The organism is Dactylosporangium sp. NPDC050588 (genome assembly GCF_040654975.1).
Lineage (GTDB): Bacteria > Actinomycetota > Actinomycetes > Mycobacteriales > Micromonosporaceae > Dactylosporangium > Dactylosporangium maewongense.
Genome location: NZ_JBFAJA010000013.1, coordinates 94994 through 151082, shown reverse-complemented (window position 1 = coordinate 151082; position 56089 = coordinate 94994). Strand labels below are relative to the sequence as shown.

Sequence of the window (56089 nt, the reverse complement as noted above, 5' to 3'; positions counted from 1 at the left end):
GTCCGTGGTCGCCGAGATGTACAGCGTCTGGCCGCGGTGGTTGATCGAGCCCTGGATCGTCCGGTTGGCGTTGTTGACGGTGAGCGAGCCGCTGGCGCTGTCGACGGTGTCGAACAGGATCACCGACTCCGCCGCCGACGGGAACGTGAAGCGCATGACGCCGGCGTGGTCGGTCGGCGCGATCTCCGCGGTGATGCCGTACGTGTCGAGCCGCGTCTTGTAGTAGTGCGCCTTCGCCACCTCGTTGGCGTGGGTGAAGGTCGACTTGCGCGAGTCCGGCGTCGACTTCACCGCGCCGGTCATCGGCATGACCTGCAGCTGCGCGTAGTCACCGATCCACGGGCTCGGCTCGTGGCTGATCGCGAAGCCCTGCACGGTCGTGGCCTTGTACTCGTACAGCCAGCTGTCGTTGTTGCCGTTGGTCACCGGGGTCCAGAAGTTGAAGCCGTTCGGGACCGTCGTGCCGGGGAACGTGTTGCCGCGCGAGTAGCTGAAGCTGGAGTTGGAGCCGCGGCGGGTGTCGACGTAGTCCGACAGCCGGGCCGCGGTGCCACCGTCGGCGCGGATCTGGATGTCGTCGAACCAGCCGCGGAACAACCCCGTGTTGAGCGGCTGGTCGTAGGCGACCATGATCCGGTCGATCGTCTTGCCGGCCCGGACGGCGCCGATGTTGGACGTGACGTAGTTCCAGGTGTCGAAGGACAGCACCGAGCCGTTGCCCTGGAACGTCGGGTGCACCCGCACACCGTGCTGGTCCACCGCGCCGGAGTCGCGCAGGTTGGTGCCGTCGGTGAACATCAGGTCGACCGCGACGTCGAGATGCCCGCCGGACTGGGGGTACACCCAGTAGGACAGCGTGCTGGCCGCGCCGACCGGGATGTCGACGTCGAAGACCCGGTTGTACGAGAAGGACGTCGTCGCGCTCAGGTCGTTGCCGGAGTACAGCAGCGCGGTCGTCCCGGTGTGGGCCGTTCCGGTGCCCGGGATGCTCTCCATGCCGGTCAGCGCGCAGCAGTAGCCGCCGACGCCGTTGCTGTTCTCGACGCTGTTGGTCCAGGTCGGCTGCGGCTCGCCGGCCTCGAAGCTGGTCGACCAGTCGCCGGCGGCGGCGGCCGCGGGCTCGGTGAACACGGTGGCGCTGATCAGGCTCGCGGCGAGGGCGGCCGCCGCGAACCAGGCGCGTCTGCGGGTGGTGCGGGGGCGGGGGAGTGTCATGCGGCAACCTGCCGTTTCGGTGAGGGTTGTCTCGCCGCTTCCGACATCGTTGTCAGCGCGCGTGCCAGCACCAGCCGTCGACGCTGGGGATGGCGTGCGCACGCCTGGCGGGGCGGCGCTTCTCAAGGGGGCGGGACGTTCACTACGGAGATTCGCGCCGATATCGAGTTTTGTCAACTCTTGACAAATCGCGATGGCGGGGGGCGGCGAACCGCCCCCCCCCGCCATATCCACGGTCGTTACTGCTTCAGGAACACCTGCGCGGCGCTGCCGTTGCAGTCCCAGAGCTGGAGCCGGGCCCCGTTGTTGGTGGAGCCGTTCGGGGAGTCCAGGCACCGGCCGGACTGCGGGTTGCGCAGCGAGCCGTTGGTCTGCGGCACCCACTGCTGGGCCCCGCCGCCGTTGCAGTCCCACAGCTGGATCAGGGTGCCGTTGGCGGTGCCGTTACCGGTCGCGTCCATGCACCGGTTGAGCGTGCGCAGCGCGGTGCCGTCCCACGCCCAGTGCTGGTCCACGGCGTAGGGCTGGCAGCCCCACAGCTGCACGGCGGCGCCGTTGCCACCCGTGTCGTCGGCGGCCACGTCGACGCACTGGCCGCCCGTGCCGTTGACGAACGTGGCGCCGGGAGAGCCGCCGCCCATGCGGAACACCTGCGCGCCGCTGCCGTTGCAGTCCCACAGCTGCAGCCGCGCGCCGTTGGCCGTGGAGCCGCTGGGGGAGTCCAGGCACCGGCCGGACTGCGGGTTGCGCAGCGAGCCGTTGGTCTGCGGCACCCACTGCTGGGCCCCGCCGCCGTTGCAGTCCCACAGCTGGATCAGGGTGCCGTTGGCGGTGCCGTTGCCCGTCGCGTCCAGGCAGCGGCCCAGCGTCTGCAGCGCGGTGCCGCTCCAGGACCAGTGCTGGTCGACGGCGCTGAGCTGGCAGTCCCACAGCTGCGCCGCGGAGCCGTTGCCGCCGGTGTCGTCGGCCGCGATGTCGACGCACTTGCCGCCGGGGCCGGTGACCGGCGCCCCGGGCGGCGGGCCGGCGGCGTTGAGCCGCTTCGAGGCCGCGATCATCTGCTGGTTCGCGGCGCGGATGCGGGCGCCGTCGTACTTGAGCACCTGCCGGTCGTAGGTCCAGAAGCCGTTGAACTCGCCCTCGACGTCGAACGGCTGGGTGTAGACCATCCCGGCCAGCCCGCGCGTGTAGACCAGGTTGAGCGCCTGGGCCTGGACGGCGACGTACCGGTCGGTGGCCGACGTCCCGTTCGGGTGCGTCTCGTAGGCGAAGTACCCGCCGTTCGGGCTGTACTCGTGCCCCGGGGAGCGCACGCCGAGGCCGCCGTACTCGCCGAGGACCGCCGTGCGGGTGCTGGTCGGCGTCGGGGAGTTGGGCCCGACGTACCAGTGCCAGTCCTGGATGTCGCCGTTGCCGGGGTCGCCCTTCGAGTTGCAGCAGTTGTAGCCGCTGTGCGCGTTGACGAGCCGGGTCGGGTCCTGGTTCTTGACGTTGTTCACCACGCGGGTCGTGTCGGCGAGGTTCCACTCGCCCCAGCCCTCGTTGAACGGCACGTACACGATCACCGCCGGCGACGACCGGTGCTCGTCGACGATCTGCCCGACCTCGGTCTCCCACTGCGCGTGCTGCGCCGCGGTGCCGGGCGCCTCGCCCATGCTCGGCATGTCCTGCCACACCAGCAGCCCGAGCCGGTCCGCGTGGTAGAACCAGCGCTGCGGCTCCACCTTGATGTGCTTGCGGACCATGTTGAAGCCGAGGTCCTTGATCTTCTGCAGGTCGCCGGCGAGTGCCGCGTCGGTCGGGGCCGTGTAGAGCCCGTCGGGCCAGAAGCCCTGGTCGAGCACGCCGGTCTGGAGCACGAACTGGCCGTTCAGCGTGGGCACGAGCTTGCCGTTGACCACGGCCTTGCCGACCTCACGCATGCCGAAGTAGTGCATGGTCTGGTCCACGGTCGCGCCGGCGCCGTTGCGCAGCGAGATCCGGAGGTTGTACAGGAAGGGGTCGTCCGGCGACCACCGCCGCGCGTTGGGCACCGGGACGGTGAAGTCCGTGAAGCCGCCGGTCGCGGTGCCGACCACGGTCGTGCCGTCCATCGCCTCGGCCAACACCGAGTGCCCGCTGACGTCGCCCCTGGTGAAGACCCGGATCCGCAACGTGTTGTTGGAGATGTTGGGGTACAGGTCGGCGCTGAAGATCGACGCCGTCGGCGTCGGCTCCATCCACACCGTCTGCCAGATGCCCGACGACGGCGTGTACATGATGCCGCCCGGGTTGCGCACCTGCTTGCCGCGGGCGATGTTGAGCCCGGGCGTGTCCGACGGGTCGTAGGCCCGCACGATCAGCTCGTTGGTGCCCCCGTTGAGCTGCGGCGTGATGTCGAACTCGAAGCGGTCGTAGCCGCCGGTGTGCCCGCCGACCTGCACGCCGTTGACCCACACCGTGGCCTGGTAGTCGACCGCGCCGAAGTGCAGCTGGACGCGGCGCCCGGCCCACCCGGCCGGCACCGTGAACGTGCGCCGGTAGAACAGGTACAGCCGGTTGTCGTTCGCGGGCCGCTTGATCCCGGAGAGCGCCGACTCCACGGGGAACGGGACGTTGACCCGCTCCGGCAGCGTCTGGCCGAAGACGGGGTTGTCGTTGGTGGTCGACTGGCGCAGCTGCCACTCACCGTTGAGGTTGAGCCAGTCCGGACGGGTCATCTGCGGCCGCGGGTACTCCGGCAGCGGCTGGCCGGCGAGCGCCTGGCTCGTCCACGGGGTGGTGAGGGGCGACGGCTGGGCCGGCGCGGCCCCCGCGGGCGGCGCGGCGGACACCGCCGTCCCGAGGCCGAGCACCGCGGCGAGGACTGTGGTGAGCAGCCTCCGCCGGTGACGTGATGCGGACATGAGTGTTCTCCTTGGCGGACGGAGTCCGACACCGCTGGCGGCAGGTATCGGTGGATGCTGATTTCGCATGTTAACGATGTCACACAGAAATCAACAGAACCGCTCAGGAAATAGACTCGATCCAACCCTTTGATCGGAGCCCGAACTAAGGGCCCGCGTAGCGTGGCAGGATGGATGACCTCGCGTTCGACGGTGTGCGCCGAGCTCGACCCCGAGGGCATCCCGCGCGTCGTCACCGTCGTGACCCGCGCCGGCGCCTCCGACGACGCCAACGGCTGGCCTTACGAAGGGTCCGGCGTCCACCTGCGGATCAGCCGGATGGGTCCGGTCTTCGCGCTGCACGCCTCCGGCGACGGCGTCACCTGGCAGCTGGCCCGCGTGTTCGCGATGCCTCTCGCGCCCGGTGCGCCGGTCGAGGCCGGGCTGCTGGTGCAGTCGCCCCGCGGGCCCGGCACGACGGCCGACTTCTCCGCCGTCAGGTTCGCCCGGACCCGCCTCGCCGACCTGCGCGACGGGTCCTGACCTCCGCGGGCGGACCCGCCTACTTGACGGTCACGTCCAGCTCGGCCACGTCGGTCGGCTTCCGGGCGTCACCCGCGATGTCGACCACGCGCAGCTTGTACGTGCCGGGCACGTACTTGAACTGGAAGCCGAGGTTGCGGGCGGGCGCTAGGTTCTCCGAGCCGGACGACATCGCCTCGTTCGGCGCGCTCTTCGGGGCGACCTCGGTGCCGTCGGGCAGGCCGAGCCGGAAGTGCTCCGCGCCCACGTACAGGCTGCTCTTGCCGTTGTAGCGGATGTCGAGCTTGCAGGTGAAGACCCGGTTGTCCTTCAGTGCCTGGCCGTTGTAGTCCAGGAAGCCGCCGCGCACGTCGCAGGTGGTGAACGTGACCTGCAGGTCGTGGATCGTGACCGACTTGTTCTGCAGCACGTTGACCGGCTCGTAGGCGACGACCTCGCCGCCGCCGAGCGGGATCTTGGCCTGGGCCTCCTTGCCGTCGCCGATGAGCAGCGTGCCGGTGCCGATGCTGGCCTTCAGCGGGTCGTACACGGCGAAGGACACGTGGAAGTTGCTCTTCTGGCCGCCGGAGACCTGCGACGTCTCCTTGAACCTGCCCGAGTACTCCTGGCCGTCGATCTGGAACGCCATCCGCACGCCGTAGGACTGCACGGTGTCGTCGCCGAGGTTCTCCATCTGGACCTCGGCGACCAGCGGGTCGTCGTCGGCGTCGGCCTCGTAGGTCATCTTGCCGAAGGTGAGCTTGACCTGGCCGTACCAGACGGCCTTGTTGATGTCGACGGTCTGCTGCTTCGCGCCCGGCTTGGCGTCCTTGGTGCTGGCCGGGCCGGCCCCGGTGGCGCCGCCGCCGGTGCCGCGGTTGCCGTTGCCGGTGCTGACGGTGGGGTTGTCGACGGGCTTGTCGTTGCTCACAGCCTGGTACGTGACGACGCCGCCGATGCCGAGCAGCAGCACGAGCGCGACCGCGATGCCGATGACGAGCCCTGGCTTGGCGCCGCTCGCCGGGCGCGGCGGGGGCGGGCCGAAGGGCGGCGCGCCGGGCGGGCCGCCGGGCGTCGCCGGACCGCCACCGTGACCGAACTGGGCGGTCGCCGGCGCCTGGCTGCCGAACGCGGCTCCGGCCATGGCACCACCACCGGGCGCGACGAAGCCCTGCGGGCCGCCGGGCGCGACGAAGCCCTGCTGGCCACCGGGAGGCGCGAAGCCCGGGTGGCCGCCGGGGGCGTTCAGGGGCGGGGCGCTCGCGGGCGGGCCGCTGGACGGCGGGCCGCTCTGCGGGAGGATGTTCGGCGGGGCCGAGACGGGGGCGCCGGACGCCGGCGGGAGGCCACCGATCCAGGTGGGCGGCGACGAGGGCGACGCGGCCGGCGACATCGGGCCCGTCAGGGGCGCGGACACCGGCGCGGCGGGTCCGGAGACGGGCACGGCACCCATCGGCGCACCCATGCCCGGCAGGCGCGGCCCGGTCTGCGGGCCCGAGACGGCCCCCGCGACCGGCCCGGGGCGGCTCGGCATCGCGGCGATCGCGCTGCCCAGGGCCACCACCAGCTCCGGCTGCTCGATGATCGTGGGGGCGACGCCGAGCCGCTGGTGCAGCAGCGTGCTGACCATCGGGATGCGGCTCGACCCGCCGACCAGGAACAGTCCGGCGATCTGGTCGGTGCGCACGCCGGCGCGCTGGAGCGTGTTGGCGGTCAGGTCGACGGTGCGCTGCAGGTAGGGCCGTGACACCTGCTCGAACTCGGCCCGCGTGACGTGCAGGTCGACCTCGAACAGCGGCACGTGCACGCCCGCCGACGAGGTGCGCGACAGCTGCTCCTTGGCGGTGCGCACGTCCTCGCGGAGCAGGAAGCTGCGCCGCCGGGAGATGTCGTCGGTGGGGTCGGTGAGCTGCCGCCACTGCTCGGCGTTGCCCATCGCCAGGCTCTGCCCGACGTCGGCGAGCAGGGCCGCGTCGAGGTCGACGCCGCCGACGTCGGGCAGGCCGTCGCTGGCGAGGACGTCCCAGCCGCCGTCGGGCCGCCGGCGCAGGACGGAGGTGTCGAACGTGCCGCCGCCGAAGTCGTACACCACCAGGACGCCGCCGGGAGCGATCTGCCGCCCCATGACGGTGGTGAAGTAGGCGGCGGCCGCGATCGGCTCGGGCACGAGGATCGGGGCGGGCATGCCGGCGCGCGCGGCGGCGTCGGCCAGGACGGACCGGCGGTGGGTCGCCCAGTTGGCCGGATAGGTGAGCACGGTGCGCACAGGCATGATGCCGAGCACCCGCGACGCCTCGTCGGCGGTGCGCCGCAGGACGGCCGCGAGCAGGTCCGACACCGGATAGTCGCGGGGGCCGAGCAGCACCGTGCCGTCGTCGATGCGGCGCTTCGGGTTGGGCTCGAAGCGGCTCGGGTCCAGGCGGGCGCTGCGCTCGGCGTCCTTGCCGGTGAGCAGGTGCCCGTCGACCTCCGCGAACACCGACGACGGCAGCAGGAAGCTCGCGTCGAAGAGCAGGGGCTGGCTGCGACCGTCGGCAGCGGTCAGCGCCGCAACCGTGTGGGTGGTCCCCAGGTCGACGCCCAACTGCGAGTCGGATTGCCTCGTCACGTCGACACGGTATCTCCTTCCATCAACGCCTGGTCCTGGCGGCTTCCTCCGTCCGGACGAGCGGGGTGTCGACGAGGTGCTCGGCCAGGAACCAGGCCTGCAGCTCGCCGGTGCGGATCACCGCGGAGACCAGCATGTCGTTGGTGCCGTCGTCGCCCATCGCGCCCGTCTTCGCCGCCGCGTCGTGCGCCTCGGTCAGGATCATCTCGTGCGCCTCGAGCAGGCGCGACAGCATCGCCGGCACCTCCTCGGCCCCGTCCGGCGGCCGCGGCACCCGGGTGAGCTCCGCGACGTGCCGCGGGTCGCCGACCGCGATGCCGCCCAGGGTCTGCACCCGCTCGGCGACCGCGTCGACGAGCTCCAGCTGCTCACCGGCGTGCTTGTCGAGCAGCAGGTGCAGCTGGTAGAAGGTCGGGCCGCGCATCAGCCAGTGGTGCTTCTTGTAGAGCGCGAACAGGATCTGGGTGTCGGCGAGGATCTGGTTGAGCCGCTCGCAGGAGTACATCCGGGTCTCCGCAGACAGCGCGACCGGGAACTGCCGTACGGTGCCGAACCGCTGGATCTCGGTGCTCTGCTGGTGCAGCCAGGGCTGGCTGCCTTTCTTCTTCGAAGCTGCCTGCGTGCTGGTTTTCGCCGTGGCTGGCGTGGTGGTTTTCGCTGGTGGCATGGTGGCGCTCTGCCCACCGCCGCCGGGGGCAACCTCACCCGAGGGCGGAACCGGAGGGTGGCCCGGTGCGTCAGAGCCGGTATGACACAGCTGCGCGTGCTCGCCGCCACCCTGGCGCTTCCCCTGTTCATGGCCGTCGGCTGCGGCGCCGAACCGGCCGGTGGCGGCACCTCGGCGGGCTCGTACGGCGCCGACGACCTCGTCCTGCGCGTCGACGTCTCCGGCGGGCTGGTCCCGGTCGCGATGACCGTCACGGAGGTGCCGACGCTGAGCGTGTATGGCGACGGCCGGGTCGTCACCAACGGGCCCGTGATCGAGATCTATCCCGGCCCCGCCCTGCCGAATGTGCAGCTGCAGCGGATCAGCACCGCCGACGTGGCGAAGCTGGTCGACCGGGCGGTCGACGCGGGCGTGGGCAAGCAGGCCGACTTCGGCATGCCCAACGTGGCCGACGCGCCCACCACGCACATCATGGTCCGCACCGCCGCCGGCGAGCAGGTCAGTGACGTCCCGGCGCTCGGCATCGGCGAGGACGAGCTGTCCGGCCCGCAGCGCGCCGCCCGGGACCGGCTCAAGCGCCTCGTGGAGGCGCTCACCGACCTGCCGTCGACGCTGGGCAAGGGCGCGGTGTCGGAGTCGGCGGCGTATCCGGCGGCGGGCGTCGCGGCCGTCGCCGTCCAGTGGACCGAGGCGGGCGGTGACGAGGGCCTGCCGCCGCAGGCGCCGGTGGCGTGGCCGGGTCCGGCGCTGCCCGGCGAGCCGGTCGCGGACCGGCCGGGGGTGCACTGCGTGAGCGCCACCGACGGGCAGGGCGCCCAGATCCTGGCCGCCGCCGGGAAGGCCAACTCCCGGACCCCGTGGTCGTCGGCCGGCTCGAACTGGCAGGTGACGTTCCGCCCGCTGCTGCCGGGCGAGGCCGGCTGCGCCGACCTGACCCACCGCTGAGCCGGGCGCTAGGCCACCCGGGCGCGGACCTGGTCGGCGTCGGGGTGGCCGAGGTCCTCGAGGATGGCGAGGGCGGCGAGCCAGCAGGCGCGGGCCTCCGCGTCGGCGCCCGCCGCCCGGTGCAGGTCGCCCAGGTGGGTCTGGGTCTCCGACTCGCCGTAGCGGTCGCCGATCTCCCGCCACAGCTCCAGGGCCTGCCGGTAGCACTCGACGGCCGGCTCGTGCTCGCCGAGCTGGTGGTGGATGAAGCCGATGCTGTCCCAGCTGTAGGCCTCGCCGGTGCGGTCCCCGATCCGCTGCTGCAGCTCGAGGGCCTGATGGCAGTGGTCGAGGGCCTCCCGGTGCTCGCCTGACGCGGCGTACAACCAGCCGAGGTTCGCCAGCGCCGAGCCCTGCCCCGCCTGGTCGCCGGTGGCGCGCAGGAGGTCGAGGGAGCGCAGCAGGTGCCCGATCGCGTCGCGGGGGCGGGCCTGCCGGTCGGCGATGAAGCCGAGGTTGCCGTGGACGCGGGCCCGGCCGGCGTCGTCGCCGACGTGCCCGTACCGGTCGAGGGCCAGCTCCAGGTGGGTGGTGGCGGCGTCGTAGTCGCCCATCCGGATGCAGGCCCGCCCGAGCTGGTGGGCGCTGACCGCCTCGCCCGCGACGTCGCCGGCCCGCCGCGCGGACGCCAGGGCGACCCGCTGCGCGGCGAGCAGGTCCGGCCAGTGGCCGCGCCGGTCGAGGTGGTCCACGAGCGTCCACGCGAGCCGCCACGCGTGGCCGTCGTGGCCGGTGGCGGCGGCCTCCCGGACGGCGGCGAGGAGTGTGTGATGCTCCACGGCGAACCAGGCGAGCGCCTGCGCCTCCGTGCCGGGCGCGGCGGCGGCGGGCAGGCCCGGCAGCGGCGTGCGGTGCGGGTCGAGCAGCAGCGCCGCGGTGTGCGCGGTGTGCAGGGAGTGCTCCAGGAGCCGCACCGTGGCGGCGTCCCGGTCGGCCGGGTCGTCGAGGGTGCCGGACAGCTCGGCGGCGTACGCGCGGAGGAGGTCGTGCGCGACGAACCGGCCGGGCGCGTGCTCGGTGAGCAGGCTCGCGTGGGTGAGCTCGGCGAGGGCCCGCCACGCGCCGGCCGGCTCCCCGTGGACCTCGCCGAGCAGCGCGGCCGCGGCGTCCCGGCCCACGTCGGGGCCGGGGGCGAGGGAGAGCCGCCGGAAGAGCGTGGCGGCGGGGGCGCTCAGCCGCTGGTACGACCAGTCGAACACCGGCCGCACGCCGGCGTCGTGCAGCACCCGCTCGGTCCGCAGCTCGTGCGCGAGGACGCCGAGCGGCAGGTCCGGGTGCGCGGCGGCGCGGGCGGCCACGATCACCAGCGCGAGAGGCAGCCGGGCGCAGGTGGCGGCGATCGCGTCGACGGCGGCGGACTCGGCCTCGACGCGGGCGGCGCCGATCCGGGTGGCGAACAGCCGCCGGGTCTCCCCGGCGGTGAGCAGGTCGAGGGTGACGGGCACGGCGCTGTCGGTGGCGACCAGCCCGGCGAGCTGGTTGCGGCTGGTGACCAGGGCGAGGCTGCCGGAGCTGCCGGGCAGCAGCGGCCGGACCTGCTCCGCGTGGGCGGCGTTGTCGAGCACGACGAGGACCCGGCGGCCGGTCAGGAGGCTGCGGAAGAGCCCGATCCTCGCGTCCAGCTCCGCCGGGACCTGGTCGGGCGTGACGCCGAGGGCGGTGAGGAACGCCCGGAGCGCCTCGTCCGCGGTCACCTCCGCGCCCGCGCCGAACCCCCGCAGGTTCACGTACAGCTGGCCGTCCGGGAACCGCTCGATGACCCGGTGCGCCCAGTGCACCGCGAGCGCGGTCTTGCCGACCCCCGCGGTGCCGATGACGACGACGGTGCCGCCCTCGGTAGCCCCGTTGACGGCCGCGTCGAGCCGCGCGATCGCCGCGGCCCGCCCGGTGAAGGCGTCCGGCGCGGCCGGCAGCTGGTGCGGCACGGACGGGTCGGCGGCCTGCGCCGCCGGGCCCGGCCCGTCGGTGCGGGCATGCTCTTCGACGCGGTCGCGGGCGTCGGTGCGGGCGTGTTCCTCGACGCGGTCGCGGGCGTCGGCCCGGGCGTGCTCCTCGACGCGGTCACGGGCGTCGGCGAGCGCGCCGAGCTCCTCCGGCGCCACGTCGAGCAGCTGGACGAGCTCGTCGAAGCGGTCCGCCGGTGGGACGATCTTGCCGGTCAGGTAGCCGCCGATGCTGCCGTGGGACCAGCCGGTGCGGCCCGCGAGCTCGCGATAGGTCAGCGGTGGCTCGCCCCGCCGCCGGGCCTGCCGCCGGCGCAGGTGCCGTAAGAGCTCGGCGAGCTCGTCGACGCTCTCGACCCTCGACGCGGTCGCCAGGACCGCCGCGCTGTCGCTGTCCATGATGGAGCGGCAGGATACCAACCCGGCACCAGTCCTCCGGCCGGCGTCGATAGGGTCGCTGCATGCGTGTCGAGGAGCTGCTGGCGTTGGACCGGGCGCACGTCTGGCACCCGTACGGGCCGATGCCCGGGCGGAGCGCCCCGCTCGTCGCGGCCTCGGCGGAGGGGGTGCGGATCCGCCTGGCGGAGCCGTTCGAGGGCCACGACGAGCTGGTCGACGGGATGGCGTCGTGGTGGTCGGCGATCCACGGGTACCGGCACCCGGTCCTCGACGCGGCCGCGCTGGGGCAGCTCGGCCGGATGAGCCACGTGATGTTCGGCGGGTTCACGCACGAGCCGGCGGTCTCGCTCGCGGCGCGCCTCGTCGAGCTGACGCCGGAGCCGCTGCGGCACGTGTTCTTCAGCGACTCGGGGTCGGTGTCGGTCGAGGTCGCGGTGAAGATGTGCCTGCAGTACCAGCGTTCGCTGGGCCGCCCCGCGAAGCGCCGGCTGCTGACCTGGCGCGGCGGGTACCACGGCGACACCTTCCACCCGATGTCGGTCTGCGACCCCGACGGCGGGATGCACAGCCTGTGGACGGGGGTGCTGCCGGCGCAGGTGTTCGCGCCGGAGCCGCCGGCGGCGTTCGACCCGGCCTACGCGGCGGCGCTGACCGCGCTCATCCACGAGCACGCGCACGAGCTCGCGGCGGTGATCGTCGAGCCGGTCGTGCAGGGCGCCGGCGGGATGCGCTTCCACGCGCCGGAGTACCTGCGGGTGCTGCGGGACGCGACCCGCGACGCGGACGTCCTGCTGATCTTCGACGAGATCGCGACCGGGTTCGGCCGCACCGGCGCGCTGTTCGCCGCCGACCACGCCGGGGTCTCGCCCGACGTGATGTGCCTGGGCAAGGCGCTCACCGGTGGGTACCTGTCGCTCGCCGCGACCCTGTGCACCGCCGAGGTCGCCGACGGCATCTCGCAGGGGAGCGTGCCGGTCCTGGCGCACGGCCCCACGTTCATGGCCAACCCGCTGGCCTGCGCGGTCGCCGGGGCGTCGGTGGACCTGCTCCTCGGCGGCGACTGGCAGGGCGACGTGAAGCGGATCGAGACGGTGCTCTCCTCCGGTCTGGAGGAGGCCCGCGAGATGCCGGGTGTCGCCGATGTACGGGTCCTCGGCGGGATCGGTGTCGTCCAGCTCGACCACGAGGTGGACATGGTGGCGGCGACGCGGGCGGCCGCAGCGCACGGGGTGTGGCTGCGGCCGTTCCGCGATCTGATCTACACGATGCCGCCGTACGTGACGACCGCTGCCGATCTGTCGCTCATCGCGGCGGGCGTCGTGGCGGCGGCTGCCGCCGGTTAGCGGCCCTGCAGCGACTTCACGTTGTCGCCGAAGGACCAGCCCTTCGAGCCGTCCCAGTTGATCGACCAGGTCATCAGGCCCTTGAGCTGGGTGTTGTACGCCTGTGACACCAGCGACGGGCTCATGTAGCCGCCACCCGCACCGGTCTGGGCGGGCAGGCCGGGGACCTGCTTGTCGTAGGGCACCCGGATCGTGACGCCCTGGATGGTGAGGCCGCTGTTGAGGCAGTTCGTCTGCACCTGGAAGCCCTGCACGGTGCCGGCCGAGTAGGAGTCACCGGCGCAGCCGTACATGCTGCCGTTGTAGTACTGCATGTTCAGCCACCACAGCCGGCCGTTGTCGACGTACTTCTTGATGATCGGCAGGTACGAGCCCCAGATCGAGCCGTAGGTGACGCTGCCGCCGGTCACGTACGCCGTCTCCGGCGCCATCGTCAGGCCGAAGTTCGACGGCATCTGCGCGAGCACGCCGTCGATGATCCGGATCAGGTTCGCCTGCGACGTCGACAGCGTGTTGATGTTGCCGCTGCCGGTGAGCCCGGTCTCGATGTCGATGTCGATGCCGTCGAAGTTGTAGGTCTTGAGGATCGGCACGATCGTCGCGACGAACCGGTCGGCGACGGCGCTGGAGCTCAGGTCGATGCCGGCCGCCGCACCACCGATCGACATGAGGATCGTCGCGCCGGCGGCCTTCGCCGCGCACATCTCGGCGGGCGTGGACACCTTGACGCCGGCGTCCATGCCGTCCTCCCACAGCACGGTGCCGTCGGACCGGATCACGGGGAATGCGGCGTTGATGACGTTGTACCCGTGCTGCTTGATCCGCGCGTCGGTGATCGGGACCCAGCCCATGCCCGGGTGCACGCCGTTCGAGGCGCCGTCCCAGTTCTCCCAGTAGCCCTGCAGGACCTTCCCGGCGGGCCGCGACTTCACCGCGCAGGTGCTGCCGCCCGGCGACGTCGACGTGGACGGGCTGCTGCTCGGGCTCTTGCTCGCGCTCGGGCTGGTGCTGGGGCTCCGGCTGGCGCTGGGGCTGGTGCTGGGGCTCCTGCTCGCGCTCGGGCTTGTGCTGGGCGTGCCGCCGGTGCACGCGCCGAGGTCCTTCCACAGCGACGGGGTCGACGCCGGGTTCCAGCCCGCACCCACGTACGCGGTGTGCGTGACCAGCGCCTGGTACAGCTTGCCGCCGTAGGTGACCTGCGTGCCGGCCGTGTAGGTGTTGCCCTCCGCCCACGCGGGCGCCGAGCACGCGACGGCGGCGGCGGCGTTGCTGGCGGCCTCCGCCTGGGTGACGGTGGCCATGACCATGCCCGCCACTAGCGTCACCGCCGCGCCGGCAATCAGGGCAAATGTTCGACGTTGCGCTCTCATAGCGAGCCCTCCACATCGATGGGATCGATGGGCAGGGACTGTATCAGTTAAGTTTCTTTCACAAAAGAAGTACCTCTATGTGCGCAGGTCGTAGCGTTGCGCTCTTTAAGGTTCTGTTACGTTACGGGCCGGCTAAGGCGTGTTTGGTAAGCCGGCTCCACGTCGGCGTGGCGGTAGTCGATAGACGGCGAGGTCTCCGGTAAGTGGGTTGGCGACCGAGCAAACCTTCATACCGGAGACCTCGTGGCCGGCGTCGCGGTGGCGAGGCGGCGTGACCTCAGCGACGCGCGGTGGGCGGTTCTGGCCGTGGAGCTGCCTGCGGTGTCGGTGCGTGGGCGGCCGCCGAAGTGGAGCAGACGGCAGTTGATCGACGGGATCCGGTGGCGGATCCGGGTGCCGCGCCTCGGTGGCGGCCGGCCGCGGACTCGCCCGGACCGGGTCTTGGCCGACAAGGCAGACGCCGGGAAGGCGAACCGTGCCTACCTGCGTCGGCGCGGTATCCGGGCGACGATCCCGATCAAGGCCGACCATGCCGCGAACCGGCGCAAGCTCGGGTCGAAGGGCGGTCGCCCACCGGCCTTCGACCCGGAGCTCCACAAGCAGCGTCATGCGGTGGAGTGCGGCATCAACCAGCTGAAACGCAACCGCGGCATGGCCACCCGCTTCGAGAAGTGGGCGGTGCGCTACCAGGCCACCGTCACCATCGCCGCGATCAACGAATGGCTCTGACCCCAGTGACCAAACACGCCTTAGCGGGCGCCGCCGTTGACGTAGAGGGTCTGGCCGGAGACGTAGGAGGCCTCGTCGCTGGCGAGGAACGCGATCACGGCGGCGACCTCCTCCGGCTGGCCGACCCGGCGCAGCGGGGTGCGGGCGGCGACCTCCTTCTGGTGGTCCTCCGGGGTGCTGCCGACGCGGGACGCGGTGGCGGCGGTCATCGGCGTGGCGATGTAGCCGGGCGCGACGGCGTTGACGGTGATGTTGTACGGGCCGAGCTCGATCGCCAGGGTCGCGGTGAGGCCCTGGACGCCGGCCTTGGCCGCGGCGTAGTTGGCCTGGCCGCGGTTGCCGAGCGCGGAGCGGCTGCTGAGGTTGACGATGCGGCCGGAGCGGGCCGGCACCATGTGCCGCTGCGCGGCGTGGCAGCACAGGAACATGCTGGTCAGGTTGGTGGTGAGGACCGCTTCCCACTCCTCGAACGGCATCTTGAAGAGCAGGTTGTCGCGGGTGATGCCGGCGTTGTTGACGAGGATGTCGAGCGAGCCGAGGTCCTCGACGACGCGGTCGAAGGTGCGGTCGACCGCGCCCTGGTCGGTGACGTCGCAGGAGTACGCGGTGCCGACGCCGTCGGGGACGCGGGACGCGTCCAGGTCGAGCAGCGCGACGCGGGCGCCCTGGGCGGCGAGCAGGCGGGCCGTCGCCAGGCCGATGCCCTGCGCGGCCCCGGTCACCAGAGCGACCTTTCCGTTGAATCGCGACATGTCAGTTCTCCACGAGGACGGCGGAACCCTGCCCGACGCCGACGCACATGGTGGCGAGGCCGCGGGTGGCGCCGGTACGGCGCATGCGGTGCAGCAGGGTGGTCAGGATGCGGGCGCCGGAGCAGCCCAGCGGGTGGCCGAGGGCGATCGCGCCGCCGGACGGGTTGACCAGGTCGGGATCGAGCCCCAGCTGGTCGGTGACGGCGAGCGCCTGCGCGGCGAAGGCCTCGTTGAGCTCGGCGGACTGCACGTCGCCGAGCTTCCAGCCGCTGCGGGCGAGAACCCGGGCGGTGGCGGGGACGGGGCCGATGCCCATCACGTCGGGGTGCACGCCGGCGGAGGCGCCGGCGACGTAGCGGCCGAGCGGCTCCAGGCCGAGCTCGCCCAGCGCCTCCTCGCTGACCAGGAGCAGGCCGGCGGCGCCGTCGTTGAGCGGGGAGGAGTTGCCGGCGGTGACCGTGCCGCCCGCCTTGAAGACCGGCTTCAGGTTGCCGAGCTTGGCGAGGCTGGTGTCGGCGCGGATGCCTTCGTCTGAAACGACCCCGTCGACGGGGATGATCTCGTCGGCGAAGTCGCCGGCGTCCCGGGCGAGAGCGGCGAGCTGGTGGCTGCGCAGCGCGAACGCGTCCTGCCGGTCGCGGGACACGTGGTAGCGGGCGGCGACCTCCTCGGCGGTCTCGCCCATGCTCAGGACGCCGTGCAGGTCCTTCATGAGCGGGTTGGTGAGGCGCCACCCGAGGCGGGTGTCGGCGAGGGCTATCGCGTGCGGCAGCGCGTCGTCGGGCCGGGGGAGCACGAACGGCGCCCTGCTCATCGACTCGGACCCGCCGGCGACGACCACGTCGGCCTCCCCGGCGGCGATGGTGCGGGCGGCGACGGTCACCGCCTCCATGCCGGACGCGCACAGCCGGTTGACGGTCGCGCCGGGCACCGACTCGGGCAGCCCGGCGAGCAGCACGGCCATGCGGGCGACGTTGCGGTTGTCCTCGCCGGCCTGGTTGGCGGCGCCCCAGTAGACCTCGTCGACGCGGGCGGGGTCGATGCCCTCGACCAGCGTCCGGATCACGGTGGCGGCGAGGTCGTCGGGGCGGACATGGCTGAGGCCGCCGCGCAGCTTCCCGATGGGGGTCCGCCGCGCGGCGGCGAAGTAGACGGCACGCATGCCCATGAAACTAACACTGTTAGTCTGCGTCAGGTAGGTTCGGCACCCTGTACAGCGCGCCACAGCCAGACCCCTGACGCGCGCCGGGACAGCAGGCCCGTCACCCGGTAGGGGAACGGGGTGACCGACCCGTCCGGGTGGTGCTCGCTGCCGTCGGCCTCGGCGAGGACGAACGCGCCGCTGGGCACCGAGTGCACCGTCGCCGCGGTGGCCTGCCAGCTGTATGACTCCGGCCGGGCGAAGAGCGTCTCGAGGAGCTTCTCGACGGAGATGCGACCGGTCGCGGACTCGCCGGCCTCGCTGCCCACGTACGTGATGTCGTCGTCGGGGACGAAGCACGCCAGTACAGCGGCGACATCCTGCGAGAGGAACGCCATTCCCAGCCGGTCCACCATCTCGATCGGGTCGCTCATGACGGGCTCACCACCAGTTGTCTGGGCGAGCGCATGCCCGGCAGGAAGAGGAACGCGAAGGTGACGATCGCGCCGAGGACGCCCGCGCCCACGAGGGTGTTCTGCACGCCGATCGCCGAGGCCACGGGGGCGGCCATCGCGTAGGACAGCGGCACGAGGGCGATCGAGATGAACCAGTCGACGCTGGACACCCGGCCGAGCAGCTCCTCCGGCACGAGCTTCTGCTTCGCCGTCGCCCAGGCGATCGTGCCGGCCGCTTCCAGGCCGTTGACCAGGGCACACGCGATGGCGAGGTGCCAGGAGGCGGTCGCCATGCCGTAGCCCGCGACGGCGAGGGTGGCGAGCGTCCAGGTGATGTAGATGAAGGGCATGTAGCCGCGCGGTACGCCACGCTGGCCGACGATCAGGGCCGCCGCGATCGCCCCGATGCCGCCGCTGGCGAGCACCAGGCCGAGGTCGCCGGCGGTGCCGTGCAGCTCGTTCTTCACCACGAACGGCAGCAGGACCTCGGTCGGGCCGATGAAGAGCAGGTAGGCGAAGGTCGCGGCGAGGAAGGTGCCCCATAGCCACACGTTGCCGCGGACGTAGTTCATACCCTCCTTGAACTCCTCCCAGACCGAGCCCGCGGCTTCGTCACCCTGTTCGTTGCGCACCGGCCGCATCAGCCACAGGCAGGTCGCGGAGATCGCGAACGTGACCGCGTCCAACGCGAACGCCAACCCGCTACCCCCGATCGCGATCAGGATGCCGCCGATTGAGGGGCCGGCCATCTGCAGCGCCGCCGGCCGGACGAACTGGTCGAGGGCGTTCGCCTGGACCAGGTCGTCCTCCGGCACCAGCTGCGGCACGATCGAGTCGAAGGCCGGGCCGAAGAAGCCCGAGGCGGCCCCGTAGACCGCCACGAGCCCCACGATGTGCCACACCTGGACCACGCCGGTCAGGCTGAGCACCGTCAGGACGGTGAGCACCGCGCCCCGCACCAGGTCGGTGCACAGCATGATCTTCCGCCGGTCGAACCGGTCGCTGATCACCCCGCCGAACAGCAGCGTGGCGACCTGGGGCAGCGAGAGGGCGAACCCGACGACGGACATCGCCGCGGGCGCGCCGGACAGCGCGTACACCTGCCAGGCCAGGGCGACGAGCAGGATGCCGTCGCCGATCAGCGAGGTGCTCATCCCCGTCCACAGCAGGCGGAACTCCCGCTGCCGGAGGGGGACGAGCAGGCCCGGAAGTTGCCGCGGGGCGCGGTGCTTCGCCATCAGGCCGCGTCGCGCAGCTGCTGGCGGTCGGCGAGCTCGGAGAGCACGACGTTGAGCTGGTCCAGCTCCTCGTACGTGTTCGCCGCGGTCACCTGCACGCGGAAGCCGACCTGGTCGCGCGGGACCAGCGGGTAGGCGGCCAGGGTGACGTAGATGCCCCGGTCCCAGAGGAACTGCCCGATCGCCTGGATGTCCTGGCCTTCCGCCAGGGGCAGCTCGATGATGGGCGTGGTGCCGGTGTTCGGCGTGTACAGGCCGAGTGCCCGGACGTGGTCGAGCACGTGCATCGTCTTGCGGTACAGGTCGGCGCGGATCTCGTCGCCGCGCTTGTCGTTGACGTCGAGGCCGGCCATGACGGTGGCGAGCGACGCCGTCGGCGACGGGCCCGAGTACAGGTACGGCGGGGCGGCGACCTTGAGGTGGTTCTTCAGCCACGTCGGCAGCGCCAGGAACGCCATCAGCGACGAGTACGACTTGGAGAAGCCGCCGACCAGCACGATGTTGTCGTAGGTCTCGCCGGCGTACTTGACGATCGCGTTGCCGCGGGAGCCGTAGGGCGAGGTTTCGTCCGGGGTGCGCTCGCCGATGACGCCGAAGCCGTGCGCCTCGTCGACGTAGAGCAGCGCGTCGTTCTCGCGGCAGACCTGCGCGAAGCGGGCCAGGTCGGGGGCGAGGCCGGTCATCGAGTTGACGCCGTCCATCGCGACCAGGCGGGTGACGCCGGCCGGCGCCGCCTTCAGCAGCTCCTCGAGGTGCTCCGGGTCGTTGGCGCGGAAGCGGGTGACGGTCGCGCCGAGGCCCTTGGCGTACATGCAGCCGTCGTAGATCGTCTTGTGCGACTGCGAGTCCAGGAAGATCATGCCCTGGCCGGCGAGGATCGGGATCACCGACATGTGGATGTGGGTGATCGTCGGCAGCAGCAGCGTGTCGGGGGCGCCGAGCAGCTCGGTGAGGCGCTCCTCGATCTCGATGTACGGCTTCGGGTTGCCCAGCAGCCGCGACCAGCTGGGGTGGGTGCCCCAGGTGCGGATGTACGGGTCGACCGCGTCCATGATCTCCGGCTCCAGGTCGAAGCCGAGGTAGTTGCAGGAGGCGAAGTCCGACAGCCAGTGCTGGCCGACCCGGATGCGGCGGCCGTTGATCTCCTCGATCGTGGCGTCGTACATCGGGCTGCTCGTGCGCAGGCGCTCGAGGTCGGCCCACCGCCCGTCACGGCGGATGTAGCTGGCCTTGGTGCTGTGCATCGGGCTGACGGTCATTCGTCCTGCCTTTCGGTTGAAGGGGTGTCGCAATCCATTGCAACGGGCAATTGGTGCGTCATCCGGTCCGGCGCGGTTGCTGTCCGGTTGGGTGACCTGCTGCACTGCGGCGGGGTCGCCGCGCTGGTGAAACGGTGTTTCAGGCCATCGCGGCGAAAGGTGCCGCTTTGGGGATCATGGCGAAGGCGTCCCGCTCGGAGAGCGGCTTCGCGAAGAGGTAGCCCTGGCCGTACGGGCACCCCATGTCGCGCAGGGCGAGCGCCTGCGCGGACTCCTCGACGCCCTCGGCCACGACCGCGAGGTCGAGCGTCTGGGCGAGGGTGACGATGGCGGTGACGACCGCCCGCTGCTGTTTGGACTCCAGCATGTCGTCGATGAACGACTTGTCGATCTTGAGCACGTCGATCGGCATGTGCTGCAGGTACGACAGCGACGAATAGCCGGTGCCGAAGTCGTCGATCGCGAGCCGGACGCCCATCGCCCGCAGCGCGTCGAAGTCGGCCTTGACCTGCTCGTCGTTGCGCAGCAGCAGGCTCTCGGTGATCTCCAGCAGCAGCGTGCCGGGCTCCACGCCCGAGGCCCGCAGCAGCTGCCGGACCTCCTCGACGAAGCCGGGGGTGCGGAACTGCCGGACGGAGACGTTGACGCTGATGTACCGCAATGCGCCCGGCGCCGAGGAGCGCTGCCACCGGCCGACGGTGTTGAGCGCCTGCTGGAGTACCATCCGCCCCATCGGCACGATCAGGCCGCTCTCCTCGGCCACCTCGATGAAGTGGCCGGGCGCGATCATTCCCCTCGTCGGGTGGTTCCACCGGACGAGTGCCTCGAAGCCCAGCGGCGAGCCGGTCTCCAGGTCCACGATCGGCTGGTACTGGAGCACGAACTGCTGCTCCTTGACCGCCTGGTCGAGCGCGGCGCGCAGCTCCAGCCGCTCGAGCACCGCCGTGTGCAGGTCCGACTGGTAGCGCCGCCACTGGCCCTTGCCGGCGCCCTTCGCCACGTACAGGGCGAGGTCGGCCTGGCGCATGAGCTCCTCGGCGGAGCTCGCGTCGACGGTGGTGGACAGCCCGACGCTGGAGATGCCGTTGACGTCCTGGCCGGCGATCTCGAACGGCTCGGCGAGCGCGAGCACGATCCGCTCCGCCGCGAGCTCCAGGTCGGACATCGAGTCGGTCTCGATCAGCGCGGCGAACTCGTCGCCGCCGAGCCGGGCGACCGTGTCGGTGTCGCGCAGCGCCCCGGTGATCCGCTCGCCGACCGCGATCAGCAGCGCGTCGCCGACGGCGTGCCCCAGCGTGTCGTTGACGATCTTGAAGTCGTCCAGGTCGATGAACAGGACGCCGACCAGACTCTCGTCGCGCTTGGACCGGGCCACGGACTGCTCCACCCGGTCCTGGAAGAGCACCCGGTTGGCCAGGCCCGTGAGCGAGTCGTGGAACGCCTGGCGGATCAGCTGCTCCTCCAGCTGCCGGCGCTCGGTCACGTCCCGCACCGTGAGCACCAGGCCGCCGACGGTCTGGTCGTCGCGCAGGTCGCGGCAGTCGACCTCGACCATGAGGCCGGCGCCGTCGACGCGCTCCGCGCGCAGGTCCATCTGGTTGTGCGCGTGCACCCCGCCACGGACCTGGGCGAGCAGCTCGGCGAGGCGGGCCCGCTCGTCGGCGGCGACGAACTCCCACAGCTCGTAGCCGGCGAGCCGCTCGTCGCCGAACACGGTGCCGGCGGAGGGGCTGCAGTACTGGATCAGGTCGTGCTCGTCGACGATGAGGATCACGTCGGACGTGTTGTGGATCAGGGTCCGGAAGTATGCCTCGCTGCTGCGCCGGTTGACCTCGGCGGTCAGCGTCATGCGCTCCAGGGCCATCGCCGCCTGCGAGGCGAGCACCTCGAACACGGTCTGCAGCGACTGCAGCGCCTCCGTCGGCGCGCCCACGTACAGCATGCCTTCGATGCCCATCGGGTGGCGCAGCGCCGAGCTGTAGCCGCGCAGCAGCTCCCGGACGTCCGGGTCCAGGCCCGACACGCGGACCAGCCCCGGCTCGTCGACCCGCTCGGCGCGCACCAGCGCGACCGTGTGGACCACCCCTTCCGGCAGCAGCCGGTCCACGGTGTGCCGCACGGCGGCGAGCGTCTCCGCGGTGTCGGCGGCCGACACCAGCGTGGTCGTCGCCTCGCGGAGCTCCCGCTCGCGGGCCATCGACTGGCGGTGGTTGCCCATGACACCGGCGAGGCGGGTGAGCACCAGCACGAACATGAGGCCGGACATGACGGCGATGACGGCCGCGTCGCGGACCGTGCCGAGGCTCGCCTCGACCAGCAGCACCCCGGGCGCGATCAGCGACGCGGCGCCGAGCAGCGCGATCCGGCGCACGCCGACCTCGCCCGGCCGGGACCGGGCCGGCTCGGTGAGCTCCACCATCGACGGGTGCAGCGCGGCCGCGGCCCATGCCGAGTAGCAGAGCACCCAGCCGAGGTCCGTGGGGCCGCCGACGTGCCAGTCGCCGTTGAGCTGGATCAGGCCGTACACGACGTCGGCGACGAGCAGTCCGGCGGTGCCGGTGCCGAGGATGACGATCGACGGGCTGCGCCGCCCGCCGCCGGTGATCAGGCGGGCGAACACCGCGAGGGTGAGCACGTCGCCGAGGGGATACGCGATGGAGACCAGCTTCTGCACCAGCGTCAGCTCGGTGCTGCGCACGTACGGGTCGATCAGGAAGATCCACGCCAGCAGGGCGATGCCGATGGTGAGCGTGGCGGCGTCGAGCAGGCTGTCGCGGTCGTTGCGGCCGGTCCTGGACCGGATGAAGCCGAGCAGGCCGCCCGCGACGAGGGGGTACATCGCCAGGTACAGCACGTCGTTGACCGAAGGGAACGGGTTGGTCATCCCGAACACGTCGGTGAGCAGGTTGTAGACGAAGTCGCCGGAGCCGAACGTGAAGAGCGCGGCGGCGAGCAGGTACCACGGCCAGCGGCGCCGGGGGCGGTGCACGGCCACGCCGACGACGACGCCGATGGTGCTGGACAGGCCGATCGCGCCCCACCAGAGCATGTGCTGGCCGGGCCACAGGTAGAACGCCACGGTGAGCAGCGCCATCCAGGCCGCGAACCAGGTGCTGAGCGTGCGTGTCAGCAAGTCCGCCTCCATTCCGCTCGCCGTCGTCAGGAAATTCCCCCCGCGATTGACCAGATCGGTCGCGCGGTGAAGGTCTGAACAATTACCGGGGTGCGGGTCGGGTCCTCTGAGTTGCCACCCGGGTCGCCCGAACGCCTGACGTCCGGTGCCCTCCGGCCCGCCCCGCCGCGTGCCGGGGAGGCGCGCCGGTCGTCCGGGCCTGCCGGCCGAGGGCGATCATCTGTGCGTGCCGGGCGCGATCCTGGGCCGCATCGAGCCGGTCAGCACGACCCGGCTGTCCCAGCCGAACGCCACCGGCACGAGCGTGGCGAGCAGCATCGCGCCGACGCAGGCCAGCGTCGCGGCGGCGACGCCCCGCACGGCGATTCTGAGCAGCTCGAACACGACGTCGTGCTCATCGGCCGCCGATCACCGCACTGAACCTGATCGCCGTCTTGAACGACAACCAACGGGGCGCAGTGTCATCGACATGAGCTACCTGTCCAGATTGACGCCGCTGGTCGGCGTGCCCGCCGGCCTCACCGTCGCCGGGGTCTTCGTGTGGCAGGCGTCGTTCGCGGCGTTCTCCGCGACCACGACCGACGGGGTCGACTCGTGGGCCGCCGGCTCCGTGTCGTTCGGCACCAACGCGCCGGCGACGGCGATGTTCACCGCTTCCGGGCTCAAACCCGGCAGCACCGGCACAGCGTGCGTGAAGATCACGTACACCGGCAGCCTCGCCGCCTCGGTGCGCCTCTACCTCAAGAACGCCGACCTCGGCGGCACCGGCCTCGCGAGCTACCTGACCTTCCAGGTCAACGAGGGCACCGGCAGCGGCGCCTCGTGGACCACCGGCCCCACCGGGCAGGGCAACGCGGTCCAGCTCGACGGCACCGCGGACGGCGTCGTGGCCGGCACCGCGCCGGGCGTGCGCACCGACACGGCGGTCAGCTTCTCCGTCTGGGCGAACCGTCCGCCGTCACCCCGAACAGCGCCGTGGTCAGCATCAACGGCACCAACGCCGTCGGCGCGACGCTGGGGGTCAACGCCGCGGGCAGGTGGACGTTCGCGCTGACCCAGACCGACGTCGTCTCGCCCACCGTCGACGCGGCCGCCTCCACCGCCGCGGTGAGCACCGGGACCTGGGTCCATCTGGTCGGTGTCTACGACGGGCAGTCGGCGATGCGGCTGTACGTCGACAACGTCCTCGCCGGCACCGGCACCCACACCGTCCGCTGGAACGCCGCCGGCGCGCTGCAGGCCGGGCGGCTGCGGACCACGGCGGCCGGCTACGGCGGGGCGTTCAGCGGCGCGGTCGACGACGTGCGGCTCTACGCCAGGGCGCTCAACGCCTCCGACGTGGCGAACCTGTTCGCGAACACCGCCGTCGAACCGGGCCCCGGGGTGGTGCCGAACCCGATCACCGCCGGGCTGCCCGGCGCGCTGCAGGGGACTCAGCAGGGGCAGTCGGCGAGCACCGCGACCGGCTACCGCGGCGTCACGAACCTGTCCTCGAACACGACCGTCAGCAACCCGGGCCCGTTCACGGTCGAGGCATGGATCCGCACCTGGACGGGCGGCGCGGTGGTCGGCTTCGGCACCGCCGCGACCGGCTACAGCGGGACCCGGGACCGGCTGCTCTACGTCGACAGCGGCGGCCGGCTGACGTTCGGTGTCTACCCAGGCTCATACGTGACGCTGCGCTCGCCCGCGGGCACGACCTACGCCGACGGCGCCTGGCACCACGTGGTGGCCAGCGTCGGGGCCGCCGGGCTGCGGCTCTACGCCGACGGGAACCTGGTCGCCGCGAACGCCGCGCAGACCGCCGCGGAGAGCTCGACCGGCTACTGGCGGGTCGGCGGGATCAGCCTCGCCGGCTGGCCGAACCGCCCGGCGAACGACTACTTCACCGGGGTCATCGACGAGCCGGCGGTGTTTGCGGCACAACTGAGCGACCAGCAGGTCGCCTGGCACTTTCACGCGAACCACTGAGCACGAGGGTCTTCGCCTCGCGGGTGATCGGGTGGTGGTGCTGCGGCTCGGCGTAGAAGCTGAGCCCGATCACGCTGCCGAGGGTGAGCACGAAGCCGGCCGCCACCAGCCACTCCTTGCCCGGCCACACGCCGTCGCCGAGGAAGAGCAGGCCGACCAGGGCGGCGGGCACCGCGCCGGCAGCGTCCATGGCGGCGACCGCGGCGGTGGTCGAGCCGCGCTGCATCGCCAGGCCGAGCAGCAGCTGGCCGACGAGCGAGTGGGCGATCAGCAGGTAGGACAGCGGGTCGGTGAAGAACTGGCCCAGGTTGTCGGCGGAAGCGAGCGGGCGGGACGCGACGGCCGCGGCCCCGAACGCCACCCCGGACAGCGCGCCGAGCGCCACCGAGCCGGGCGCGCCGTGCAGCCGGCCGGCGAAGAAGCCGATGACCGCGATCACCCCGAGCGCGGCGACGAGCCCGGCCACGCCCGCCGTGCCGAGCTGCCGCGACGGGGCGGGCTTCGCGGCCAGTACCAGGGCGGCGAGACCGAACGCGAGCAGCACCAGCAGGGCGAGCTCGGTCCTGGGTAGTCGCCACTTGAGGATGAGGACGCCGAGCAGCGCGGTCACCCCGAGCCCGGCCGCCATCGCCGACTGCACCAGGAACAGCGGCAGGTCCCGGCGGGCGAAGAACGCGAGCGCGAAACCACCGAACTGGCACGCGACGCCGACGAGGTAGGACTTGTGCCGGCCCAGCCGCAGCAGCAGCATCGGGTGGAACCCGTGATGCAGGTCAGTGCGTGCGGCGGCTACGGATTGCAGCAGGTTGGCCACTCCGTAGGCAGCGATCATCGCGCCGAGGAAGAGCCAACTCCAAGATGCCACCCGGAGAGGATAGACCCGGTTCGGGGGAGTGGCATGCGGACTATTCGGTTTAGCCCGACAAACCAGACAATCTGGGGTTTCCCAAACGGGTGAGAACGTCCTCGTGAAGGTGACCGTTCGTAGCGATCGCGCTCCCGCCGCCCGGGCCCGGCTCGCCCTGCAGGTCGGTGAACGTGCCGCCGGCCTCGGTCACGATCGGCACCAGCGCCGCGAGGTCCCACAGCGACAGCTCCGGCTCGACCATGATGTCCACGGCGCCCTCGGCCAGCAGCATGTAGCCGTAGAAGTCGCCGTACGCCCGCTGGCGCCACGTCCGGCGGGTCAGGTCGAGGATGGCGTTGAGCCGCCCGGCCTCCTCCCAGCCGCCCAGCGACGAGTAGCAGAAGCTCGCGTCGGCGAGCCGGTCGACGCCGCTCACCCGGATCGGCGTCGCCGCGGCCGTGTGGCGTCCGGCATACGCTCCGTGACCGAGCGCGCCCCACCAGCGCCGCCCGAGCGCCGGCGCGGACACCAGCCCGACCACCGGCTGGGCGCCCTCCATCAACGCGATCAGGGTCGCCCAGATCGGTACCCCGCGGACATAGTTCTTCGTGCCGTCGATCGGGTCGATCACCCACTGGCGCGTCCCCGGACCGGCGGCGGCCTCGGTCGCTCCGTACTCCTCGCCGAGGACCCCGTCGCGCGGCCGGGCCCGCTGCAGCGTCGCCCGCAGCGCCTTCTCGACCGCCGTGTCCGCCTCCGTCACGGGCGTCAGATCGGGCTTCGTCGACACGTGCAGATCCTGGGCCCGGAACCGGGGAACGGCGATCGCGTCCGCGGTGTCGGCAAGCAGGTGAGCGAGGGCCAGGTCGTCCGCGTAGCGCGCCATGCGCGGAAACTTAGCCGACGATCGCCACCTTCTGGCAGTACTGTCGCCGTTTGTGACCACCTCGCCGGCCGCTCTGTGCGGCCTCCTTGCCGAAGAGGACCGGCTCCGGGTCTATGCCGCCGTGGTGCTCGGAGCGCCGGGGCTCGCCGCGATCGGGGCGGCGACCGGCCTGCCGGCCCGCGCCGTCGCGGCCGCCGTCGGCCGGCTGCAGCAGGGCGGGCTGCTGACCGGCGGAGACGGTGCCCTGCGCGCCGACGTCGAGGTCTTCAAGGAGTCCGTCCGCGCCCACGCCGCGACCCCGGCCGCGGCGGAGCCCATGGACCCCGACCGCCAGCGCGACCAGATCCTGCGCACGTTCGTCGTCGACGGCCGGCTGACCCAGATGCCCGCCGCCCACGGCAAGCGCCTGGTGGTGCTGGAGCACATCGCGTCGTCGTTCGAGCCGGGCGTGCGCTATCCGGAGCGGGAGGTCAACGCGGTGCTGCGGGCCTGGTTCGACGACCACGCGGCGCTGCGGCGCTATCTCGTCGACAACCAGCTGCTCTCCCGCGCCGACGGCGTCTACTGGCGTACGGGTGGGCCGGTGGCTGTCTAGGCCTCGTAGGCCTCGTCCGTCGGCTCGGTGGGTTCCGCGGTGCCTTCCTTGGATGCGAGGAGGCGGCGGAACGAGGCGAGCCGCCTCGGGTCGGCGCCGCCCTCGGCGACCAGCATGTCCAGGCCGCACTCGCCGCCGGCGCCGGTGTGGTCGCAGTTGGGCGCGCACCGGGTCGACGCCTCGACCAGGTCGGGGAACCCGTGCAGCAGGCTGTCCGCCGACACGTGCGCCAGGCCGAACGACCGTACGCCCGGCGTGTCGATGATCCAGCCGCCGCTCCTCTTGCGTTCCGGCAGGCGCAGCGCTACGGCGCTGGTGGAGGTGTGCCGGCCCTTGCCGACGGCGCTGACCACGCCGACCGCCCGGTCGGTGCCCGGCACGAGCCGGTTGACCAGCGTCGACTTGCCGACGCCCGAGTGGCCGATCATCACCGACACCTTGCCGCTCAGCGCCGCGACGAGGTCGTCGATGGGCTCGCCCGGCCGGCACAGCACATACGGCAGGTCCAGCTCGGAGTAGTAGTCCAGCACCGCCTCCGGGCCCGCCAGGTCACCCTTGGTGAGGCACAGCAGCGGCTCGATCTCGGCGTCGTACGCGGCGACCAGGCACCGGTCGATGAAGCCCGTCCGCGGCGGCGGGTCGTGCAGCGAGTTGACGATCACGAGCTGCTCGGCGTTGGCGACCACGACGCGCTCGAAGCGCCCCTCGGTCGAGCCCTCCTCGTCGTCGGCGGTGCGCATCAGCACCGACCGGCGGTCGTCGATGCGCACGATCCTCGCGAGGGTGTCGGGCCGCCCGGTCACGTCCCCCACGATCTGGACGTTGTCGCCGACGACCACGCCACGGCGGCCCAGCTCGCGGGCGCGCATGGCGGTCACGACCGCGTCGGTCCCGGCGATGTGGCAGGTGTACCGCCCGCGGTCGACCGCCACGACGAAGCCCTCGACCGCGTCGCTGTGCTTCGGCCGGGTGCGCGTGCGGGGTCGCGAGGACCGGCTCGGGCGGACCCGGACGTCATCCTCGTCGTACTCGCGCTTGCGCGTCAGTCTTGTCCTCCAACCGAGCCCGGACCGTGCACCATCGTTGACCATAGCCGGGGGAAGTCCGGCAGTGTCTTCGCGGTGCATGTCACGTCGTCCAGCCGCACCCCGCCGACGGCGAGCCCGACGACGGCGGCGGCCTGCGCGAGGCGGTGGTCGTCCCGCGTGGCGAACGTGCCGCCGCGCAGCGGGCGGGGCCGGATCCGCAGGCCGTCGTGGTCCTGGGCGATGTCCGCGCCGAGCCCCGTCAGGCCCTCGACGAGCGCGGCGAGCCGGTCGGTCTCGTGGGCGCCCAGGTGCGCCAGGCCGTGCAGGTGCGACGGGGAGTCCGCGACGGTGGCGAGCGCGGCGAGCACCGGGGCCAGCTCCGCGACGTCGGCCAGGTCGGCGGTGAGGCCGCGGACCGTGCCGGTGCCGCGCACGACCAGCCCCTGCCGGGTGACCGAGGGTGAGCCGCCCATCTGGCGCAGCAGGTCCAGCAGCCGATGGCCGGCCTGGATGCCGGAGCGCGGCCAGCCGGCGACGGTCACGGTGCCGCCGGTGACCAGCGCCGCGGCGAGGAACGGCGCGGCGCCCAGCAGGTCCGGCTCGATGTCCCAGGCGCGGCCGTTGAGCCGGCCGGGCTCGACCACCCACATGTCCGGCCGGCTGTCGTCGATGCCGGCCCCGGCGGCGCGCAGCATCTGCACCGTCATGCGCAGGTGGGGCGCGCGGGGCAGCGGCGGGCCGGCGTGGCGCACGATGAGACCGCGGTCGAACTCGGGCGCGGCCAGCAGCAGCCCCGACAGCATCTGGCTGGAGGCCGACGCGTCGATCGTCGCCGCGCCGCCGGTGACCCGGCCGATGCCGTGCACCGTCAATGGCAGCCCGGCGCCGTGGTCGACCCGGGCGCCGAGCGTGCGCAGCGCGCCGATCAGTGGCGCGACCGGCCGCGTGCGGCTGCGCTCGTCGCCGTCGAAGGTGACGGCACCGTCGGCGAGCCCGGCGACCGGTGGGAGGAAGCGCAGGACCGTGCCGGCGGTGCCGACGTCGATCCGGGCGGGGCCGCGCAACGGGCGGGGGCGCAGCACCCACAGGTTCTCGTCGGAGGTGGACACGTGGCAGCCCATGGCGCGCAGGCCCGCCGCCATCAGCTCGGTGTCGCGGGCCCGCAGGGGACCACGCAGGGTGGTGGCGCCCAGGGACAGCGCGCCGAGGACCAGCGCCCGGGCCGTCATCGACTTCGAGCCGGGGAGCCGGACCGTGGCGGTGACCGGCGCAGAGGCGGTCGGTGCGATCCACGGCAGGGACACGGGGGCGGTCAGGTGAGGCACGCGTTCAGTGTGCGGCCCGTGCCGCTGGGTAGCGACTGCTGACAATGCCTCATTCGTCACGGGTACCGTATTGGGCATGTGTGGTCGGTATGCGACATCCCGCAGCAACGTTGACCTGAGCGCGCTGTTCGAGGCCACCGACGAGACGGACGGGCTCGAGCCGGACTACAACGTCGCCCCGACGGACCAGGTCCCGGTGGTGCGCATCTCCCAGTCCGCCGACGGCCGCGTCCTGAGCAGCGCCCGCTGGGGTCTGGTGCCCCCGTGGGCCGCCGACCTCAAGGTGGGCGCCCGGATGATCAACGCCCGGTCCGAGACGGTCGCGGAGTCGAAGGCGTTCGCACAGTCGTTCGCGAAGCGGCGCTGCCTCGTGCCCGCCGACGGCTGGTTCGAGTGGAAACGCGGGGACGGCAAGGACAAGCAGGCGTATTTCATGACGCTCGGTGACGACGAGCCGTGCGTGTTCGCCGGCATCTGGACGGTGTGGGGGAAAGGTGACGACCGGGTGCTCACCTGCAGCATCATCACCGCGCCCGCCGTGGACGATCTGGCGCTCATTCACGACCGCATGCCGCTGATCCTGCCGCCGTCGCGGTGGGATGAGTGGCTGGCGGCCCCCGTCGATGAGCGGCTGCTGGCCCCGACGCCGTCCGAGCACGTCGCGCGGCTGGAGCTCCGCCCGGTCGGCGCGCGCGTGGGTGACGTACGTAACGACGGCCGTGATTTGCTCGACCGCGTGCCGGCGCCGGCCCTGCGATCGAGTGACGTCGAGCCGATCGATCTGACCCTCTTTTAGGCTGTACGTCCATTTCCTCCCCGGCAGGTTTTGCCTATCCGCGTGAAAACTCTTGTATTTGCAGGTGTTTGTGCGATAGAACACAGCGCCGGTAGGTCAATGTCGGATGGGGGCATCCCGACGTTTTCCTGCCTTGTGTTCGTTTGACCCACGGGGGAGGTGGGTGTATGACCCGGGCGAGGATGCCACGCCCGCATGAGGTCGCTGCCGCCAAGCGTGATCCGCGTCTGTTGCGCGCGGTGCGCGAGCAACAGGGCGATGATGCCTGGCGGACCCGCGGCGCATGCCAGACAGTTGATCCGGAGACGTTCTTTCCGGCCCCGAGCGAGCCCGCCGACGCTGCCGTCGCGTTGTGCCGCACCTGCGACGTCCAAGGCGCATGCCTGGCCTGGGCGCTGGAGGTCGGCGACTGCCACGGTGTGTGGGGAGCGACCACGCCGCGTGAGCGGCGTGCGATGCTCGTCGCATGGCGCAGCGACGCTCCACAACCCGCGTTGACGGGCCAGTCACAGGCAGCCGAGCACCGGATGGGCCCGATGGCATGCCTGCCGTTGGTGCCGATCCAGCGCGTGGGCCGGACCGCGACCGACCGGCGCGATCCGGTCGGCGCCGCCAGCGGCTGACCGACGGGCCGGCCGGCGCCGCTCCAGGCTCCCCGGTCGGCCCTTCTGCTGGTTCTTCCGCTGCGCCGGCGGGCTCTTCCGGTGCACCGGTTGGTCGGCGGAGCAGGTCGCGGGCCAAGCGGTCGCTCGCCGGGCAGGAGGTCGAGACCCCGCACGGGGTCGCGCGCTTCTCGCTCGACGTCCCGGCGGGGTACACGGGGACACTGCTCGTCCTCGGCCACGGCGCCGGCGGTGACGTCGACGCCGTCGACCTCGTGGCGGTCCGTGCCGCCGTGCTCGGCGCCGGGGCGGCCGTCGCCATGGTGACGCAGCCCTACCGGGTCGCCGGCGCCCGCCGCCCACCCGCACCCGCCAGGCAGCTCGACGCCGCCTGGCTCGCCGTCGTCGCCGAACTGCGCCGCAGGGTGGCGATCGACACCCTCGTCGTCGGCGGCCGGTCCAGCGGCGCCAGGGTCGCCTGCCGCACCGCGGCCGAGGCCGGCGCCGACCGCATCCTGGCGCTCGCCTTCCCGCTGCACCCGCCCGGCAAGCCGGACGTCACCCGCGCGGACGAGCTGCGCACGGGCGTGGCGACCCTCGTGCTCAACGGCGACCGGGACGCCTTCGGCGTGCCTTCGCCGGGCCCGGCGGTCCACGTCGAGGTGCTACCCGGCGAGACCCATGCGCTGTCGAAGGCACCCGACCGGCTCGCCGCCATCGCCGTGGCGTTCGTCACCACCGCCGACCCCGCTCGTTGAACAGCATGTGACCGGTGCAAACCGGACACACTCTCCACACCGCGGACCGATGTCGTTCCGCAAACTCCCAGGCCCTTCCTGTTCCCGGTGGCCGGCCGGTCCCAATCCAAAAGGCCGGCCGCCGGGGCAGGCGGGTAGGAATTGCGGGGGTGGCGCGGTTGTTACACGGAGCGTGCGACGCTGCCGAGGCGTTGCCTGTGGAGGGAAGTCAACTCGTGGCAACACTTGAGCGCGAGGATCAACGCATCCGCGAGCTGCTGTTCAGCCCGTCGTGGCCGGCGGCGACGGACGCGGAGCCCGATCCGTCCTGGCAACCGATCGCCCGTGAGCGGTTGACGGGCGCCACAAAATCAGAAGTCGCTCAGCAACTCGGCGTATCCTCGGCAGGACGGTCGAGGGTTGGAGTCGCACGAGTGGTCAGCAGCGAGAGCGCGGTGCAGCAGCGCATCCGGTTCGAGCACGACGCGTTGCCCTTCATCGATCAGCTGTATGCGGCGGCCCTGCGCATGACGCGCAACCCGGCCGACGCGGAGGACCTCGTCCAGGAGACGTTCCTCAAGGCGTATGCGGCGTTCCACCAGTTCGAGACGGGCACCAACCTCAAGGCCTGGCTCTACCGCATCCTGACCAACACCTACATCAACTCCTACCGTCGCCGTCAGCGCCAGCCCGTCCAGGCGCCCACGGAGGAGATCACCGACTGGCAGCTCGCCGAAGCCGAGTCGCACACGTCCAGCGGCCTGCGCTCCGCCGAGACCGAGGCCCTCGACCGGCTGCCCGACTCCGACGTCAAGGAGGCGCTGCAGTCGCTGCCGGAGGAGTTCCGGCTCGCCGTCTACCTCGCCGACGTCGAGGGCTTCTCCTACAAGGAGATCGCCGACATCATGAACACGCCCATCGGCACTGTGATGTCCCGTCTGCACCGCGGCCGGCGCAACCTCCGCCGCTCGCTCGAGACTTATGCTGCCGACCGGGGCTTCACCCGCACCCCGTCCGCTGAGCCGAGCGAGGTCTAAGTCCGATGAGCTGTGGAGACCCGCACGAGACAGACTGCGGCGCCGTCCTCGCCGAGGTGTATCTCTACCTCGACCTCGAGTGCACCGACGACCGCCGTTCGCTCATCCGCGACCACCTCGACGAGTGCTCGCCCTGCCTGCGCGAGTTCGGCATCGAGCAGGAGGTGAAGGCGCTCGTGGCCCGCTGCTGCGGCTCCGAGCTGGCCCCCGCCGACCTCAAGGACCGCCTCCGCTCCAAGCTTTCCGAACTGGTCGTCAACGCCGAAGCCCGCGAGCTCCGCACCGACTGACCCCGTCCTCCACAACCCCGTGCGGTTCTGGCAGCCCCGGCCCCCGGAACCGCACGGCCCACACCCACGCGCGCCCTCGGTAACCCGCGGGTCAATCGCGGTCGTGGCCCTCGTGATCGATGTCGCGTAATGGCCGTCCGGGCGGCCAGGGTCGTCCTTCGATCATGCTGGCTTGGAGTGCTCGGCCGAGAGTTCGGCATCCGGGTTGGGCTGTCCTGGTTGCTGTTCGCACGCGGGTCCGCTGATCCGTCCGGCCGCAGGTCAGGCCAGCGCGGAGGGCGGCTTCCTTCCGTCCAGCTGGAGGCCGGACGCCAGGTGCCGTGGTCGCGGTGATGTTTCCTGGCCGCCGTCCTCGCATGGTCCAGCGCCGATTCGGTGCTTCCACACCATCGTTGGCATTCACGACCCATCTACATCACACCGACCGCTGGCGTCGCGCTCGCCGTCGTGGTTCACGACCAGTGCTGCCCCACGCTGATCACCGAACTCGCGCGGGCGGGTCTTGGTGGCCCGCCGGGGCGATCGTGGCCGTGGGCGTCGTGATCGATGTCGTGTGGTGGTTGTCCGGGCGGCCAGGGTCGTCCTTCGATCATGGTGGCTGGGTGCTTGGCCGAGGGGTTCGGGCAATTCGGGTCGGCTGTCCTGGTTGCTGTCTGCGGGTGGGACTTGGCATCCGCCGCCGCGGTCTTCTCTGTGGGGCGGTCGGGGTCGTGGTTGGAGTGATCGGAGGCGTGTGGTGGGTGGGGGCCTTGGATCACGGCGGGTGAGGGTGGTTCGTCAGGCCCGGGGGGTCAGCGGAGGCGGAAGACTGGGCCTCGGGGGGTGAAGGGGAGGCGGGTGGTTTCCGGGATGAGGAAGGCGTGCTCGCGGCGTACGCGGACGGGGTCGCAGTAGCCGTCGGTGATGATCAGGATCGGGGCGTCGGTGGGGAAGTCCGGGGCGCGTTCCAGGAGCTTGATGGCGGGCTGCAGGATGGTGCCGCCGCGGCCCTTCACCTTGACCCGGCCGGCGATGTCGGCGACGGGGAGGTAGCCGGCGTCGTACGCGGCCGCGTCGCAGAACACGACGCGGGCGGCCGGCACGTCGCGGGCGGTGGCGTAGGAGGCGATCGCGCCGAGGGCCTTGCCGAGCAGGGTGCGGTCCATCGAGCCGGAGGTGTCGAGCACGACGCCGAACGTGGCGCGGAAGGACTCCTCCTCGGGCCAGAGCCAGCCGGGCCGCGGGATGTGTGGCGTGGAGCTCTGGCGGCGGGAGGCGCGGGCGTAGGAGCGGCGCGGGGCGGGGGAGCGGACGTGCTCGGCGAACCAGCGGGCGAGCTGCGCGTCCCACGGCAGCGGCGGGTGGTCCAGGGCGCGGATCTCCTCGACCAGGCCGGACGGCAGGAAGCCACGGCCGTTGGACTCGTGGAAGGCCAGGCCGGTCGCGAGGGCGCGGCGGTAGTACTCGTCGAGCTCGGTGCCGCGGTGGGTACGGCGGGCGTCGCTGAGGATGTCGCCCATGCCGCGGCCCCGCAGCGTGCCGAGGCGGCGCAGGCGGCGCAGGTCGGTGGCGATGAGGTCGTACACCTCCTCGGCGCCGGCGTCCTTGAAGCGCGGGTCGTACAGGACGCCTTCGGGTAGGTCGCCGACGGCCATCTCGACGAGCCAGCCGTTGATGACGTAGTCGGTGGCGACGTTCCACAGGTACGGGTCGCGGTGCGCGATCCGGTCGCCGTGGCGCAGGGCGGCGTGCAGCATCTCGTGCGCGATGACGAAGCGGCGCTCCTCCGTGGTGAGCGGCGCGAGAGGGTTGACGTAGATCTCGGCGGCGGACGGGTCGACGGCGGCGACGCTGATCGACAGCTCGCGGGCCACGGCGACGTCGCTGACGATGGTGAAGCCCGCGGCCAGGCCGGCCAGCAGCGGATACGACGAAACGAACCAGCGCCGGGCGACCTCCCATGCCTCGTCGGTCTTGCGACCCGCGACCGGCCGCAGTGCCCCGGCCTCGTCGACGGCCTCGGCCGCGGCCTGGCCGAGGCCCAGAGCGAAGCGGTCCGGCCACGAAAGCGTGACAGCCGGAAGAGACGCAGCGGAAGAAGTCGGGAGCGATGCGGGCGGCACGAGGTCGGGGCCGGCGCCGCCCGCGGAACAGCCGGACAGGCCGGAAGGAATGCCGGAGATCCGCCAGCGCTCGGCGAGCTGCTCCTCGAAAGCGGTCGGCAGCGGCGGCAGCAGCACCGGAGGGCGGCCGAGCCGCAGCTCCGCCTGGAACCGGGCCACGACAACGCAGCGCGCGACGGCAAGCTCGGTGTCGGGCGGTGAAGCGGCATCCGCCGGCCCGAGGCAGAGGTGGCCGAAGCCGAGGTGCAGCGCGCAGTGCGCGAACACCCAGACCCACTCGTCGGGCTCCAGCGGCGAGTGCTTGTTGGCGATCACCGTGCCGTCGGCGTGCACCCGGGCGTGGCCGCGGTCGCGGATCAGCTGCGTGTCCTCCGCCCACTGCATCCGCAGCGCCCGCGGGTCGTTGCCGGTCGGGTCGCTGGCGAGGGCGCGGAACATGGGGTTGCCGGACACCGCGGACCAGGCGTGCTGGGCCGCCTCCAGCCGCCGATCGACCTTCCTGGCGCCACGAGCGGCGCCACGAGCGGCGGCACCTTGAGCGGCGGCGGCACCGCCGCGGGCGGCGCTCATGCCCGGGCGGCGACGAGGCGCGGCAGGTCGCGGGTCACCTCGACCAGGAACCACGCCGGCAGCGCGGGCATCCCGGCCTCGTCGGCGGCGATGACGAGCTGCGCGCACTCCAGGGAGATCTCGGCGAGCTCGACCAGCAGACCCTTGGCCCGCACCGAGAAGCGGCGCACGGACGGCGAGGCGTGCTCGCGGCTGGCCGGCAGGTCCTTCACGAGCCGGGCCCGGAAGGCCTCGGCGAAGAAGTACAGCAGGTCGCGGTCGGTCGGGTCGCGGGGCCAGGACGCGTCGCCGCGCACGATGGCGTCCAGGCCGTAGCGGTGGCGGACGGTCTTGACGTACGCGCAGAACGCCGACGCGTGCGAGGGCGTCAGTGTGCCGGCGGTGAGGACCCGGAGAAGGTCCTCGTCGATGTCCTGGCCGAAGGAGAGCAGCGCGTCGGAGAGCATGTGCCAGGAGCGCGGGGTCGAGAACGGCTCCTCGGTCTTCGGCGGCTTGGACCAGAGGTGGTCGGGCCGCTGGGTGAGGTAGTCGGTCACCCACCCGTGCAGGCCGGCGCCGGCCGCCCACAGCAGCCAGTCGTCGGCGCTCGCCCGCAGGTGCACGTGGATGAGCCGGTTGAGCAGAGCGGACGCCATCGGCCGGGCGAGCGCGTTGTCGGAGGCCCGGTTGCCGGCGCCGATCACGATCGATCCGGCGGGCAGCTCGTACGAGCCGATCCGCCGGTCGAGGATGAGAGAGTAGAACGCCTTCTGCACCTCGGGCGAGGCGGAGTTGAGCTCGTCGAGGAAGAGGCAGTAGGGCTCGTCGCGGGCGATCGACTCCGGCGGCGCGAAGCGGCTGCGGCCGTCGCGCAGCTCGGGCACGCCGATGAGGTCCTCGGGCGCCAACTGCGTGCCGATGAGGGTGACGCAGTCCAGCCCGAGGGCCGCCGCGAACTCCTTCACCAGCGAGCTCTTGCCGATGCCGGGCTGACCCCACACGAAGACGGGCCGCACCACCGCGACATGCAGCAGCACGCCGGGCAGTCCCGCCGGGGTCACCGTGATGGTCGATTCCACGGGGCCATGATGCGTTCGCCGTACAGTCGAGCGCGACCGGGTTTCGCGCGGATATGCTGCGGTTCGCAATCCGACGTCAAAGGAGACCGGGATGTCCGACGAGATCCGTGCCGAGATGGTGGCCAACGTCTGGAAGATCACCACTGAGGTCGGTGCCGAGGTCAGCGAGGGCGACACCCTCGTGATCCTGGAATCGATGAAGATGGAGATCCCCGTCGTCGCCGAGTCGGAGGGCACGGTCAGCCAGATCGCCGTCAACGAGGGCGACGTGGTGCAGGAAGGCGATCTCATCGCCGTGATCGGGTGACGCGGCAGCCGCCGCTGGTCCGGCGGGCGGACCCGGAGGACCACGCCGGCGTCGCGCGGCTGACGGTGGCGGCGTATCGCGCCGACGGCCAGCTGGACGACGAGCACGGCTATGCCGACGTGCTGGCCGACGTCACGACCCGGGCGGCGCACTGCGAGATTCTGGTCGCCGCCGATGGTGATGTACTGCTGGGCGCGGTCGCGTTCGTGCTGCCCGGCACCCGGTATGCGGAGCTGTCGCGCCCGGGCGAGGCCGAGTTCAGGATGCTGGCCGTCGATCCGGCGGCGCAGCGGCGGGGGGTGGCGCGGGCGCTGGTCCGCGCCTGCGTCGACCGCGCGACCGTCCTCGGCTGCGGGTCGATGGTGATCTGTACGCGGGACCGCAACAGCGCCGCGCTGGCGCTCTACGACTCCTTCGGCTTCGTCCGCGAGCCGGCGCTGGACTGGACGCCGGTCGAAGGCGTCAACCTGCTCGGCCTGCGCCTGAAGCTGCCGACCACCGCGACCTGACCCCCGCGACCTGAGCCCCACGGCGCGGGCCGGCCGCCGCGCGATCACCGCGACCTGAGCCCCACGGCGCGGGCCGGCCGCCGCGCGATCACCGCGACCTGAGCCCCACGGCGCGGGCCGGCCGCCGCGCGATCACCCGCGGCCTGAGGCCGGCGGCGCGGGCCGGTGGGTGCCGGCCGCCGCGACCCGGCCGTCACTCGCCGGCGTCCGCCAGGCGCATCAGGTCCTCGGCGACCACCAGGGACGCCTCGCGGCGGTCCTGCGGGCTGAGGTCGTCGCGCCCGCGGAGCAGGAAGTGGCCCGCGTGGATGGTGAAGATCGCCATGGCCCGGCGCAGCTGCTGGACCGTGGACTCCTGCGGGTCCATCAGGAAGCCGAAGACGCGCTCCATCTGCTCCTTCATGAGCTTGCCCGCCGGCAGCGTGTTGATGAGCGTCTGGTTGCGCTCGAAGAAGCGGATCACGTGCTCGTGCTTGGCGGTGTCGTGCAGCACGAAGTAGCGCTGGAGGAACTCGATCCGCGTCGCCTCCGTGCGCGGCTGCGCCTCCGCCCACTCCATCAGCGCGTCGACGGCCGCGATGCGGTGCTCGATGAGGCTGTTGACGATGTCGTCCTTGGTCGGGAAGTGGTAGTAGAGCGCGGCCTTGGTGACGCCGAGCTTCTCCGCGATCTCCCGCAGCGAGGTCTTGTCGTAGCCGTCCTCGATGAACATCTCCAGGGCCACCCGCCGGATGTGCGCGCGCACGTCCTCGGTCTCGGCGTCGTCGGTCCGGATCCGGTTCCGCCCCCGCACGACCCGCGCTGCTGCCTGCTGGTTCTGCTCCATCGGGACCATCCTACGTGAACTGACTTGACGAGCGGCTAGTACGAACTTACCGTACGGCTAGTAAGTCAACTAGCCGGCCGACAAGTAAGGTGTGCCACGATGTCTGACAAGCGCCTCAGAGTCGTCCTGCCAGGGCTGCTCATGGCGATGCTCCTGGCGATGCTCGACAACGTGATCGTCGGCACCGCGATGCCCCGCATCGTCGGTGACCTGGGCGGCGTCGACCACCTGTCGTGGGTCGTCACCGCGTATGTCCTCGGCTCGACGGTGTCCACGCCGATCTGGGGCAAGCTCGGCGACCTGTACGGGCGGAAGACGGTCTTCCTGACCTCGATCGTGCTGTTCCTGCTCGGCTCGGTGCTGTGCGGCTTCTCCCAGGACATGCCGCAGCTGATCGGCTTCCGCGCGTTCCAGGGCCTCGGCGCCGGTGGTCTCATGGTCGGCGCGATGGCCGTCCTCGGCGAGCTCGTGTCGCCGCGCGAGCGGGGCAAGTACCAGGGCCAGTTCGCCGCGGTCATGGCGGTCGCGATGGTCGGCGGCCCGCTCGTCGGCGGCTTCATCACCGACCACGCCGACTGGCGCTGGGCGTTCTTCGTCAACCTGCCGCTCGGCGGCGCGGCGCTGGCGCTGCTCGCGCTGAAGCTCGACATGCCGAAGAAGCGCACCGAGCACCGGATCGACTGGCTCGGCGCGGCCCTGCTCTCGGCCGGCGTCACCGCGCTGGTCCTGATCACCACGTGGGGCGGCAACCAGTACGCGTGGGGCTCCGCGCAGATCGCCGGCCTGGCCGCCCTGGCCGTGGTTTCGCTCGCCGCGTTCATGGTCGTCGAGCGGCGTCACCCGGAGCCGATCCTGCCGCTGGCCATCTTCCGCAACCGCAACTTCAGCCTGGTCGCGGGCATCGGCTTCCTGGTCGGGTTCGCCATGTTCGGCGCGATCACGTTCCTGCCGCTGTACCAGCAGATCGTGCAGGGCGCTTCGGCCACCAACTCCGGGCTGCTCCTGCTGCCGATGATGGGCGGTCTGCTGGTGACCTCGCTGGTGGCCGGCCAGATGATCACCAAGACCGGCAAGTACCGGATCTTCCCGGTGATCGGCGGGTTCGTCATGATCGTGGCGATGGTCCTGCTGTCGCGGCTGGACTCGGACACCTCGAAGACCGAGTCGGCGATCTACATGGCCGTCCTCGGCCTGGGCATGGGCTTCCTGATGCAGACCTCGATGCTCATCGCGCAGAACAGCGTGGAGCTCAAGGATCTGGGCGTGGCGAGCAGCACCTCGACGTTCGCCCGCTCGATCGGCGGCGCGTTCGGCGTGGCGGCGTTCGGCGCGATCTTCAACCACCGGCTGCACGACCTGCTCGCGGAGAAGGTCGGCGACCAGGCGGCGGACCAGCTCGCCGGCGGCGGTGGCGGCGGCGCCTCGATCGGCCCGGCGACGCTCGGCCAGCTGCCCGCCGGGGTGCGCACCGCGGTGATCGACGCGATCGCCGGCGCGACGTCCAGCGTGTTCCTCTGGGCGATCGCGGCGACGGTGCTGGTGCCGCTGCTCGCGATCTTCATCCGCGAGGTCGCGCTGCGCGGCGGCCCCGAGGCGCCCGACGAGCAGGCGGAGAGCACGCTGGTTGCGCAGGAGGGCTAGTTTCGCGCACGCTGTGCGCGAAGTTGCGGCGAAAACTGGCGTCTGGTGCGCGAAGCTGCCAAACTTTGAGCAGTAACGCGCATCAGACGCCAGCACATAGAGGAGTAGCCGTGACCGAGCAGCCCGGTGCCGGGATGCAGGCGGACATCGCCGAGCAGCCGGCCGTGTTCGCGAGGCTCGTCGACGAGCAGGCGGGCGCGATCGCCGCCGTCGCCGAGCGGATCGCGCAGTGGCAGCCCCGCAACGTGATCTTCACGGCGCGCGGCACGTCGGACCACGCCGCGCTGTACGCGGCGTACCTCACCGAGATCCGCCTCGGCATCCCCGTCGGCCTGGCCTCGCCGTCGGCGATGACGCTCTACGGCGCCCGCCCCGACCTGCGCGACACGCTCGTCGTCGGCGTCAGCCAGAGCGGCGGCTCGCCCGACCTGCGCGAGGTGCTGCGGGTCGCCGGCGAGCAGGGCGCGCACACCCTCGCCGTCACCAACAACGCCGAGTCGCCCCTGGCCCAGGTCGCCGAGCTGCACGTCGACGTCGTCGCCGGGCACGAGATCGCGGTCGCCGCGACCAAGACCTACACCGCGGAGCTGCTCGCGCTGCTCATGCTGGTGGAGAGCATCAAGGGCGGCGGCACACTGCCCGCCGAGGAGCTCGCCGCGCTGCGCGAGCTGCCCGGCCACGCGGAGCGCGTCCTCGCCGACGACACCGCCGCCGACCTCGCCGCCCGCTACCGGTTCGCGGACCGGATCGTGACCACGGGCCGCGGCTACGCGTACCCGACGGCGCGCGAGACCGCGCTCAAGCTGATGGAGACGTCCTACGTGGCCGGTCTCGCGTTCTCCGGCGCCGACCTGCTGCACGGCCCCCTCGCGATGGCCGACCCCGACGTGCCGGTCCTCGCCGTCGTTGGCGGCGGTCCCGCCGGCGCGTCGATGCGCGACGTCGTCGGCCGGCTCGGCGAGCGCCGCGCCGACGTGGTCGTCTTCGGCCCGTCGAAGGTCGACGGTGCGGCCGGCTGGGTGCCGACCCCCGAGGTCGACGAGCGCTACGCGCCGCTGCTGGACATCCTGCCGCTGCAGCGCCTCGCCCTGTCTCTCGCCCTGCACCGGGGTGAGAACCCCGACGCGCCGCGCGGCCTCAAGAAGGTGACGGCGACGCTGTAACGGCGACATCGACGACGGCGGGGCGGCCTTCGCGCAGCGCCCGCGTCTCGAACGCCACCGGGGGCCGGTCACCGACCAGGATCTGGTAGGTCGGCCGGCTCCCGGACAGGTTCAGCAGCTCGAACGAGAAATTGCAGCGGTACGCCCCGCCCGTCGCCGCCAGTACACCGGCCGCCAACGTCGTCACGGCGACCACCTTGCCGCCCTGATCAGCCACCTTCACCGTCGCCCCGGAGGCGATGTCCGGCATCGGGGCCAGGCACGGGGTGCCCGGGATGCCGGTCGCCGCGCCCGCCACGCTCACGTAGCCGTGCAGCTGGAACCCGTCGGGCTTGCTGGTCTCGTCGGCGCGGCCCACCCACCCGCAGCCGCCGAGGGTGAGCACGAGGACAAGGGCAGGCAACAGGCGACGCACGGGCCCACCATAGTCTGTAACGGTGTCGACCCTGCGTGACCTCGTCGAGGAGCACACCTCCCTCGCGCCCGAGGACATCGAGCACCTGCACCGCCTCGCCGGCGACTGGCAGATCGTGTCCGATCTGTCCTTCGCCGACCTGCTCATGTGGGTGCCGATCGCGGACCGCGGCGAGTTCCTGTGCGTCGCGCAGGTGCGGCCGACGACCGCCCCGACCGCCTATCAGGACGACCAGGTCGGGCGCGTCGCCGGCGGACCCGAGGTGGCGCACCTCGCGATCGTCCGGGCGCAGGGCAGGATCTGGCGGGAGGGGGATCCCGTCTGGTACGGCGACATGCCCGCCCGCCACGAGGCGATCCCGGTCCGCCGCCGGGGCGAGACGCAGGTCATCGCCGTCGTCGGCCGGGACACCAACCTCAGCACCGCCCGGACCCCGGCGCAGCTGGAGCTCAACTACCTGACCACCGCCGACGACCTGGCGCAGATGATCGCCGACGGCACGTTCCCGCCGCCGCGGCACCCGGGCGAGACCACCAGCGCCCCGCGCATCGGCGACGGCCTGGTCCGGCTCGACGCGTCCGGCAAGGTCACCTACGCCAGCCCCAACGCGCAGTCGGCGTACCGGCGGCTCGGGCTCGCCGCGCACCTCGTGGGCGAGAGCCTCGCCGAGATCACCGGCCGGCTCTGCGACGATCCCCTCGAGGGCAAGGACGCCACGGACCGGGTCCACTCGGCGCTGCGCGGCGACGCGCCCGCCCGCAAGGAGCTGGAGGCGCGCGGCGCGACCGTGCTCATGCGGGCGCTGCCGCTGATGCCGGCGGGCGTGCCGATCGGGGCGCTCGTCCTGGTCCGCGACATCACCGAGGTCCGCCGCCGCGACCGGCAGCTCATGACGAAGGACGCGACGATCCGGGAGATCCACCACCGGGTCAAGAACAACCTGCAGACCGTCGCCGCGCTGCTGCGGCTGCAGGCCCGCCGGGTCGGGGTCCCGGCCGCCCGGCACGCGCTGGAGGAGTCGGTGCGGAGGGTCGCCTCCATCGCCCTGGTGCACGAGACCCTCTCGATGTCGGCGTCGGACACCGCGGACGAGGCGGTCGAGTTCGACGGGATCGTGGACCGGGTCGCGGCCGCGGCCGTCGAGGTGGCCGCCGCCGACTTCACCGTGGCGCTGCGCCGGGACGGCGACTTCGGCGTGCTGCCCGCGGAGATCGCCACGCCGCTCGTCATGGTCCTCAACGAACTGCTGCAGAACGCCGTGGAGCACGCGTTCGAGCCGCGTGGTGAGCAGGACCCGGAGGTCGTCGTCTCCGTGCACCGCTTCCGCAAGCAGCTGCACGTCACCGTCGCCGACAACGGCCGCGGCCTGCCCGACGGGTTCGACCTGGACAGCAGCGAGCGGCTCGGGCTGCAGATCGTGCGGACGCTCGCGACGGGGGAGCTGCGCGGCACGATCGAGCTGCGCACCCGGGCCGGCGGCGGCACGGAGGCTGTGATGGTCGTCCCGCTGGCGAAACGCTGAAACCTACCGCACTGTGGGACCGCCGGCCATTGCCGGTCGGCGGCCTGCCCATTCCGGTCTATCTTTCCTATCGGCTGAGTCTTCTTTGGGTTACGTCCTGGTGACGCGGGTTTGAGACAACCCTCACGCCGACGTGGCGTAAGGACCGGTCGACGTGGAAGACTGCACCCTATGCACGCTGCTTCTCTGCGGCTCGTCAGCCGCCGACACGTCGACTACGGTCGCGTGCGCAGCGCCATGTGTCCGGCTTGCTGAACGCCGCCCGTTAATTCTTTCTTCGGGCGCGCGACTCGCGCCGGATTCTTCATGACATCGACGTCATCCATCGCGCATCTTCCGCGATAGGCCGGCGCAGGCTCGCGTGCTCTCAACCCTGAGAGGACGCCGACATGACGGTGAACACCGTCCCGGCAGACAACGCCGCACCCGCTCCCCGTCCTGCCGCCCGCGGCGCTCGGGCCGGAGCCGGTGGGCGCCCTCGCGGCGAGGGGCAGTGGGCGCTCGGCCACCGGGAGCCGCTCAACCCCAACGAGCGCAGCAAGAAGGACGACAACCCGCTCAACGTCCGGGCCCGCATCGAGTCGATCTACGCGCACCGCGGCTTCGACTCGATCGACCCCGCTGACCTGCGCGGACGGTTCCGCTGGTTCGGGCTGTACACGCAGCGCAAGCCCGGCATCGACGGCGGCCGGACCGCGATCCTCGAGCCCGAGGAGCTCGACGACAAGTACTTCATGCTGCGCATCCGCAGCGACGGTGGCCAGCTGAGCCTCGCCCAGCTGCGCACGATCGCGTCGATCGCCACCCGCTTCGCCCGCGACACCGCCGACATCACCGACCGGCAGAACATCCAGCTGCACTGGATCCGCGTCGAGGACGTCCCGCAGATCTGGCGGGAGCTCGAGGCGGTCGGCCTGTCCACGACCGAGGCCTGCGGCGACACCCCGCGGGTCGTGCTCGGCAGCCCGATCGCCGGCGTCGCGGAGAGCGAGGTGCTCGACCCGACCGAGGCGATCAACGAGATCACCGAGAAGTACGTCGGCGACCCGACGCTGTCCAACCTGCCGCGCAAGTTCAAGACCTCGATCTCGTGGCTGCCGGACACCCCGTACGAGGCGAACGACGTCTCCTTCGTCGGCGTGATCCACCCGGAGCACGGCCCCGGCTTCGACCTCTGGGTCGGCGGCGGCCTGTCGACGAACCCGATGCTGGCGGTGCGCCTCGGCGTGTGGGTGCCGCTGCACGAGGTCGTCGACGCGTGGCACGGCGTCATCCAGATCTTCCGCGACTACGGGTACCGCCGCCTGCGCAGCCGCGCCCGGCTGAAGTTCCTGGTCGCCGACTGGGGCGCGGCGAAGTTCCGCGAGGTGCTGGAGACCGAGTACCTCAAGCGCCCGCTGATCGACGGCCCGTCGCCGGAGCTGCCGGAGAAGCCGATCGACCACATCGGCGTGCACAAGCAGTGGGACGGCAAGTACTTCGTCGGCGCCGCGCCCATCGCGGGCCGCAGCTCCGGCGCCCAGCTCGCCAAGGTCGCCGACCTCGCCGAGCGGTTCGGCAGCGACCGGGTGCGGCTCACCCCGTACCAGAAACTCATCGTCCTCGACATCGCCGAGGCCGACACCGAGGCGGTCGTGCTGGGCCTGCGCGAGGCCGGGCTGGAGGCCCGCCCGTCCACCTGGCGGCGCAGCACGATGGCGTGCACCGGCATCGAGTTCTGCAAGCTGGCGATCGTCGAGACGAAGGCCCGCGCCGCCGAGCTGGTGGAGCACCTGGAGGCGAAGGTCGCCGAGCTCGACGCCGACATCTCCATCCACCTCAACGGCTGCCCCAACGCCTGCGCCCGCACGCAGGTGGCCGACATCGGCCTCAAGGGCATGCTCGTGCGCGACGACGCCACCGGCGACATGGTCGAGGGCTTCCAGATCCACCTGGGTGGCGGCCTGGGCATGGCGGCGGGGCAGAACGCCGGCTTCGGGCGCAAGCTCCGCGGCCTGAAGACCACCGCCGCCGACCTGCCCTCGTACGTCGAGCGGGTCGCCAGCCACTACCTCGCCGGTCGCTCGGCTGGTGAGTCGTTCGCCCACTGGGTCATGCGGGCTCCGGAGGAGGAACTCCGATGAGCGAGCGGATGGCTCCCTTGTACTGCCCGTACTGCGGGGACGAGGACCTACGGCCACACGAGGACACGCACGGCGCATGGGAGTGCCGCAGCTGCGCGCGGGTCTTCTCACTGAAATTCCTGGGGCTTGCGGCACGAATGTTGGAGGCGAAGCGATGAGCACAGCCGTTGCACGTACCCGAGAAGAGTCCATCGCCCTGGCCAAGGAGGCGTCGGCCCAGCTGGAGGGCAAGACCGCCGACAAGATCGTGGAGTGGGCCGCCGGCGAGTTCGGCGACCGGTTCTGTGTGACCAGCTCGTTCGCCGACGCCGTGCTCGCCCACGTCGTGTCGAAGGTCGTGCCCGGCGTGCCGGTCATCTTCCTCGACACCGGCCTGCACTTCGCCGAGACGCTCCGCGTGCGCGAGGTCGTCCAGCGGACCCTCCCGGTGACGGTCCGCTCGATCCGTCCGCGGCAGACCGTCGCCGAGCAGGACGCCGAGTTCGGGCCGCGGCTCTACGCCCGCGACCCCGACGAGTGCTGCTTCCTGCGCAAGATCGAGCCGCTGGAGCGGGCCCTCGAGGACTACGACGCGTGGGCCGCCGGCCTGCGCCGCGACGAGTCGCCGAGCCGCGCCAACACGCCGATCGTGAGCTTCGAGCAGGCCCGCGGCAAGTTCAAGGTCTCGCCGCTGGCGCAGTGGACGCAGGCCGACGTCGACGCGTACATCTCCCGCTACAACGTCCCGGTGAACGCCCTCATGCGGCAGGGGTACGCCTCCGTCGGCTGCTGGCCGTGCACCCGGCGGACCCCTCCCGGCGGCGACCCGCGCGGCGGGCGCTGGCCGATGTTCGACAAGACCGAGTGCGGTCTCCACACGGGATGACAGCTGTCTTACTGGTGGCGCACGGGTCCTCCGACCCGCGGGCGGCGGCCTCGACGAGAGCCCTCGCCCGCGCGGTCGCGGCCCAGCGCCCCGGGCTGGACGTTCGGACGTCGTTCCTCGATCACGCGGGGCCCCGACCGGATGCGGTCCTGTTTGACATGCAGCGGCTCGGTCATTCCTCTGCGGTGGTGGTACCGCTGCTGCTGACCTCCGCATTTCATGGCCGGGTGGACCTGCCGGCGGTCATCGACCGGGCTGTCTCGGAGGGCCTCCGGCTCCGGGTGTACGTCACGGACGTGCTCGGGCCGGTCGGCGGGGTCGTGCCGCCGCTCCTCGTCGCGGCGCTGCGCCGGCAGCTCGGTGACCTTGCGGCGGACGGCGTTGTCATGATCGCCGCCGGTACCCGCGACGACCTGGCCAGGCACACCGTCGACCTGGCCGCCGCCGAGCTCGGGCGGACGCTCGGGCTGCCGTGCCGCGCGGCGTTCGCCTCCGGGTCGCCGGTCACCGGCGCGGTCGCGGTGTCGGCGCTGCGGGCCGCCGGCTGTGAGCGGGTGGCGATCTCCTCGTACTTCCTGGCCCCGGGCAGGCTGCACGAGGCCGCCGTCGCCTCCGCCGTGTCCGCGGGCGCCCTCGAACCGGCCGCGCCGCCCCTCGGTCGCGCACTCGACCTGGCCCGCCTGGTGGTTGCCAGGATCGGCCGGGTGTCCCCGAAGACCGTGGATCTCGCCGCCTGAGGGTGGCCTTGGAACCCGGCGGCTACCGTGGACGTATGCAGATGACATGCCCGAAGTGCCGCGGCGAGATGCGGCAGTACGAGCGCAGCGGTGTCACCATCGACCAATGCCTGGAGTGCCGGGGGATCTTCCTCGACCGCGGTGAGCTGGAGAAGATCACCGACGCGGAGAACGCCTGGCGCGGGCGTCAGCAGCAGCCGGGCGCTCCCGGTGTCCCGCCCGGCACCCCCGGATTCCCGCCGCCCGGCTCGCCGCAGGCATATCCGCAGCAGCCCGCCTATGGCCAGCAGCCGTACGGCCAGCCGGTGCACGGCCAGCCTGGATACGGGCAGCCGGCCTATGGTCAGCCCGCATACGGCCAGCCGCACTACCCGCAGCAGCACGGCCACCACGGCCACTATGGTCACTACGGGCATCACAAGAAGCGCAAGAAGCACCACCGCGAGAGCTTCTTCGAGGAGCTGTTCGACTAGCCACACCGGCCGGGTCGCCTGCGGAAACGGCTGATCTCGCGCTTGGTGGCCGAGGGCTACCTTGGGGGTATGCAGATGACATGCCCGAAGTGCCGCGGCACGATGCAGCAGTACGAGCGCAGCGGCGTCACCATCGAACAGTGCCTGGAGTGCCGGGGAACGTTCCTGGACCGCGGCGAGCTGGAGCGGCTGATCAACGTCGAGTCCGCCGCCATGCGCAACCAGGGATACCCGCCCGGCTACCCGCCGCCCGGATACGGCCAGCCGCCCTACGGCGCCCCCGGCTATGGCGGTTACGGGCAGCCCGGCTATCCGCCGCCCGGCTACGGGCAGCCCTACTACGACGGCCCGAACTTCCCGCCGCCCGGCCCCAACGACCCCCATTATCGTGGGTAGGCAGATTGGTCGTGGCCCGCACGTGAAACGCCCCGGCGCATCGGCCGGGGCGTTTTCGTCTTCGCTGCTGCTCGGGTGTTCGATGCGCTTTAGGCTTGGGTGCGCTTCGGTGCCGGGCTGCGTTTCTTATGGTGCTGTTATGGCTCAGGCTATGCGGAGTGAGCGCGGACCCGCAGGCCGCCGCGACGCTTCATCAAACGACGCTCGTCTTCGCTCATTCCGCCCCAGACGCCTGCGTCCTGACCGGAGTCGAGTGCCCACTGCAGGCAGTCGCTGGTCACGGAGCAGCGCTGGCAGACCGCCTTCGCCTGCTCGACCTGCAGCAACGCCGGGCCCGAAGTTCCGATGGGGAAGAACAGCTCCGGGTCCTCGTCGCGGCAGAGGGCATGGTGGCGCCAGTCCGACATGGCGGCAACACTCCTTGTTGTTTTCGCGGATCGTTGTTAGTGATTCCCTATGTGCATCTCGCGTAACGTCTCGGCTAGGCGGAGCCTGAAGATCCGTAACGCGTGTGCGGGCAACGCTCAGTGTTCGTATCGCTTGTGAATGCTTTCACGAACTACCGCGATGTCAAGGGGTCCAAACCAAGAAAATCCAAGTCGGTGAGCAAGCTCACGCACTGTTTGTCCGATTTTATTGCGTTTAGGGACCCTGAATCGCAACAGTCAGTTACCAATGTAGTACGGTTCGGTCAACGATCGGAGGGGTTTCGGAGATGCGGTCGCGGTGTCTCTGTCGCGACTCTCTGCAACTTTCTCCCCCTTCGGTGGACGACCGCCGGGAGTGACTCAACACACTACGCGTAACGCTCCCGGCACGGACGCGAAATCCAGCTTGTCGCACTCTCCGAGGTACTCCCCGTCGACCTGGAAAGCGATCGGTTTGGCGGCGGTGAGCGTGAACCCGGCAAGATCGTGCATCCGCAGCACCTGCTTGCCCTTCAAGTCGGCGCCGCGAACCAGCTGCGCCATCGTCCGGGCCGTGCTCCCGGCCTGCATCTGCAGCAGGCCCAGCACGTCGAGCCCCGTGTCGAACGAGGCACGCGGATTCGGATCCACCGGCCGCTCGCCGATGTATGTCCATGGTGCAGTGTTCTGCACCAACATCCACGTTAGCCCGGACTTGGCGGGTTCGCCCGGGAGCTCGAGCGTGAGCAGCGGCACCCGGCGGTTCGTCGTCACGTATTGCTGCGCGATCGACCGGAAATACAGCCACGGCGTCGACGTCGAACCGCGGTGCCGGGCCTGATCCACGCGCCGTACGACCTCCGCATCAAGGCCCATACCGGCGCAGAACGTGAAATACCGGTCGTCGGCGCGGCCGAGGCCGACGATCCGCTCCCGCCGGTCCCGCAGCGCCTCAAGAATCGCGCCGGTGCCCTCGGCCCAGTCGCTCGGCAGCCCGAGCGCCCGCGCGAACACGTTCGTGGAGCCACCCGGCACGACCGCGAGCGCCGGGCGCTCCTGCGCGCGCCCCGCGGCCGGGCCGGCGTCGAAGGTCATCAAACCGTTGACCGCCTCGTTGACCGTACCGTCGCCGCCGAGCGTCACGACGAGGTCGAAGCGCTCCCGGGCGGCGTCGCGCGCCAGCTCCACGCCGTGGCCTTTGCGCTGCGTGTATGCCACCTCCAGGTCGACCTGGCTGCGCAGCGCACGCACCAGGATGTCCCGTCCGCGCTCGGTGGTGGTCGTCGCGTTCGGGTTGACGACCAGGAGGGCTCGCATGGGCGGCACTGTACCCGCTCTCCCGCGCGCTAAGGTGAGGTGCACGGGACAGGGCCGGCTGAAGGGAATGCCAGGTGAGCGGGGCGTGAGTGGGACGGCGGCGGCGGAGCGTGAGCCGGCGACCCTGCGGTGGGCGGTGCGGCTGCTGTTCGCGGAGGGCGTCGGGCTGGCCCTGCTCACGCTGGTGATCGTCTATCTGGATGTCACCAGCAAGTCGACGTTCCTCGCCACGGCGCTGTCCTTCACCGGCTACCTGGCGCTCATGACCCTGCTGTTCCTGGGGATCGCCGTCGCGCTGCACCGCCGTCAGCGATGGGCCCGCGGCCCGGGGATCGTCACGCAGATGCTGCAGATGCCGATCGGCTGGACGATGCTCACCCACGGCCAGCCCTACATCGGGGCGCCGCTCTTCGCGCTGGGGCTCGCCGGGGCGATCCTGCTGTTCGCCCCGTCGACGCGGATCGCGCTCGGCATCCGCTGAACGTACGACCTGTGGCGTTGCTGGGCCCGCCGACGGCAGGCGTGACTTACGCTCGGTGGTCGTGACGGTCGCACCCGCCTATCAGCTCCTCGCCGACCGGCTCCGCGTGGAGATCATGTCCGGTCAGCTCCTACCCGGTGCCCGGCTGCCGACGGAGCCGCAGCTCTGTGAGCAGTCCGGGCTGAGCCGCTCCACCGTCCGCGAGGCGCTCCGCCTGCTGAGCAGCCAGCACCTGATCGTCACCACCCGCGGTGTCAACGGCGGCAGCTTCGTCGCCGAGCCCGACGCCCGCACGCTCGGCGAGTCCCTCACCGACGGCATCGGGCTGCTGCTGGCCAGCGGCGCCGTCAAGGGCGACGACTTCCTCGAGGTCCGCCGGATGCTCGAGGTCCCCGCCGCCGGCCTCGCCGCCGCCCGCCGCGAGCCGTGCCACCTGCGCGATCTCGAGGCCGCGATGTTCGACCCCGAGACCGCGACCCTCGACGAGCGCATCGCCGCGCACTCGGCGTTTCACCTGGCCGTCGCCGCCGCGTCGGGCAACACGCTGCTCTGCCTGATGGTGCGTCCGCTGTACACCGTGAGCGACCGCAAGGCCGCCGCACACAACGCCCCGTTGCCGATGTGGAGGATCATCGACCGGGATCACCGTGCGCTGCTGGCAGCCATCGGGGACCAGGACATCGAGCTCGCGATGGAGATCGCCCGCGGGCACATCGACCACGTCAGGCCGGCGGAGCTCCCGCCGGAGCACGCCCGCACCCCGGTCCCCGGAGTCGCCGCCCTGAAGGAGCGCCCTCTGTAGGCGCCGGCTCCGGTGGCCCGGTCCTACTTCGGGCGGCGCTCGGTCAGGCGGCCCCTTTCGTCCGTCCTACCTCGGGCGGCGCTCGGTCAGGAGGAGCCTTTCGTCCGTCCTGCTTCGGGCGCTGCCTGGTCAGGCGGCCCCTTTGGTCCGGGCCTACTTCGGGCGGCGCTTGGTCAGGCGGATCCGCGCCTGGAGGCCGTCGACCGATGCCGACACCTCGTCGGCGAGCGCGCTGAGCACCTGCCACGCGAAGGACTCGCCCCCGGGCAGCCGCTCCGTCGGCGACCCGAGCGGCACCGACGTCTCGACCGTCAGCGCGTCCGCGGTGACCGTGAACCGGCAGGCCAGCTCGACCGTGTCGCCGAGCTGCGGCGTCTCGCTCGCCACCGCGAGCAGCATCGCGCACGCCTCGTCGACGGCGATGCGCAGGTCTTCGATCTCGTCGAGCGTGAACTGCAGGCGTGCCGCGAGACCCGCGGTCGCGGTGCGCAGCACCCCCAGGTAGGCGGGCGACGCCGGCACGGCCAGCAGCACGACGTCGTCGGCGTCGGATCCGGACCTCTTCGAAACGACCTGAGTCACGCGATGAACCCCCTTGCCCGCGACTCTACGACGTCGCCGCACGCGCCGTGGCGGCGAGTGCGTCCCCGGTGAGCCGGTAGGGCAGCCAGTCCGACTTGTGCCGCGCGCCGAGCGCGTCGTAGAAGCCGCGGGCCGGGTTCCAGTCGAGCACCGCCCACTCCAGCCGCGGGTAGCCGGACTCCACACAGATCTGCGCCAGCTTCGCCACCAGGGCCTTCCCGGCTCCGGTGCCGCGGGCGGCCGGCCGCACGTACAGATCCTCCAGATAGATGCCGTGCACGCCCTCCCACGTGGAGTACGTCCGGAACCACAGCGCCATCCCCACCGTCTCGCCGCCCGTACAGGCGACGTGGCAGAACACCGCCGGCGCCGGAGCGAAGAGCACCGCCCGCAGCTGCTCCTCCGTCAGATGGCACTCCTCGAGGGCCTTCTCGAACTCCGCGAGCTCATACACCATCCCGACGATCGCCGGCACGTCCTCGTCCGTCGCCGTACGAACTTCCATGCTCATCTATGCACCTCGTCCATGAAAAAGCCCTCCACCCCGCTGTGACGGGGTGGAGGGCACCTCTGGCAGGTCAGGCCTGCTTCGTCTCCCAGAAGATCTTCGCGATCTCGTCGATCTTCGCCAGCAGCTGCTCGGCGACGGCCGGGTCGGCCGAGCCCTTCGCGCCGGACGCGCCCGCGAGCTTCGTCGCCTCGTTGAAGAGGCCGTGCAGCTGCGGGTACTTCTCGAAGTGCGGCGGCTTGAAGTAGTCGGTCCACAGCACCCACAGGTGGTGCTTGACCAGCTCGGAACGCTGCTCCTTGATCACCAGTGCCCGGGTGCGAAACTCGGGGTCACTGTTGGCCTGGTACTTCTCGCTGATTGCTTTGACGGACTCGGCCTCAATACGGGCCTGCGCCGGGTCGTAGACACCACACGGCAGGTCGCAGTGGGCGCTCACCACGGTGCGTGGGGTGAATAGCCGCGACAGTCGCATCGAACCCTCCAGGGTGATTTGCGATGATCCTCAGTTGCTGACCCTACTCCTGTCCAAACTCGGGGATTTCATGCGGCTACCGTGGTTCACGGCACTGGTGCACGGCCCGTCCATGGCACCGACGTTGCGCCATGGTGATCGGATTTTCGTTCGCCGTGTCGGGACAGCGCGGCCCGGCGACGTCGTCGTCGGGTGTTTCCGCAGCCGGCCAGGCCTCTTGGTGGTGAAGCGCGTGGCCCGGGCGGAGGCCGGCGGATGGTGGCTGACCGGCGACAACCCCTTCGGATCCGATGATTCCGAGGTGTACGGGCCGGCCGACGTCATCGGACGTGTGACATTTCGCTGGTGGCCACAACCGGTGCGGCTGCGGCGCGGCGCAGCGTAAGGTGATGCGGATACCGGGTCACCCCCGCTGAATCGCATCATGAGCGCTTTCACCACCCATGCGCTTGGCGGAAACACCAGCATTGTCAGACGTGGCAAAGGAGCCCCCGTGTCTGCACCCGTGACCAATCACGCCCTCGAAGGGCCAGTTTTCGACCTCCATCAGGGCGGCAAGATGTCCGTCCAGTCCAGCGTCCCGCTCGCGACCCGTGAAGATCTCGCCCTGGCGTACACGCCGGGCGTCGCCCAGGTCTGCGAGGCCATCGCCGCCGACGAGGCGCTCGTCCACGAGCTGACCTGGGTCGGCCGGGCCGTCGCCGTGGTCACCGACGGCTCGGCGGTGCTCGGACTGGGCAACATCGGCCCGCGCGCCGCGATGCCGGTCATGGAGGGCAAGGCCGTCCTCTTCAAGCAGTTCGGCGGGGTGGACGCGGTGCCGATCTGCCTGGACACCCAGGACCCCGACGAGATCGTCGCGATCGTCACCGCCCTCGCACCGTCGTTCGGCGGCATCAACCTCGAAGACATCTCCGCGCCGCGGTGCTTCGAGATCGAGCGCCGCCTGGAAGCGACCCTGCCGATCCCCGTCTTCCACGACGACCAGCACGGCACCGCGATCGTCGTGCTCGCCGCGCTGCGCAACGCCGCCCGCGTCCTCGGCCGCGAGCTGCACGACCTGCGCATCGTCGTCAGCGGCGCCGGCGCGGCGGGCGTCGCCGTCACCAAGATGCTCATCAGCGGCGGCGCCGACGCCGGCGAGATCGTCGTGCTCGACTCCCGGGGCTGCCTGCACACCGGCCGCACCGACCTGAACCCGGAGAAGTCAGCGCTCGCAGCCCTTACCAACGCCGGCGGCATCACCGGTGACATCGTCAACGCGCTCCGTGGTGCCGACGTCCTCATCGGCGTCTCCGGCGGCACCATCGGCGAGGCGGCGCTGGCCGGCATGTCACCCGGCGGGGCGATCTTCGCCCTCGCGAACCCGACGCCCGAGGTGCACCCGTCGATCGGCGCGCGTTACGCGTCGGTCGTCGCCACCGGCCGCAGCGACTTCCCCAACCAGATCAACAACGTGCTCGCGTTCCCCGGCATCTTCCGCGGCGCGCTGGAAGCCGGCGCGACCCGGATCACCGACGGCATGAAGGTCGCCGCCGCGTCGGCCATCGCCTCGGTGCTGGCCGCGGACGAGCTCTCGACGGGCACGATCGTGCCCAGCGCCCTGGACCCGCGCGTCGCCCCGGCCGTGGCCGCCGCGGTCGCCGCCGCCGCCCGCGTCGACGGTGTGTTGAGATAACCGTCATGCGTGCAGCTTTCGCGTCCAGTTTCAACGACGCCGACCCCCTCGCCGGTCTCACGGTCGGCGAGGCCCCGGCGCCTGTCCCGGGTGACGGCTGGGCCGTGGTGGACGTGCGCGCCAGCGCGCTCAACCACCACGACCTGTGGTCGCTGCGCGGCGTCGGCCTCCGCCCCGAGCAGCTGCCGATGATCCTCGGCTGCGACGCCGCGGGCATCGGCCCCGACGGTGCCGAGGTCGTCGTGTACCCGGTGGTCTTCACCCCGTCGGGCGAGGTCTCGATCCTCTCGGAGTTCTACCAGGGCACCGTCGCCGAGCAGGTCACCGTTCCCGCGTACAACCTCGTGCCGAAGCCGGCGGAGCTCACCTTCGCGGAGGCGGCCTGCCTGCCCACGGCGTGGCTCACCGCCTACCGGATGCTCACCACCAAGGGCCGCGTGGAGCCGGACCAGGCCGTCCTGGTCCAGGGCGCCGGCGGCGGCGTCGCGACCGCCGCGATCCTGCTGGCCCAGGCCCTGGGCGCCCGCGTCTACGCCACCTCCCGCGACGCCTCGAAACGCGAGCGCGTCGCCGCCCTCGGCGCCACCGCGCTGGACTCCGGCGCCCGCCTCCCCGAACGCGTCGACGTCATCATCGAAACCGTCGGCGAGGCCACCTTCGACCACTCGATGAAGTGCGCCAAACACGGCGCCCGCATCGTCGTCTCCGGCGCCACCAGCGGCCACCTCCCGAAGGTCAACCTCCGCCGCATGTTCGCCCTGCAACTGGAGATCCTGGGCACCAGCATGGGCACTCCAGAAGAGCTGTCCGCCCTGATGACCCTCCTCGCCAACACCGGCGTCCGCCCCGTGATCGACTCGATCATCCCCTTCTCCGAAGCCCGCACCGCCTTCGAAAAACTCCACTCCGGCGACGTCTTCGGCAAGATCGTCCTCGACCACACCACCTGACCCTCCCACCCACGCCGTGGGCGTGCCCGGCCCACCCCAGGCACGCCCACCAGCGCCCGCCCCCAGGACCGACGGCCCTTGTCCCACCCAGCCCACACCAACCTGGCTGGAGCCCGCCCCTGCCCAGCGCCAGACCTGCCCCCGCCAGACCTGCCCCCGCTGGCCTTCGACCCGGTCGGATCTCGCTGGTCCCAGCCCTGGCCGACGTCAGACCTGACCAGCACTGGACTTGACCCCGCTGGCCTTGGACTCGCTGGCCTTGACCATGCCGGATCTCGCGGGGTCTCGGCCCTGGCTGGTCTCGGCCCTGGCTGGTCTCGGCCCTGGCTGGTCTCGGCCCTGGCTGGTGTCAGACCTGACCGGCGCTGGAGTTGACCTCGCTGGCCTTGGACTCGCTGGCCTTGACCGGGCCGGATCTCGCTGGTCTCGGCCCTGGCCGTCAGACCTGACCGGCGCTGGACTTGACCCCGCTGGACTTGGACTCGCTGGCCTTGACCAGGCCGGATCTCGCGGGGTCTCGGCCCTGGCTGGTCTCGGCCCTGGCTGGTCTCGGCCCTGGCTGGTGTCAGACCTGACCGGCGCTGGAGTTGACCTCGCTGGACTTGGACTCGCTGGCCTTGACCGGGCCGGATCTCGCGGGGTCTCGGCCCTGGCCGTCAGACCTGACCGGCGCTGGACTTGACCCCGCTGGGTCTGGCCTCGCTGGCCTTTGACCCGGCAGGATCTCGCTGGTCTCGGCCCTGACTGGTGCCAGACCTGACCCGCGTCAGGCTTAACCCCCGCTGGCTCTGACTTCGGGCTGGACGTGACCCCGTGATCCGCGCTGGACCTGGCCAGCCAGACCTGACCCGCGCTGACCTAGCCGGCGGCGCAAGCGGTGGCGTCGCGGCGATGGGCGTACGGCGGCGGCCCGACTGGCGTCCCCGTGGAACAGGCTGTTGCCGCCGGTGAGTGGTCGTGGGCGGGTCGTCTTGGTGGCGCTCGATTGCGAACTCGAGCCGGAGCAGGTGTGCGGTTGCCCGACTCGGTGCCCGCGGTGGGGCTGCCGGTCGGCGACATGAGGCTGCGACTTGCGAAGCGACGAGTCGGCCGGCGGATCAGCCCCAGGCAGGCCGCACGGCTGTTGTGCGTTGGTGACGGCGGTGCGGGTGGCCGGCCCGGTCGCGGCGATGCGGCCGGACGTGCTGCTGATCGGACGGCCCGCGATGGCGATCGTGGTGCGAACGCTCGGTGGGCTGGAGTGGTTTGCGATCCTGGCCGGGTCGTCGTGCCGGACCGCTGCGGCGGCGCAAGGGCGGCTGACGGTCGGGCGGGCGGGCTGGCTGACGGTGCCGGGCGGATCGTCGGGCCACTGAGCACTGACACCGCCTCGGGCGGTGGCGGCGTCGTTGCCCTGCCGACGGACTGTGGCCGTGGCGGCGTTGCTTCCCTGCGGGTGGATTGCGG

At 71.7% G+C, this 56089-nt stretch carries 52 protein-coding genes and 2 pseudogenes (1 of these 54 only partly in view); 28 read left to right on the top strand and 26 right to left on the bottom strand.

Annotated features, from left to right (window positions below; genetic code table 11):
• On the bottom strand, nt 1–1215 hold the beginning of the coding sequence (locus tag AB0I21_RS11455; RefSeq protein ID WP_360560296.1) for a GH92 family glycosyl hydrolase. The gene continues 2049 nt to the left of window position 1, outside the view; 1215 of the gene's 3264 nt are visible here — the first part of the coding sequence; the start codon lies at nt 1213–1215; its stop codon lies beyond the left edge, outside the window.
• 239 nt (nt 1216–1454) lie between these two features.
• The gene (locus tag AB0I21_RS11450; protein ID WP_360560294.1) at nt 1455–4100 is read right to left on the bottom strand and encodes a ricin-type beta-trefoil lectin domain protein; all 2646 of its coding nucleotides are present in this window, start codon (nt 4098–4100) and stop codon (nt 1455–1457) included.
• Between the two features lie 174 nt (nt 4101–4274).
• On the opposite strand from AB0I21_RS11450, the gene AB0I21_RS11445 reads away from it, so the two are divergent.
• Nucleotides 4275–4622: a DUF1349 domain-containing protein gene (locus tag AB0I21_RS11445; RefSeq protein WP_360560292.1), complete on the top strand. Its 348-nt coding sequence runs from the start codon at nt 4275–4277 to the stop codon at nt 4620–4622.
• Nucleotides 4623–4641: 19 nt separating this feature from the next.
• Here AB0I21_RS11445 and AB0I21_RS11440 read toward each other — a convergent pair whose 3' ends face one another.
• Both AB0I21_RS11440 and AB0I21_RS11435 read right to left on the bottom strand, forming a co-directional pair.
• On the bottom strand, nt 4642–7209 hold the full coding sequence (locus AB0I21_RS11440; protein ID WP_360560290.1) for an Hsp70 family protein: 2568 nt from the start codon (nt 7207–7209) through the stop codon (nt 4642–4644).
• A 22-nt stretch (nt 7210–7231) separates the two neighbouring features.
• A complete protein-coding gene (locus AB0I21_RS11435) occupies nt 7232–7876 on the bottom strand; it encodes a DNA starvation/stationary phase protection protein (RefSeq protein ID WP_360560288.1) in 645 nt (214 codons plus the stop codon).
• An 81-nt stretch (nt 7877–7957) separates the two neighbouring features.
• On the opposite strand from AB0I21_RS11435, the gene AB0I21_RS11430 reads away from it, so the two are divergent.
• Nucleotides 7958–8821 carry a hypothetical protein gene (locus tag AB0I21_RS11430; RefSeq protein WP_360560287.1) on the top strand — a complete coding sequence of 288 codons (864 nt, stop codon included), beginning with the start codon at nt 7958–7960 and terminating at the stop codon, nt 8819–8821.
• Between the two features lie 8 nt (nt 8822–8829).
• Here AB0I21_RS11430 and AB0I21_RS11425 read toward each other — a convergent pair whose 3' ends face one another.
• Nucleotides 8830–11202 (bottom strand): tetratricopeptide repeat protein, encoded by a 2373-nt coding sequence (locus tag AB0I21_RS11425; RefSeq protein ID WP_360560286.1) that lies wholly within the window; start codon nt 11200–11202, stop codon nt 8830–8832.
• Between the two features lie 62 nt (nt 11203–11264).
• On the opposite strand from AB0I21_RS11425, the gene AB0I21_RS11420 reads away from it, so the two are divergent.
• A complete protein-coding gene (locus tag AB0I21_RS11420) occupies nt 11265–12545 on the top strand; it encodes an adenosylmethionine--8-amino-7-oxononanoate transaminase (protein ID WP_360560284.1) in 1281 nt (426 codons plus the stop codon).
• On the opposite strand, the gene AB0I21_RS11415 is transcribed toward AB0I21_RS11420, so the two are convergent.
• The gene (locus AB0I21_RS11415) at nt 12542–13915 is read right to left on the bottom strand and encodes a glycosyl hydrolase family 18 protein (RefSeq protein ID WP_360560283.1); all 1374 of its coding nucleotides are present in this window, start codon (nt 13913–13915) and stop codon (nt 12542–12544) included. The two genes, AB0I21_RS11420 and AB0I21_RS11415, sit on opposite strands and share 4 nt — an antisense overlap.
• A gap of 243 nt (nt 13916–14158) precedes the next feature.
• Between AB0I21_RS11415 and AB0I21_RS11410 the strand changes: the two genes are divergently transcribed.
• Nucleotides 14159–14644, top strand: coding sequence for a transposase (locus tag AB0I21_RS11410; protein WP_360560281.1), 486 nt, complete (start codon nt 14159–14161; stop codon nt 14642–14644).
• A gap of 20 nt (nt 14645–14664) precedes the next feature.
• Here the strand turns inward: AB0I21_RS11410 and fabG are convergent, their stop codons facing one another.
• From fabG to AB0I21_RS11375, 7 genes are all read right to left on the bottom strand, one after another.
• Nucleotides 14665–15396, bottom strand: a complete 732-nt coding sequence (fabG, locus tag AB0I21_RS11405; protein WP_360560279.1) for a 3-oxoacyl-ACP reductase FabG — start codon at nt 15394–15396, stop codon at nt 14665–14667.
• Between the two features lies 1 nt (nt 15397).
• Nucleotides 15398–16558 (bottom strand): thiolase family protein, encoded by a 1161-nt coding sequence (locus AB0I21_RS11400; RefSeq protein WP_360560277.1) that lies wholly within the window; start codon nt 16556–16558, stop codon nt 15398–15400.
• Between the two features lie 29 nt (nt 16559–16587).
• Nucleotides 16588–16971, bottom strand: a complete 384-nt coding sequence (locus AB0I21_RS11395; RefSeq protein WP_360560275.1) for a nuclear transport factor 2 family protein — start codon at nt 16969–16971, stop codon at nt 16588–16590.
• Nucleotides 16968–18230 (bottom strand): MFS transporter, encoded by a 1263-nt coding sequence (locus AB0I21_RS11390; RefSeq protein WP_360560273.1) that lies wholly within the window; start codon nt 18228–18230, stop codon nt 16968–16970. Before AB0I21_RS11390 ends, AB0I21_RS11395 begins: the two co-directional genes overlap by 4 nt.
• Complete coding sequence (locus tag AB0I21_RS11385) at nt 18230–19474, bottom strand: pyridoxal phosphate-dependent aminotransferase family protein (RefSeq protein WP_360560272.1); 1245 nt, start codon at nt 19472–19474, stop codon at nt 18230–18232. Before AB0I21_RS11385 ends, AB0I21_RS11390 begins: the two co-directional genes overlap by 1 nt.
• A gap of 154 nt (nt 19475–19628) precedes the next feature.
• Entirely contained in the window at nt 19629–22622 is a 2994-nt protein-coding gene (locus tag AB0I21_RS11380; RefSeq protein WP_360560270.1) for an EAL domain-containing protein, read from the bottom strand.
• Between the two features lie 216 nt (nt 22623–22838).
• Nucleotides 22839–23006: a hypothetical protein gene (locus AB0I21_RS11375; protein WP_360560268.1), complete on the bottom strand. Its 168-nt coding sequence runs from the start codon at nt 23004–23006 to the stop codon at nt 22839–22841.
• A gap of 85 nt (nt 23007–23091) precedes the next feature.
• Here AB0I21_RS11375 and AB0I21_RS11370 point away from each other — a divergent pair, with 85 nt between their 5' ends.
• Both AB0I21_RS11370 and AB0I21_RS11365 read left to right on the top strand, forming a co-directional pair.
• Nucleotides 23092–23676: a hypothetical protein gene (locus tag AB0I21_RS11370; protein ID WP_360560266.1), complete on the top strand. Its 585-nt coding sequence runs from the start codon at nt 23092–23094 to the stop codon at nt 23674–23676.
• The gene (locus AB0I21_RS11365) at nt 23598–24593 is read left to right on the top strand and encodes a LamG domain-containing protein (RefSeq protein WP_360560264.1); all 996 of its coding nucleotides are present in this window, start codon (nt 23598–23600) and stop codon (nt 24591–24593) included. Before AB0I21_RS11370 ends, AB0I21_RS11365 begins: the two co-directional genes overlap by 79 nt.
• On the opposite strand, the gene AB0I21_RS11360 is transcribed toward AB0I21_RS11365, so the two are convergent.
• Together AB0I21_RS11360 and hisN are read right to left on the bottom strand one after the other, a co-directional pair.
• Nucleotides 24517–25425, bottom strand: coding sequence for a hypothetical protein (locus tag AB0I21_RS11360; protein ID WP_360560314.1), 909 nt, complete (start codon nt 25423–25425; stop codon nt 24517–24519). The genes AB0I21_RS11365 and AB0I21_RS11360 overlap by 77 nt on opposite strands.
• An 82-nt stretch (nt 25426–25507) precedes the next feature.
• The gene (gene hisN / locus AB0I21_RS11355) at nt 25508–26326 is read right to left on the bottom strand and encodes a histidinol-phosphatase (RefSeq protein WP_344503695.1); all 819 of its coding nucleotides are present in this window, start codon (nt 26324–26326) and stop codon (nt 25508–25510) included.
• 52 nt (nt 26327–26378) lie between these two features.
• Here hisN and AB0I21_RS11350 point away from each other — a divergent pair, with 52 nt between their 5' ends.
• Nucleotides 26379–26921, top strand: coding sequence for a DUF2087 domain-containing protein (locus tag AB0I21_RS11350; RefSeq protein WP_344503693.1), 543 nt, complete (start codon nt 26379–26381; stop codon nt 26919–26921).
• Here AB0I21_RS11350 and rsgA read toward each other — a convergent pair.
• Both rsgA and aroA read right to left on the bottom strand, forming a co-directional pair.
• Nucleotides 26918–28012: a ribosome small subunit-dependent GTPase A gene (gene rsgA, locus AB0I21_RS11345; RefSeq protein ID WP_360560262.1), complete on the bottom strand. Its 1095-nt coding sequence runs from the start codon at nt 28010–28012 to the stop codon at nt 26918–26920. The genes AB0I21_RS11350 and rsgA overlap by 4 nt on opposite strands.
• Nucleotides 27964–29274, bottom strand: coding sequence for a 3-phosphoshikimate 1-carboxyvinyltransferase (gene aroA, locus AB0I21_RS11340; RefSeq protein WP_360560260.1), 1311 nt, complete (start codon nt 29272–29274; stop codon nt 27964–27966). The genes rsgA and aroA overlap by 49 nt, the downstream gene beginning before the upstream one ends.
• A 76-nt stretch (nt 29275–29350) precedes the next feature.
• Between aroA and AB0I21_RS11335 the strand changes: the two genes are divergently transcribed.
• From AB0I21_RS11335 to rsrA, 5 genes and pseudogenes are all read left to right on the top strand, one after another.
• Nucleotides 29351–30070 carry an SOS response-associated peptidase gene (locus AB0I21_RS11335; protein ID WP_360560313.1) on the top strand — a complete coding sequence of 240 codons (720 nt, stop codon included), beginning with the start codon at nt 29351–29353 and terminating at the stop codon, nt 30068–30070.
• 167 nt (nt 30071–30237) lie between these two features.
• Nucleotides 30238–30546, top strand: a pseudogene (locus AB0I21_RS11330) (WhiB family transcriptional regulator); the annotation flags it as partial.
• Between the two features lie 281 nt (nt 30547–30827).
• Nucleotides 30828–31430 (top strand): annotated as a pseudogene (locus tag AB0I21_RS11325) (alpha/beta family hydrolase); the annotation flags it as partial.
• A gap of 191 nt (nt 31431–31621) precedes the next feature.
• Nucleotides 31622–32446 (top strand): sigma-70 family RNA polymerase sigma factor, encoded by an 825-nt coding sequence (locus tag AB0I21_RS11320; RefSeq protein WP_360560259.1) that lies wholly within the window; start codon nt 31622–31624, stop codon nt 32444–32446.
• Between the two features lie 5 nt (nt 32447–32451).
• The gene (gene rsrA / locus AB0I21_RS11315) at nt 32452–32736 is read left to right on the top strand and encodes a mycothiol system anti-sigma-R factor (RefSeq protein WP_344503689.1); all 285 of its coding nucleotides are present in this window, start codon (nt 32452–32454) and stop codon (nt 32734–32736) included.
• 791 nt (nt 32737–33527) lie between these two features.
• On the opposite strand, the gene AB0I21_RS11310 is transcribed toward rsrA, so the two are convergent.
• Both AB0I21_RS11310 and AB0I21_RS11305 read right to left on the bottom strand, forming a co-directional pair.
• Nucleotides 33528–35276 carry a hypothetical protein gene (locus AB0I21_RS11310; protein WP_360560311.1) on the bottom strand — a complete coding sequence of 583 codons (1749 nt, stop codon included), beginning with the start codon at nt 35274–35276 and terminating at the stop codon, nt 33528–33530.
• A gap of 128 nt (nt 35277–35404) precedes the next feature.
• Nucleotides 35405–36448, bottom strand: a complete 1044-nt coding sequence (locus AB0I21_RS11305; RefSeq protein ID WP_360560309.1) for a MoxR family ATPase — start codon at nt 36446–36448, stop codon at nt 35405–35407.
• Between the two features lie 109 nt (nt 36449–36557).
• On the opposite strand from AB0I21_RS11305, the gene AB0I21_RS11300 reads away from it, so the two are divergent.
• Nucleotides 36558–36773: a biotin/lipoyl-binding carrier protein gene (locus AB0I21_RS11300; protein WP_344503688.1), complete on the top strand. Its 216-nt coding sequence runs from the start codon at nt 36558–36560 to the stop codon at nt 36771–36773.
• Entirely contained in the window at nt 36770–37282 is a 513-nt protein-coding gene (locus AB0I21_RS11295) for a GNAT family N-acetyltransferase (RefSeq protein WP_360560257.1), read from the top strand. Before AB0I21_RS11300 ends, AB0I21_RS11295 begins: the two co-directional genes overlap by 4 nt.
• A gap of 193 nt (nt 37283–37475) precedes the next feature.
• On the opposite strand, the gene AB0I21_RS11290 is transcribed toward AB0I21_RS11295, so the two are convergent.
• Nucleotides 37476–38108, bottom strand: a complete 633-nt coding sequence (locus AB0I21_RS11290) for a helix-turn-helix domain-containing protein (protein ID WP_360560255.1) — start codon at nt 38106–38108, stop codon at nt 37476–37478.
• Between the two features lie 99 nt (nt 38109–38207).
• Here AB0I21_RS11290 and AB0I21_RS11285 point away from each other — a divergent pair, with 99 nt between their 5' ends.
• Both AB0I21_RS11285 and AB0I21_RS11280 read left to right on the top strand, forming a co-directional pair.
• The gene (locus AB0I21_RS11285; protein ID WP_360560253.1) at nt 38208–39749 is read left to right on the top strand and encodes an MDR family MFS transporter; all 1542 of its coding nucleotides are present in this window, start codon (nt 38208–38210) and stop codon (nt 39747–39749) included.
• Nucleotides 39750–39883: 134 nt separating this feature from the next.
• Entirely contained in the window at nt 39884–40912 is a 1029-nt protein-coding gene (locus AB0I21_RS11280; protein WP_360560307.1) for an SIS domain-containing protein, read from the top strand.
• Here AB0I21_RS11280 and AB0I21_RS11275 read toward each other — a convergent pair.
• Nucleotides 40887–41327, bottom strand: coding sequence for a hypothetical protein (locus tag AB0I21_RS11275; protein WP_360560252.1), 441 nt, complete (start codon nt 41325–41327; stop codon nt 40887–40889). The two genes, AB0I21_RS11280 and AB0I21_RS11275, sit on opposite strands and share 26 nt — an antisense overlap.
• 22 nt (nt 41328–41349) lie before the next feature.
• On the opposite strand from AB0I21_RS11275, the gene AB0I21_RS11270 reads away from it, so the two are divergent.
• The 6 genes from AB0I21_RS11270 to AB0I21_RS11245 all read left to right on the top strand — a co-directional run bounded on the left by AB0I21_RS11270 (nt 41350) and on the right by AB0I21_RS11245 (nt 47443).
• The gene (locus AB0I21_RS11270; RefSeq protein ID WP_360560251.1) at nt 41350–42849 is read left to right on the top strand and encodes a histidine kinase N-terminal domain-containing protein; all 1500 of its coding nucleotides are present in this window, start codon (nt 41350–41352) and stop codon (nt 42847–42849) included.
• Nucleotides 42850–43238: 389 nt separating this feature from the next.
• Nucleotides 43239–44972, top strand: a complete 1734-nt coding sequence (locus AB0I21_RS11265; RefSeq protein ID WP_360560249.1) for a nitrite/sulfite reductase — start codon at nt 43239–43241, stop codon at nt 44970–44972.
• Nucleotides 44973–45126: 154 nt separating this feature from the next.
• Complete coding sequence (locus tag AB0I21_RS11260) at nt 45127–45837, top strand: phosphoadenylyl-sulfate reductase (RefSeq protein WP_360560248.1); 711 nt, start codon at nt 45127–45129, stop codon at nt 45835–45837.
• Nucleotides 45834–46574 (top strand): CbiX/SirB N-terminal domain-containing protein, encoded by a 741-nt coding sequence (locus AB0I21_RS11255; RefSeq protein ID WP_360560247.1) that lies wholly within the window; start codon nt 45834–45836, stop codon nt 46572–46574. The genes AB0I21_RS11260 and AB0I21_RS11255 overlap by 4 nt, the downstream gene beginning before the upstream one ends.
• Before the next feature lie 35 nt (nt 46575–46609).
• Nucleotides 46610–47047: a zf-TFIIB domain-containing protein gene (locus AB0I21_RS11250; protein WP_360560245.1), complete on the top strand. Its 438-nt coding sequence runs from the start codon at nt 46610–46612 to the stop codon at nt 47045–47047.
• Nucleotides 47048–47116: 69 nt separating this feature from the next.
• Nucleotides 47117–47443, top strand: coding sequence for a zf-TFIIB domain-containing protein (locus AB0I21_RS11245; protein WP_360560243.1), 327 nt, complete (start codon nt 47117–47119; stop codon nt 47441–47443).
• A gap of 149 nt (nt 47444–47592) precedes the next feature.
• Here AB0I21_RS11245 and AB0I21_RS11240 read toward each other — a convergent pair whose 3' ends face one another.
• Entirely contained in the window at nt 47593–47850 is a 258-nt protein-coding gene (locus AB0I21_RS11240) for a WhiB family transcriptional regulator (RefSeq protein ID WP_033358446.1), read from the bottom strand.
• Nucleotides 47851–48231: 381 nt separating this feature from the next.
• On the bottom strand, nt 48232–49167 hold the full coding sequence (locus AB0I21_RS11235; protein WP_360560241.1) for a diacylglycerol kinase family protein: 936 nt from the start codon (nt 49165–49167) through the stop codon (nt 48232–48234).
• A gap of 85 nt (nt 49168–49252) precedes the next feature.
• On the opposite strand from AB0I21_RS11235, the gene AB0I21_RS11230 reads away from it, so the two are divergent.
• Both AB0I21_RS11230 and AB0I21_RS11225 read left to right on the top strand, forming a co-directional pair.
• Nucleotides 49253–49648, top strand: coding sequence for a hypothetical protein (locus AB0I21_RS11230; protein ID WP_360560240.1), 396 nt, complete (start codon nt 49253–49255; stop codon nt 49646–49648).
• A 61-nt stretch (nt 49649–49709) separates the two neighbouring features.
• On the top strand, nt 49710–50450 hold the full coding sequence (locus AB0I21_RS11225) for an FCD domain-containing protein (RefSeq protein WP_360560239.1): 741 nt from the start codon (nt 49710–49712) through the stop codon (nt 50448–50450).
• Nucleotides 50451–50603: 153 nt separating this feature from the next.
• Here AB0I21_RS11225 and AB0I21_RS11220 read toward each other — a convergent pair whose 3' ends face one another.
• The 3 genes from AB0I21_RS11220 to sodN all read right to left on the bottom strand — a co-directional run bounded on the left by AB0I21_RS11220 (nt 50604) and on the right by sodN (nt 52015).
• Nucleotides 50604–51032 (bottom strand): ATP-binding protein, encoded by a 429-nt coding sequence (locus AB0I21_RS11220; RefSeq protein WP_344503674.1) that lies wholly within the window; start codon nt 51030–51032, stop codon nt 50604–50606.
• Between the two features lie 25 nt (nt 51033–51057).
• Nucleotides 51058–51543, bottom strand: coding sequence for a GNAT family N-acetyltransferase (locus tag AB0I21_RS11215; protein WP_360560237.1), 486 nt, complete (start codon nt 51541–51543; stop codon nt 51058–51060).
• Nucleotides 51544–51610: 67 nt separating this feature from the next.
• The gene (sodN, locus tag AB0I21_RS11210; protein ID WP_344503672.1) at nt 51611–52015 is read right to left on the bottom strand and encodes a superoxide dismutase, Ni; all 405 of its coding nucleotides are present in this window, start codon (nt 52013–52015) and stop codon (nt 51611–51613) included.
• 70 nt (nt 52016–52085) lie between these two features.
• On the opposite strand from sodN, the gene AB0I21_RS11205 reads away from it, so the two are divergent.
• The 4 genes from AB0I21_RS11205 (at nt 52086) to AB0I21_RS11190 (ending at nt 55998) form a co-directional block, all read left to right on the top strand.
• A complete protein-coding gene (locus AB0I21_RS11205) occupies nt 52086–52400 on the top strand; it encodes a S24/S26 family peptidase (protein ID WP_360560306.1) in 315 nt (104 codons plus the stop codon).
• Between the two features lie 174 nt (nt 52401–52574).
• Nucleotides 52575–53693, top strand: coding sequence for an NADP-dependent malic enzyme (locus AB0I21_RS11200; RefSeq protein ID WP_360560304.1), 1119 nt, complete (start codon nt 52575–52577; stop codon nt 53691–53693).
• Complete coding sequence (locus AB0I21_RS11195; RefSeq protein WP_360560302.1) at nt 53690–54643, top strand: zinc-binding dehydrogenase; 954 nt, start codon at nt 53690–53692, stop codon at nt 54641–54643. Before AB0I21_RS11200 ends, AB0I21_RS11195 begins: the two co-directional genes overlap by 4 nt.
• A 1133-nt stretch (nt 54644–55776) precedes the next feature.
• Nucleotides 55777–55998, top strand: coding sequence for a hypothetical protein (locus AB0I21_RS11190; protein WP_360560235.1), 222 nt, complete (start codon nt 55777–55779; stop codon nt 55996–55998).
• Nucleotides 55999–56089 lie beyond the last annotated feature (91 nt).

Bases quoted from the DNA above. Each gene is read 5' to 3' on its own strand.
- AB0I21_RS11205 (WP_360560306.1), top strand. From the start codon at position 52,086: ATGCGGCTACCGTGGTTCACGGCACTGGTGCACGGCCCGTCCATGGCA.
- AB0I21_RS11435 (WP_360560288.1), bottom strand. From the start codon at position 7,876: ATGCCACCAGCGAAAACCACCACGCCAGCCACGGCGAAAACCAGCACG.
- AB0I21_RS11430 (WP_360560287.1), top strand. From the start codon at position 7,958: ATGACACAGCTGCGCGTGCTCGCCGCCACCCTGGCGCTTCCCCTGTTC.
- AB0I21_RS11240 (WP_033358446.1), bottom strand. From the start codon at position 47,850: ATGTCGGACTGGCGCCACCATGCCCTCTGCCGCGACGAGGACCCGGAG.
- AB0I21_RS11335 (WP_360560313.1), top strand. From the start codon at position 29,351: ATGTGTGGTCGGTATGCGACATCCCGCAGCAACGTTGACCTGAGCGCG.
- rsgA (WP_360560262.1), bottom strand. From the start codon at position 28,012: ATGGTCAACGATGGTGCACGGTCCGGGCTCGGTTGGAGGACAAGACTG.
- AB0I21_RS11450 (WP_360560294.1), bottom strand. From the start codon at position 4,100: ATGTCCGCATCACGTCACCGGCGGAGGCTGCTCACCACAGTCCTCGCC.
- fabG (WP_360560279.1), bottom strand. From the start codon at position 15,396: ATGTCGCGATTCAACGGAAAGGTCGCTCTGGTGACCGGGGCCGCGCAG.
- sodN (WP_344503672.1), bottom strand. From the start codon at position 52,015: ATGCGACTGTCGCGGCTATTCACCCCACGCACCGTGGTGAGCGCCCAC.
- AB0I21_RS11215 (WP_360560237.1), bottom strand. From the start codon at position 51,543: ATGAGCATGGAAGTTCGTACGGCGACGGACGAGGACGTGCCGGCGATC.
- AB0I21_RS11390 (WP_360560273.1), bottom strand. From the start codon at position 18,230: ATGGCGAAGCACCGCGCCCCGCGGCAACTTCCGGGCCTGCTCGTCCCC.
- AB0I21_RS11280 (WP_360560307.1), top strand. From the start codon at position 39,884: ATGCAGGCGGACATCGCCGAGCAGCCGGCCGTGTTCGCGAGGCTCGTC.
- AB0I21_RS11370 (WP_360560266.1), top strand. From the start codon at position 23,092: ATGAGCTACCTGTCCAGATTGACGCCGCTGGTCGGCGTGCCCGCCGGC.
- AB0I21_RS11285 (WP_360560253.1), top strand. From the start codon at position 38,208: ATGTCTGACAAGCGCCTCAGAGTCGTCCTGCCAGGGCTGCTCATGGCG.
- AB0I21_RS11300 (WP_344503688.1), top strand. From the start codon at position 36,558: ATGTCCGACGAGATCCGTGCCGAGATGGTGGCCAACGTCTGGAAGATC.
- AB0I21_RS11360 (WP_360560314.1), bottom strand. From the start codon at position 25,425: ATGATCGCTGCCTACGGAGTGGCCAACCTGCTGCAATCCGTAGCCGCC.
- AB0I21_RS11255 (WP_360560247.1), top strand. From the start codon at position 45,834: ATGACAGCTGTCTTACTGGTGGCGCACGGGTCCTCCGACCCGCGGGCG.
- AB0I21_RS11310 (WP_360560311.1), bottom strand. From the start codon at position 35,276: ATGTTCCGCGCCCTCGCCAGCGACCCGACCGGCAACGACCCGCGGGCG.
- AB0I21_RS11445 (WP_360560292.1), top strand. From the start codon at position 4,275: ATGACCTCGCGTTCGACGGTGTGCGCCGAGCTCGACCCCGAGGGCATC.
- rsrA (WP_344503689.1), top strand. From the start codon at position 32,452: ATGAGCTGTGGAGACCCGCACGAGACAGACTGCGGCGCCGTCCTCGCC.
- AB0I21_RS11200 (WP_360560304.1), top strand. From the start codon at position 52,575: ATGTCCGTCCAGTCCAGCGTCCCGCTCGCGACCCGTGAAGATCTCGCC.
- AB0I21_RS11400 (WP_360560277.1), bottom strand. From the start codon at position 16,558: ATGCGTGCCGTCTACTTCGCCGCCGCGCGGCGGACCCCCATCGGGAAG.
- AB0I21_RS11235 (WP_360560241.1), bottom strand. From the start codon at position 49,167: ATGCGAGCCCTCCTGGTCGTCAACCCGAACGCGACGACCACCACCGAG.
- AB0I21_RS11385 (WP_360560272.1), bottom strand. From the start codon at position 19,474: ATGCACAGCACCAAGGCCAGCTACATCCGCCGTGACGGGCGGTGGGCC.
- AB0I21_RS11420 (WP_360560284.1), top strand. From the start codon at position 11,265: ATGCGTGTCGAGGAGCTGCTGGCGTTGGACCGGGCGCACGTCTGGCAC.
- AB0I21_RS11245 (WP_360560243.1), top strand. From the start codon at position 47,117: ATGCAGATGACATGCCCGAAGTGCCGCGGCACGATGCAGCAGTACGAG.
- hisN (WP_344503695.1), bottom strand. From the start codon at position 26,326: ATGGCGCGCTACGCGGACGACCTGGCCCTCGCTCACCTGCTTGCCGAC.
- AB0I21_RS11395 (WP_360560275.1), bottom strand. From the start codon at position 16,971: ATGAGCGACCCGATCGAGATGGTGGACCGGCTGGGAATGGCGTTCCTC.
- AB0I21_RS11290 (WP_360560255.1), bottom strand. From the start codon at position 38,108: ATGGAGCAGAACCAGCAGGCAGCAGCGCGGGTCGTGCGGGGGCGGAAC.
- AB0I21_RS11425 (WP_360560286.1), bottom strand. From the start codon at position 11,202: ATGGACAGCGACAGCGCGGCGGTCCTGGCGACCGCGTCGAGGGTCGAG.
- AB0I21_RS11415 (WP_360560283.1), bottom strand. From the start codon at position 13,915: ATGAGAGCGCAACGTCGAACATTTGCCCTGATTGCCGGCGCGGCGGTG.
- AB0I21_RS11260 (WP_360560248.1), top strand. From the start codon at position 45,127: ATGAGCACAGCCGTTGCACGTACCCGAGAAGAGTCCATCGCCCTGGCC.
- AB0I21_RS11250 (WP_360560245.1), top strand. From the start codon at position 46,610: ATGCAGATGACATGCCCGAAGTGCCGCGGCGAGATGCGGCAGTACGAG.
- AB0I21_RS11265 (WP_360560249.1), top strand. From the start codon at position 43,239: ATGACGGTGAACACCGTCCCGGCAGACAACGCCGCACCCGCTCCCCGT.